At 38.3% G+C, this 47,718-nt stretch carries 42 protein-coding genes and 5 tRNA genes (1 of these 47 running past the window's edge); 31 read left to right on the plus strand and 16 right to left on the minus strand.

Features of this window, described 5'->3' with window-relative positions; genetic code table 11:
* The 3 genes from bamB to I2F17_RS04825 form a co-directional block, all read left to right on the plus strand.
* Positions 1-16: the final stretch of an outer membrane protein assembly factor BamB gene (gene bamB / locus I2F17_RS04815; RefSeq protein ID WP_211139226.1), read on the plus strand. 1,139 nt of this gene lie to the left of the window's left edge; only the last 16 of its 1,155 coding nucleotides appear in the window; the start codon falls outside the window, past its left edge; the stop codon is at positions 14-16.
* Between the two features lie 3 nt (positions 17-19).
* On the plus strand, positions 20-1,429 hold the full coding sequence (der, locus tag I2F17_RS04820) for a ribosome biogenesis GTPase Der (protein ID WP_196422263.1): 1,410 nt from the start codon (positions 20-22) through the stop codon (positions 1,427-1,429).
* Positions 1,430-1,692: 263 nt separating this feature from the next.
* Positions 1,693-2,265 carry a 4'-phosphopantetheinyl transferase family protein gene (locus tag I2F17_RS04825; protein WP_235985049.1) on the plus strand — a complete coding sequence of 191 codons (573 nt, stop codon included), beginning with the start codon at positions 1,693-1,695 and terminating at the stop codon, positions 2,263-2,265.
* A gap of 71 nt (positions 2,266-2,336) precedes the next feature.
* On the opposite strand, the gene secF is transcribed toward I2F17_RS04825, so the two are convergent.
* The 5 genes from secF to queA all read right to left on the minus strand — a co-directional run bounded on the left by secF (position 2,337) and on the right by queA (position 8,011).
* Positions 2,337-3,308: a protein translocase subunit SecF gene (gene secF / locus I2F17_RS04830; protein ID WP_211139227.1), complete on the minus strand. Its 972-nt coding sequence runs from the start codon at positions 3,306-3,308 to the stop codon at positions 2,337-2,339.
* A 7-nt stretch (positions 3,309-3,315) separates the two neighbouring features.
* A complete protein-coding gene (gene secD / locus I2F17_RS04835) occupies positions 3,316-5,217 on the minus strand; it encodes a protein translocase subunit SecD (protein ID WP_196422266.1) in 1,902 nt (633 codons plus the stop codon).
* 56 nt (positions 5,218-5,273) lie between these two features.
* Positions 5,274-5,603 (minus strand): preprotein translocase subunit YajC, encoded by a 330-nt coding sequence (gene yajC, locus I2F17_RS04840; protein ID WP_196422267.1) that lies wholly within the window; start codon positions 5,601-5,603, stop codon positions 5,274-5,276.
* A 91-nt stretch (positions 5,604-5,694) separates the two neighbouring features.
* Positions 5,695-6,822 carry a tRNA guanosine(34) transglycosylase Tgt gene (gene tgt / locus I2F17_RS04845; protein WP_196422268.1) on the minus strand — a complete coding sequence of 376 codons (1,128 nt, stop codon included), beginning with the start codon at positions 6,820-6,822 and terminating at the stop codon, positions 5,695-5,697.
* A gap of 148 nt (positions 6,823-6,970) precedes the next feature.
* Positions 6,971-8,011 (minus strand): tRNA preQ1(34) S-adenosylmethionine ribosyltransferase-isomerase QueA, encoded by a 1,041-nt coding sequence (gene queA / locus I2F17_RS04850; protein ID WP_211139228.1) that lies wholly within the window; start codon positions 8,009-8,011, stop codon positions 6,971-6,973.
* Between the two features lie 159 nt (positions 8,012-8,170).
* Here queA and I2F17_RS04855 point away from each other — a divergent pair.
* The 11 genes from I2F17_RS04855 to I2F17_RS04905 all read left to right on the plus strand — a co-directional run bounded on the left by I2F17_RS04855 (position 8,171) and on the right by I2F17_RS04905 (position 19,881).
* Positions 8,171-8,257, plus strand: a tRNA-Leu gene (locus tag I2F17_RS04855).
* Positions 8,258-8,474: 217 nt separating this feature from the next.
* Positions 8,475-8,945: a 2TM domain-containing protein gene (locus I2F17_RS04860; protein ID WP_196422270.1), complete on the plus strand. Its 471-nt coding sequence runs from the start codon at positions 8,475-8,477 to the stop codon at positions 8,943-8,945.
* 89 nt (positions 8,946-9,034) lie between these two features.
* The gene (locus I2F17_RS04865; RefSeq protein ID WP_196422271.1) at positions 9,035-9,547 is read left to right on the plus strand and encodes a GNAT family N-acetyltransferase; all 513 of its coding nucleotides are present in this window, start codon (positions 9,035-9,037) and stop codon (positions 9,545-9,547) included.
* 129 nt (positions 9,548-9,676) lie between these two features.
* Positions 9,677-10,948: an ATP-binding protein gene (locus I2F17_RS04870; protein ID WP_235985050.1), complete on the plus strand. Its 1,272-nt coding sequence runs from the start codon at positions 9,677-9,679 to the stop codon at positions 10,946-10,948.
* Between the two features lie 71 nt (positions 10,949-11,019).
* Positions 11,020-13,770 (plus strand): bifunctional [glutamate--ammonia ligase]-adenylyl-L-tyrosine phosphorylase/[glutamate--ammonia-ligase] adenylyltransferase, encoded by a 2,751-nt coding sequence (glnE, locus tag I2F17_RS04875; protein ID WP_211139229.1) that lies wholly within the window; start codon positions 11,020-11,022, stop codon positions 13,768-13,770.
* A 29-nt stretch (positions 13,771-13,799) separates the two neighbouring features.
* The gene (locus I2F17_RS04880) at positions 13,800-14,726 is read left to right on the plus strand and encodes a branched-chain amino acid transaminase (protein ID WP_211139230.1); all 927 of its coding nucleotides are present in this window, start codon (positions 13,800-13,802) and stop codon (positions 14,724-14,726) included.
* A gap of 118 nt (positions 14,727-14,844) precedes the next feature.
* On the plus strand, positions 14,845-15,603 hold the full coding sequence (locus I2F17_RS04885) for a glycosyltransferase (RefSeq protein ID WP_196422274.1): 759 nt from the start codon (positions 14,845-14,847) through the stop codon (positions 15,601-15,603).
* Between the two features lie 2 nt (positions 15,604-15,605).
* A complete protein-coding gene (locus I2F17_RS04890; protein WP_235985917.1) occupies positions 15,606-17,228 on the plus strand; it encodes a glycosyltransferase family 2 protein in 1,623 nt (540 codons plus the stop codon).
* Between the two features lie 6 nt (positions 17,229-17,234).
* The gene (locus tag I2F17_RS04895; protein WP_211139231.1) at positions 17,235-18,041 is read left to right on the plus strand and encodes a glycosyltransferase family 25 protein; all 807 of its coding nucleotides are present in this window, start codon (positions 17,235-17,237) and stop codon (positions 18,039-18,041) included.
* A gap of 215 nt (positions 18,042-18,256) precedes the next feature.
* Positions 18,257-19,075, plus strand: a complete 819-nt coding sequence (locus I2F17_RS04900) for a capsular polysaccharide synthesis protein (protein WP_211139232.1) — start codon at positions 18,257-18,259, stop codon at positions 19,073-19,075.
* Between the two features lie 32 nt (positions 19,076-19,107).
* Positions 19,108-19,881 carry a glycosyltransferase family 25 protein gene (locus tag I2F17_RS04905; RefSeq protein ID WP_196422277.1) on the plus strand — a complete coding sequence of 258 codons (774 nt, stop codon included), beginning with the start codon at positions 19,108-19,110 and terminating at the stop codon, positions 19,879-19,881.
* 10 nt (positions 19,882-19,891) lie between these two features.
* Here I2F17_RS04905 and I2F17_RS04910 read toward each other — a convergent pair whose 3' ends face one another.
* From I2F17_RS04910 to aspS, 4 genes are all read right to left on the minus strand, one after another.
* A complete protein-coding gene (locus tag I2F17_RS04910) occupies positions 19,892-20,653 on the minus strand; it encodes a glycosyltransferase family 25 protein (protein ID WP_196422278.1) in 762 nt (253 codons plus the stop codon).
* Between the two features lie 210 nt (positions 20,654-20,863).
* Complete coding sequence (locus tag I2F17_RS04915; RefSeq protein ID WP_196422279.1) at positions 20,864-21,730, minus strand: lysophospholipid acyltransferase family protein; 867 nt, start codon at positions 21,728-21,730, stop codon at positions 20,864-20,866.
* A 135-nt stretch (positions 21,731-21,865) separates the two neighbouring features.
* Positions 21,866-22,087: a hypothetical protein gene (locus I2F17_RS04920; protein ID WP_196422280.1), complete on the minus strand. Its 222-nt coding sequence runs from the start codon at positions 22,085-22,087 to the stop codon at positions 21,866-21,868.
* 161 nt (positions 22,088-22,248) lie between these two features.
* Complete coding sequence (gene aspS / locus I2F17_RS04925; RefSeq protein WP_211139233.1) at positions 22,249-24,030, minus strand: aspartate--tRNA ligase; 1,782 nt, start codon at positions 24,028-24,030, stop codon at positions 22,249-22,251.
* A gap of 235 nt (positions 24,031-24,265) precedes the next feature.
* On the opposite strand from aspS, the gene znuD reads away from it, so the two are divergent.
* Both znuD and I2F17_RS04935 read left to right on the plus strand, forming a co-directional pair.
* Positions 24,266-26,308 carry a zinc piracy TonB-dependent receptor ZnuD gene (gene znuD / locus I2F17_RS04930; RefSeq protein WP_211139234.1) on the plus strand — a complete coding sequence of 681 codons (2,043 nt, stop codon included), beginning with the start codon at positions 24,266-24,268 and terminating at the stop codon, positions 26,306-26,308.
* A gap of 73 nt (positions 26,309-26,381) precedes the next feature.
* Positions 26,382-27,842, plus strand: coding sequence for a phospholipase D-like domain-containing protein (locus I2F17_RS04935; RefSeq protein WP_211139235.1), 1,461 nt, complete (start codon positions 26,382-26,384; stop codon positions 27,840-27,842).
* A gap of 36 nt (positions 27,843-27,878) precedes the next feature.
* On the opposite strand, the gene I2F17_RS04940 is transcribed toward I2F17_RS04935, so the two are convergent.
* Positions 27,879-28,364, minus strand: coding sequence for a phosphate-starvation-inducible protein PsiE (locus I2F17_RS04940; RefSeq protein ID WP_211139236.1), 486 nt, complete (start codon positions 28,362-28,364; stop codon positions 27,879-27,881).
* Positions 28,365-28,474: 110 nt separating this feature from the next.
* Positions 28,475-28,738: a hypothetical protein gene (locus tag I2F17_RS04945; protein ID WP_211139237.1), complete on the minus strand. Its 264-nt coding sequence runs from the start codon at positions 28,736-28,738 to the stop codon at positions 28,475-28,477.
* Positions 28,739-28,866: 128 nt separating this feature from the next.
* Here I2F17_RS04945 and baeS point away from each other — a divergent pair, with 128 nt between their 5' ends.
* Together baeS and I2F17_RS04955 are read left to right on the plus strand one after the other, a co-directional pair.
* A complete protein-coding gene (gene baeS, locus I2F17_RS04950) occupies positions 28,867-30,582 on the plus strand; it encodes a sensor histidine kinase efflux regulator BaeS (protein ID WP_196422286.1) in 1,716 nt (571 codons plus the stop codon).
* 14 nt (positions 30,583-30,596) lie between these two features.
* On the plus strand, positions 30,597-31,286 hold the full coding sequence (locus I2F17_RS04955; RefSeq protein ID WP_196422287.1) for a response regulator: 690 nt from the start codon (positions 30,597-30,599) through the stop codon (positions 31,284-31,286).
* On the opposite strand, the gene I2F17_RS04960 is transcribed toward I2F17_RS04955, so the two are convergent.
* Positions 31,283-32,725 carry a protein adenylyltransferase SelO gene (locus tag I2F17_RS04960; RefSeq protein ID WP_211139238.1) on the minus strand — a complete coding sequence of 481 codons (1,443 nt, stop codon included), beginning with the start codon at positions 32,723-32,725 and terminating at the stop codon, positions 31,283-31,285. The two genes, I2F17_RS04955 and I2F17_RS04960, sit on opposite strands and share 4 nt — an antisense overlap.
* 20 nt (positions 32,726-32,745) lie before the next feature.
* Entirely contained in the window at positions 32,746-33,459 is a 714-nt protein-coding gene (locus tag I2F17_RS04965) for a glycerophosphodiester phosphodiesterase (protein WP_196422289.1), read from the minus strand.
* A gap of 152 nt (positions 33,460-33,611) precedes the next feature.
* On the opposite strand from I2F17_RS04965, the gene I2F17_RS04970 reads away from it, so the two are divergent.
* The 13 genes from I2F17_RS04970 (at position 33,612) to I2F17_RS05030 (ending at position 45,194) form a co-directional block, all read left to right on the plus strand.
* On the plus strand, positions 33,612-34,259 hold the full coding sequence (locus tag I2F17_RS04970; RefSeq protein WP_196422290.1) for a phosphoribosylanthranilate isomerase: 648 nt from the start codon (positions 33,612-33,614) through the stop codon (positions 34,257-34,259).
* The gene (gene trpB, locus I2F17_RS04975) at positions 34,237-35,463 is read left to right on the plus strand and encodes a tryptophan synthase subunit beta (RefSeq protein WP_196422291.1); all 1,227 of its coding nucleotides are present in this window, start codon (positions 34,237-34,239) and stop codon (positions 35,461-35,463) included. The genes I2F17_RS04970 and trpB overlap by 23 nt, the downstream gene beginning before the upstream one ends.
* Positions 35,464-35,827: 364 nt before the next feature.
* Positions 35,828-36,628 carry a tryptophan synthase subunit alpha gene (trpA, locus tag I2F17_RS04980; protein ID WP_196422292.1) on the plus strand — a complete coding sequence of 267 codons (801 nt, stop codon included), beginning with the start codon at positions 35,828-35,830 and terminating at the stop codon, positions 36,626-36,628.
* Between the two features lie 2 nt (positions 36,629-36,630).
* The gene (accD, locus tag I2F17_RS04985; RefSeq protein WP_196422293.1) at positions 36,631-37,527 is read left to right on the plus strand and encodes an acetyl-CoA carboxylase, carboxyltransferase subunit beta; all 897 of its coding nucleotides are present in this window, start codon (positions 36,631-36,633) and stop codon (positions 37,525-37,527) included.
* The gene (gene folC / locus I2F17_RS04990) at positions 37,524-38,807 is read left to right on the plus strand and encodes a bifunctional tetrahydrofolate synthase/dihydrofolate synthase (protein WP_211139239.1); all 1,284 of its coding nucleotides are present in this window, start codon (positions 37,524-37,526) and stop codon (positions 38,805-38,807) included. The genes accD and folC overlap by 4 nt, the downstream gene beginning before the upstream one ends.
* Positions 38,794-39,894 (plus strand): SPOR domain-containing protein, encoded by a 1,101-nt coding sequence (locus I2F17_RS04995; RefSeq protein WP_211139240.1) that lies wholly within the window; start codon positions 38,794-38,796, stop codon positions 39,892-39,894. The genes folC and I2F17_RS04995 overlap by 14 nt, the downstream gene beginning before the upstream one ends.
* Before the next feature lie 208 nt (positions 39,895-40,102).
* On the plus strand, positions 40,103-42,811 hold the full coding sequence (gene secA, locus I2F17_RS05000; RefSeq protein WP_196422296.1) for a preprotein translocase subunit SecA: 2,709 nt from the start codon (positions 40,103-40,105) through the stop codon (positions 42,809-42,811).
* 124 nt (positions 42,812-42,935) lie between these two features.
* Entirely contained in the window at positions 42,936-43,292 is a 357-nt protein-coding gene (locus tag I2F17_RS05005; protein WP_196422297.1) for a hypothetical protein, read from the plus strand.
* 61 nt (positions 43,293-43,353) lie between these two features.
* Entirely contained in the window at positions 43,354-44,574 is a 1,221-nt protein-coding gene (gene argJ / locus I2F17_RS05010; protein WP_196422298.1) for a bifunctional glutamate N-acetyltransferase/amino-acid acetyltransferase ArgJ, read from the plus strand.
* Positions 44,575-44,808: 234 nt separating this feature from the next.
* Positions 44,809-44,885 (plus strand) — tRNA-Pro (locus I2F17_RS05015).
* 41 nt (positions 44,886-44,926) lie between these two features.
* A tRNA-Arg gene (locus tag I2F17_RS05020) sits at positions 44,927-45,003 on the plus strand.
* 33 nt (positions 45,004-45,036) lie between these two features.
* Positions 45,037-45,112 (plus strand) — tRNA-His (locus I2F17_RS05025).
* Between the two features lie 5 nt (positions 45,113-45,117).
* Positions 45,118-45,194 (plus strand) — tRNA-Pro (locus tag I2F17_RS05030).
* A 41-nt stretch (positions 45,195-45,235) separates the two neighbouring features.
* On the opposite strand, the gene I2F17_RS05035 is transcribed toward I2F17_RS05030, so the two are convergent.
* From I2F17_RS05035 to I2F17_RS05045, 3 genes are read right to left on the minus strand one after another with little or no spacing between them, the layout of a single operon-like run.
* Positions 45,236-45,712: an OmpA family protein gene (locus I2F17_RS05035; RefSeq protein WP_407926545.1), complete on the minus strand. Its 477-nt coding sequence runs from the start codon at positions 45,710-45,712 to the stop codon at positions 45,236-45,238.
* A 19-nt stretch (positions 45,713-45,731) separates the two neighbouring features.
* Complete coding sequence (locus tag I2F17_RS05040; protein WP_407926548.1) at positions 45,732-46,943, minus strand: diguanylate cyclase domain-containing protein; 1,212 nt, start codon at positions 46,941-46,943, stop codon at positions 45,732-45,734.
* Positions 46,943-47,449, minus strand: coding sequence for a YfiR family protein (locus tag I2F17_RS05045; RefSeq protein WP_196422301.1), 507 nt, complete (start codon positions 47,447-47,449; stop codon positions 46,943-46,945). The genes I2F17_RS05040 and I2F17_RS05045 overlap by 1 nt, the downstream gene beginning before the upstream one ends.
* Positions 47,450-47,718: the final 269 nt, after the last annotated feature.

The raw sequence follows: 47,718 nt of genomic DNA on the forward strand, positions 1-47,718 counted from the left end.
TTGGCAGAACCGTTAATTTATGAAACCCGTAATTGCGCTGATTGGGCGTCCTAATGTTGGTAAGTCAACATTATTTAATCAGATTACCAAAAGTCGAGATGCACTTGTTGCAGACTTTGCTGGTCTTACACGTGATCGAAAATATGGCGATGCAAGCTATAACAATAAATCATTTATTGTTGTAGACACCGGAGGGATTGGTGAAAGTGAGCTTGGTATCGATGCGTACATGGCTGAGCAATCTCAAACTGCAATCAACGAAGCTGACATTATCGTTTTTGTTGTAGATGCACGTGCGGGTTTATTGGCATCTGATGAACAAATTGCTCGTGAACTGAGAACACTGGGTAAAAAAGTATACTTAGTTGCCAATAAGGTCGATGGTGTACACGCTGAAGCGGCTGTGGTCGAATTCTATCAACTTGGATTTGGTGAGCCAATACACGTTGCTGCAAGTCATGGACGTGGCGTGGCACAAATGATTGAAGATATTCTTCAAGATGTTCCAGAAGATGAAAATCAAGAAGAGCTCGATAAGCACACCGGGTTACGTTTAGCCGTGATTGGTCGTCCGAATGTCGGTAAATCAACATTGGTGAACCGTCTACTTGGTGAAGATCGTGTTGTTGTATTTGATATGCCGGGTACCACACGTGATTCGGTATATATTCCTTTTGAACGCAATGAGCGTAAATATACGCTGATTGACACAGCAGGTGTACGTCGTAAAGGCAAAGTAGATGAAACCATTGAAAAATTCTCTATTGTAAAAACACTACAAGCCATTAAAGATGCCCATGTTGTGGTTGCTGTGGTTGATGCACGTGAAGGTGTTGTTGAACAAGATTTACACTTGATTGGTTATGCGTTAGAAGCAGGCCGAGCAATGGTAATTGCGATCAACAAATGGGACAATATGTCTGAGTATGATCGTAAACAGGTTAAGCTTGATATAGAGCGCCGTTTTGGTTTTATTCCTTGGGCTCGTGTACACTTAATTTCTGCATTACATGGCACAGGTGTGGGAGATTTATATCCTTCAATTCATCGTGCTTATGAATCAGCCAATTTAAAAGTATCTCCGTCAAAATTGACGCAAATTCTTAATGATGCAACAGAGCAACACCAACCACCAATGGTGAATGGTCGTCGTATTAAAATGCGTTATGCGCATATGGGCGGACAAAATCCACCCACGATTGTCATTCATGGTAACAAGGTAGACAAAGTATCTGCAGACTACCGTAGATATTTAGAAAATGTATTTCGAAAAGTTTATAAGCTTGAAGGAACACCTGTTCGAATTGAGTTTAAAACCTCGTCAAATCCATTTGAAGGGCGTAAAACTCAGTTAGATGAGCGTGTAGCAGCACGTCGTCGTCGCTATGTACAAACCTTTAAAAAAGCTGAAAAGAAATCTAAGCGTTAGAATCTTTTTAAGTAAAAAAACCAAGCGATATCGCTTGGTTTTTTATATGCTTATTAGTTGTATGTGGTACATGCGACAGAAGCACTTTGCTTTGTTAATCTAGAATCTTAAGAGATTTTAAACTCGGTCATATGTTGAGTGTTTATTGTGTTTTATATATGGTTTTTTGGAAAAATAAATTTACTTTCATTAAATCTATTGAAAAATACGTAGGCAGGCGCAATAGGTTCATTTGTAACGTATAACATACCATGATTTATTTAATGTATAAAAGCTTAACAGATTTGCTTGCTATAGAAGAGGCTGGAAATATTCGTCTAAATTTAGCACAGCGTATGCAACTTCAAGCTTATCGAAATACATATTTACAGCAACAAATTCAAGAGCCATTACAACTTACTATTAATGAGTTTGGTAAACCTGTGAGCCCACATTTAGGGTTCAATCACTCGCACAGCCAAAAATACTATGCCTTGGTATATAGTCAAAGTGTGCTGAATGTGGGTGTAGATATTGAAGACTTTTCTCGACATGTACGTATGAATGCATTAGCTGAGCACTGTTTTCATCCAGAAGAAATTTTGATGTGGAAAAAGTTGGACGAAGATCGTACATTTTGGTTTCAAGTATGGACCATTAAAGAGGCTGTACTTAAAGCACATAGCTTGGGTATTCGTTTAAATCTAAAAGAACTGAATACTCAAGCTCATCCTGAAAAGCTCTATGGTACGGTTGAGCATGAAAAAATTGGGTGTTTTTATTATCAAAGCTTTTGTTTAAGTCATTCAATGCTCACGGTCGCTATGAATCATAAAACTCCAATTCAGTGGGTTTGATCGAATCTAAAATAAAAAATATCCCCTATTGGTAAAATAGAGGATATTTATGACACTACAACTTTGAAATGTTACGGAATATTGTGATGCTCTTCTTCAAATTCGGGCTTAACTTGTACAAGAAAATCTTGACGATTAATACCACGCCATAATGAAAAAGCTGTACCAATGTAAATAGATGAATAAGTACCTACAAAAATACCAACAAACATAGCTACAGAGAACCAACGTAAGCCATCACCACCTAATACCATCATTGCCACTACAACAAGGGTAAGTGTCATGGAGGTATGAATGGTACGTCTTAGTGTTTCTGTGAGTGCGATGTCAATAACTTCAGTGGGTGTTGCACCACGAATTTTTCTAAAATTCTCACGAATACGGTCGGAAACAACAATATTATCATTAAGAGAAAAACCAATAACCGCCAATACTGCGGCCAATACAGTTAAATCAAATGGCCATTGCATTAAGGCAAATATACCTAAAATAGCAATAATGTCATGAAATAAAGACAAAATTGCTCCCATCGCAATTTTAAATTCAAAGCGAATGGTCACGTAAATTAGCATGAGCAATAAGGCAAGGGCAACAGCACCTGCTGAGCGAAGATACAGCTCATTACCGACCTGTCCACCCACAGAATCAACTTTATGTAATGTGGCTGTATTGTTAGGTAGTTGCACTGCTTGGGATAACGTATGGTTAAGATCTTCAATTTTCAGATCTTGCACGGGCATACGCACAAGTAAATCAGTACTACTCCCTAAGGTTTGTACAACAGTATGTTTAAATCCTGCATTTTCTAAGGTCTTGCTCAGTTGTTCGGGTTCTACGCCTTTTTGATAGGTAACTTCCGCTGCAATACCACCTGTGAAGTCTAAGCCAAGATTCAGTCCCTTATAGCCAATTAAAAATAAACTGGCTAAAGTAATTAGTACTGAAATAATGGCGGCAGGTTTCGCAATTTTCATAAACGGAATAATCCGCTCATTTTCAGGTCTACCGTACTGTGTTTCTTGTTGAGTTGCTTTGGTCATCATCGTCTCCTTAGATACTCAACTTTTGTAAGTTACGGCGTTTACCATAAATAAGCTGCACAATGGCACGTGTTACAGTAATTGCAGTAAACATTGAACAAATAATACCAATCATCAAAGTAACAGCGAAGCCTTTGATGGGGCCTGTGCCAATCGCAAATAAGATAAATGCAACAATAAATGTAGTCAGGTTGGAGTCAAAAATCGTGTTATAAGCACGATCATAACCTGCAACGATGGCTTGTTTAGGCGAAGCACCCCACTGCATTTCTTCTCGTATACGTTCGCAAATCAGTACGTTTGCATCAACGGCCATACCAATAGTAATGACAATCCCTGCAATCCCTGGAAGTGTGAGTGATGCACCTAACCATGACATGACGGTTAAAATCATGGCAAGGTTAAAGACCAAGGCGAAGTTTGCAATTAAACCAAACACACGGAAGAAAACAACCATCCAAAGTGCAACTAAAATAAAGCCAACTTGGGTTGATAAAATTCCTTTATCAATATTTTCTTGCCCTAAACTTGGTCCAACAACACGTTCTTCAACAAAATACATGGGTGCAGCAAGTGCTCCTGAACGTAGCATCAATGAAAGTTCAGCCGCCTCTTGTGGCGAGCTTAAACCTGTGATTCTAAATTGAGAACCTAAAGTTTGTTGAATGGTTGCGGCATTGATCACAACAGATTCTGTATATGGTGTACGAACTTCTGTTTGTGCCCCTGTCGTTGGGTCGGCGACATAACTAATTTTTTGTTTATTTTCAATAAATAAAACAGCCATGCGTTTACCAACCGCACTACGAGTGGCATCAGACATCAGCTTACCACCTGCACTATCGAGTGTGATGTTCACTTCTGCACCACCAGAATCTTGGCTTAAGCCAGATGATGCATTTTGTACGCGTTCGCCTGTTAAAATACGGTTACGTTGTAATAAAAGCTGACGACCACTGTCTAATGATTGATAAGCAAAAACTTCAGTCCCTGCAGGAAGGGGTTGATCATTGTATTTGCCTGTATATGGGCTAATGTATTGATCATTTTGGTTAGCAACAAGTCTAAATTCTAAGTTTGCGGTACGCCCCAATACACGTTTTGCTTCTGCAGTATCTTGTATGCCCGGTAATTCAACAACAATTCGGTTGCTTCCTTCCGTTTGTACAACCGCTTCTGCTACACCTAACTCATTAATACGGTTACGTAAAGTGGTTAAGTTTTGGTTGACTGCATAAGACTGTATTTCTTGTCTGCGTGCATCTGTATATACTAAACGTAAGATCGGACCACTGTCTGTTGCAAGTGCCTGTTGTGTGTATTCATTGCCGTTACGTCGCAAAAAGCCCATGGCATTTTCACGTTCTGTATTGTCGGCAAATGCAATATTAATGGCATTGTTATTGAGTGTTAAACTATTAAACTTAAGGTTGTTATCACGAAATTGGCGACGGATATCAGTTGCTGAAGTATCCATGCGCTGTGCAATGGCTTTGTCCATGTCCACTTCAAGTAAGAAGTGTACGCCACCACGTAAATCTAGGCCAAGTTTCATTGGCTTTGCGCCAATTTTTTGTAGCCAGGTTGGGGTGGTTGGTGCAAGGTTTAATGCAACAACATAGTTTTCACCTAAACCACGTCGTAATGCTTCTTGTGCTTGTAATTGTATATTTGTATTGGTAACACGAAGCAAGGCGGCATTGTTGGTAAAGCTATTGTCGTGACTTTGAATGTTTTGGCTTTTAAGTATTTGCTCTGCTTTTTGTAAAACAGATTGATCGATGCTCGTGCCAGCTTTAGCGCCTGAGATCTGCACGGCAGGTTCATCTGGATACAAACTTGGCAGTGCATACAACGTACTAATCACCAAAACAACAAGGATGAGTAAATATTTCCATGCTGGGTAACGCATTTCTGATCTTCTTAATATGGGAAAGTCGTGTAATCACACGACTTAGATAGAAACAATTAAAGGCTCTCTAAAGTACCTTCAGGTAATACAGAAACAACGCTTGAACGTTGAATTTTTACTTCTACACCACGGCTCATTTCAACAACAGCATAGTCGCCTTCAATTTTCTTAATGCGACCCATGAGTCCACCTGCAAAGACAACTTCACTGTCGACGCCTAAACTTTCAATGAGAGAGCGATGTTCTTTTGCACGTTTAGATTGAGGGCGCCAAATTAAAAAGTAGAAAATAGCAACAAAAACAACAATCATACCAATATTGGCAATCATACTCGGTTGTTGGGCAGCGCCTTCAGCGGCGTGGGCTGTAGAAATAAACAGACTCATTTGAGTTTCCTAAATAATCAAACTAAAAACAAAATATTTTTCAATATGCAATGTACCTTGTCTTGTCTCTAAGCGCAAATCTAGACAAGCATTAAGCGGTTGGACAAGGTGGAACGTCTAGTCCTCGGCGAGTATAAAAATCTGTCACAAAGGCATCAAACGTATCGTCATCGAGTGCATTGCGTATTGCTTCGGTTAGACGCAAGTAATAGCGTAAATTGTGTATTGTGCCTAGCATCGAGCCAAGCATTTCACCACATTTTTCCAAATGGAATAAATAAGCACGAGTGAAATTTTTACAAGTATAACAGTCACAGTGTGGATCTAAAGGGCTCTGATCATGACGGTATTTACTGTTTCGAATGCGAACTAAGCCATCGGTAACAAAGTAATGACCATTTCGAGCATTTCGTGTTGGCATAACACAGTCAAACATGTCTACACCACGACGTACAGCTTCAACAATATCTTCAGGTTTACCTACACCCATAAGGTAGCGCGGTTTATCTTCTGGCATTTGCTCTGGTAGGTAATCTAAAACTTTGATCATTTCTTCTTTGGGTTCACCGACCGATAAACCACCAATAGCATAGCCATCAAAGTCGATGTCGAGTAATCCTTTTAAAGATTCTTCACGAAGGTCTTCGTACATACCACCTTGGATAATACCAAACAGTGCATTCGGATTTTTATTGTCAGTGTGAGCAGTTTTACAACGCTTGGCCCAGCGTAAACTTAGCTGTAACGATTGTTGTGCTTGTTCGTGTGTGGCAGGGTAAGGCGTGCATTCATCAAAAATCATGACAATGTCAGAGTTCAGTGTTTGTTGAATCTCCATTGAAATTTCAGGCGATAAAAAGACTTTTGAGCCATCAATAGGTGACCGAAAAGTAACCCCTTCTTCTTTGATTTTACGCATTGCCCCTAAGCTAAAGACTTGAAAACCACCTGAGTCAGTTAAGATTGGTTTATTCCACTTCATAAACTCGTGTAATCCGCCATGCTCTTTAATAACATCTAAGCCTGGGCGTAAATACAAGTGAAAAGTATTACCTAAAATAATTTGTGCTTCGATTTCTTCGATGTCACGAGGCAACATACCTTTTACAGTACCATAAGTACCCACAGGCATAAAAATGGGGGTTTCAACCACACCGTGTTCTAGCGTTAAGCGACCACGGCGGGCACGTCCCGACTGACCTAGTTTTTCAAATTTCATATTTTATCCGAATCAAGGCGAAAAAACAGTTCGCTGATCTGAGGCGTTTGCCATGTTGATTAAAGTCACTATTTTCCTAGATTCTCTATCATGATGCTACCTTTTATTACAGGTTTTTGTGTGAAGCAAGGTAGTAAGGATAGAGTGTTTATTGTGTTTGAGCTTGGTCGATTAACATCGCATCACCATAACTGAAAAATCGATATTTTTGAGCAACAGCATGTTGGTATGCATTTAAAATGTATTCTTTTGTCGATAACGCTGAAACCAGCATAAGAAGTGTTGACTCAGGCAAATGAAAATTTGTAATCAGACGATCAATCACACAAAACTTATAGCTTGGGTAAATGAAAATTTGGGTATCTCCAGTCCATGCAGCCAATTGACCTTGGTGTGCTTGAGCTGCACTTTCAATGGCGCGTGTTGCTGTGGTACCGACAGAAATAATTTTGTTGCCTCGTGCTTTTGCGGCCAAAATTAAATCTACAGTAGATTGTGGCACATCGCACCATTCACTGTGCATGATGTGATCTTCAATGTGATCTGTTCGTACAGGTAAAAACGTACCTGCACCAACATGTAAAGTAACAAAAGCTGTGCCAACGCCTTTTGTGTGTAACCTCTCTAACAGTTGTTCATCAAAATGTAAGCTTGCTGTAGGAGCGGCAACACTGGCCAATTTAGTGGGATCATTAAATACGGTTTGATAGCGTTCTGTGTCGATGTCTTCTGCTTCACGATTGAAATAAGGTGGAATAGGAAGTTGACCATAACGATCAAGCACATCTAAAATCGGTTGAGAAAATTCAACAATGTAGAGGTTTTCATGACGACCCTGTACAGTGACTTGAATTTGACCGTCACCAATGAACAACTGTGCACCTGCTTTGGGTGAGTTGCTCGATTTAATGTGACAGTGTGCAATGTACCGGTCTTGCATACGTTCAACTAAAATTTCAATGATACCGCCTGTGGCACGTTTACCTTTTAATCGTGCTTTCATGACTTTAGTGTCATTGAGGATCAACAAGTCACCTTTGTTCAGTAAGTCGATAATCTTTGTAAACGGGTGGTCGTGGTGCTGTCCTGTTGCATCGATATGCAAAAGACGTGACGCACTGCGTTCGGAAAGAGGGTAGCGTGCAATGAGTTCATCGGGCAGATCGAAATTAAAATCGGACAATTGCATAAAAAATAACGTAAATAGAGTTTGTTCTATTATAAACGTTTTTATGATTGTATGCGAAAAGCACTTTTTTATTGAGTGTCTTAAAAGTAATCAAAAGAAAGATTAACGCATTGACATGACGAAAAAATCAAGTAGTATACATCGAATAAACCATACTGCCCCGAGGTGGTGAAATTGGTAGACGCGGTGGACTCAAAATCCACTGTCAGAGATGACGTGTCGGTTCGAGTCCGACCCTCGGGACCATAGTTAGGTAAGCAAATCACCCAAGACAAATAATGTTTTGGGTTTTTTTATGCCTATTTTTTAAAACCAATTCATCTTGTCTATATTCTTAAATATTTAGGAAAATAGCTTGTCTACCTTCTGTCGGCTTAATGTCGGGCGACTGTCATGTAAGTGTCGTGTTGATCTGTATAATAAAAGACCATAGTGTATGTGCCCAATCACTTTGAGTTAGACAATGAATAAAATTAAAGAACAACGTTTACAACGTGCATGGTCTCAAGAGCAGCTTGCTGAAATGACTGCCCTGAGTGTGCGAACCATTCAGCGTGTTGAGTATGGCGGTAAAGCTAGTCTTGAAACATTAAGTGCTTTAGCTGCTGTATTTCAAATCAGTATTCGTGACTTAACTGATGATCTACACGAACACGCACCAGCTTTAGAATTGGCGATGGATGATAAGCTTCACGCACTTGAAAATCGGGTTGCTCAAGAGCTGAGATTTTACTCTGTATTTACAAGTTATATTGTGGTGTGTACGGGTTTGATACTGGTAAATTGTTTTTTCACACCACATAGTTATTGGTCATTATGGCCAACATTATGTTGGGGGGCGACCATGCTGTTGGCATGGCTTAGAATTTTTGTATTTCATCATACGGTTGCTGTATGGAAACAAAAACGTATGCAAATGTTGTTAAGAAAATGAAGAAGCATGAGTGAGTGTATGACATCAACCGCATAAAGGTTTTATAATATTTCAAATACGATATGATTAAATAGAGTCGAGGTGCTGTGATGATTGATCATTATAAAATTGTTGAGTGTGATGCTAAACAACATGCGTCGCAGATTTTAGATATTTTTAATGACGCTATTTTACATTCAACAGCTTTGTATGAATATGAAGAACGAACATTACAAGATATTAAAGGTTGGTTTGAACATAAAGCACAACATCACTTTCCAGTTTTGGGTGTGGAAAATGAACAAGGTGTGTTGATGGGCTTTGCAAGCTATGGCGCGTTTCGCCATTTCCCTGCCAATTTGTATACAGTTGAGCATTCAGTATATGTACACCAAGACTACCGAGGCAAAGGTATTGCACGGCAATTATTGAGTGCATTGATACAAAAAGCGAAGCAAAATGGAATGCATACGATGATTGGTGCTATAGATGCCAATAATGTAGCAAGTATTGCATTGCATAAAAAGCTTGGCTTTAGTCATGCAGGTACAGTATCAGAAGTTGGGTTTAAGTTTGGGTCTTGGCTAGATTTAGCATTTTACCAACTCATTTTAACGCATTAAAATACATGTATTATTCGTGATAAAGTGTAAAAAAGTGATTCATTATTTGATTTTATTGTAAAAAGTGTTAACACTATACGACTAGGTTCTCTGATTTAAAATAAGAACTCCCTCAAGAGAAATACAATTATGTCAACACAGTCGGTCTGCGTACAAGATATTGACGATATTTCGGCAAGTGTATTGGTATTGCCCAAAAAATTGAAAGAAGATGCAAAGCTTAATAAGTTACTCTTAAAAATCAAAACGATACTAGGAGCACATCATGTTGTTTTAATTCTTCCGCATGAGTCTGAAGCGAAAGTATTAAATGCCACTCAAACAACGATTCAAGATATAGCATGTGATGTACAGCTATTTCAACATTTAAATCAATTACATCACCACAACCAGTCTGTGTTGGATGAAAAAAAAGCAGAGTATTTACAGTATCGTGTATATATTGAACAATACTTTGGGGCGGTAAATCGTTTAGTTGCTTTTGCTTTGTGTGATGATGTTTTGGATTGCATGGCACATATTTGTGTGTTTGATCAAAATCATCATCCGTTTGATTCTGATTTAACAGCGTTGGTTTTAGAGCTGTGTAGTGATTATTCAGAGCATATTGGTCTTCAGCAAAAACATGATGAATTGACATATAATCATGAACAGATCGTTGCATTGAATTTTAGTCAAACTAAATTTTTACAGATTATTGCCCATGATTTGAGAGCACCATTTCATGGTATTTTAGGCTTTTCAGAAGTATTGGCTGAAGAGTTAGAGAGTTTAGATACGTCTAGTATACAAAATATTTCAAGTTATTTGAATGATACGGCAAAAGCAACATACCATTTATTAGAAAACTTACTCAATTGGGCGATGGCCGAAGGGGGGCGTTTTGCCTGTCATCCTGTACGTTTTGATTTAAAACAAACCAGTCAAATTGTAAGTAATGTATTAAGTAGCTTGGCATACAGTAAAAATATTGAGTTAGTCGACACTATTCCGCAAGGCACTTATGTGTATGCAGATTTGAATATGGTGACGTCTATTTTACAAAACTTGGTTTCTAATGCATTGAAATTTACCCCTCAAGATGGTTCTGGAAAAGTGTTAATTTCAGTCAAACAAATTGAACGTTTTATGGCATTGTCGATTTCTGATACAGGGCTAGGTATGAATGAAATTCAACAGAGCCGTATTTTTGAACGAAATATAAAAACAACGCTAAAAGGAACGAATGGAGAAAAAGGGACAGGATTAGGATTGGTTTTGTGCAAACGCTTTGCTGATCTGAATCAAGGGCAAATTACAGTGCAGTCAAAAGAAGGGCAAGGGACAACCTTTACCGTGCAACTACCTATAGATGAACTGTCTGTGTCTAAAGCGCCCACAGAAGTGTTTGTACAAGCATAAGTAAAGCAGTACAGACAGTAAGAACAACTCAAGTTATGCTATGCCTATACTAAAAAATAGGCCGTGTAAAAATGAGTATTTCACCGTTAGAGACTGTACAACGTGCAAGCCATTATGCTCAGCACGTGTGGCAGTTGCACTTCGATCAATTACAACAAGACCAACAACAATATCCATATCAGCATCCTTTGAGTCAACAAGATATCGAATACGTGGTGGCTCAAGCTGTCGATCAAATTTCATCTGAAGTGGACTTTATGCGTGTGCTGCGTGTGTTGCGTGCACGTTTAATGTTTCGTTGGATTTATCAAGATGTAAATCGGCTTACAGATGTGGTGACACTAACAAAAGAGCTGTCTTATTTTGCAGATGCTTCCATTTTAGCGTCTAAACATTTTGCACGTGTGGCATTGATTGAAAAATATGGTGAACCCATAGGCTTTAATGAAAAAATACAAGATCTGATTGTGATTGCCATGGGAAAGTTAGGTGCACAAGAATTAAATTTATCGAGTGATATTGATCTGATTTTTGCCTTTGATGAGCAAGGCCAAACCAACGGTAAAAAATCCATAGATGTACAGCAGTTTTGTGTGTTATGGGGACAAAAGCTCATTTATTTACTTGATCATGTGACCGCAGATGGTTTTGTTTTTCGAGTAGACATGCGGTTGCGACCTTGGGGGGATGGTTCTGCATTAGCAACCAGTTATGCGGCTTTAGAAAAATATTTATTACAACATGGTCGGGAATGGGAAAGATATGCATGGATTAAAGCCAGAATCGTCAGTGGTGGCAGTGAAGGACAAGCATTACTCCAAATGACCCGTCCTTTTGTATTTCGCCGTTATGTAGACTATTCAGCATTTGAAGCCATGCGAGAAATGAAAGCTTTGATTGAACGAGAGGTACAACGTCGTCAAAGCCAAGATGATATTAAACTTGGTGCAGGTGGTATTCGTGAAATTGAATTTATTGTACAAGTTTTTCAGCTCATTTATGGTGGTGCTAAGCTAGAGTTACAAGATCGATCTTGCCTGACCAATTTAGCGCATTTAGCTACAGCAGATTTATTGCCTCAAACAGAAGTAGATACGCTGATAGATGCTTATCTTTTTTTAAGGCGCGTAGAACATGGTATTCAAGCGATTGATGATCAACAAACACAGTTACTTCCTGCAACCACTGAGCTACAACAATGTTTATTGATTACTTTGAATTTTTCATCATGGGAAGATTTTATTTTTGTTTTGAATCAAAAACGATCTGCAGTGAGTGAGCAATTTAAAAAATTGATACAAAGTCCTGTGGCTCAAGACAAAACCATATCTACACAACACTTAGATGAACAATTAGAAAAAGCACTAGATCAAGACAGTTATGAATTGGTCACTCAATTTTGGCAAAGTCATGCTTTACAAAAAATGCCTGCCAAAGCCATTGCTCGTTTGAAAACCTTTTGGCCGTTATGCATAACGCAAGTTTTACAGCTCACTGAACCACAAAAAGCCATACAGCGATTAATTCCATTGATTGAATCTATTATGCGCCGTAGTGTGTATTTTGTCATGCTGATTGAAAGTAAAGGTGCTTTACAGCGGTTGGTGAAAATGGCGGAGGTGAGTCCGTGGATTTGTGCAGAATTGACCCAATACCCTGTGTTGTTAGATGATTTTTTGTCGATGGATTTTGAATTGCCGAAAAAAAATGATTTAGTGGATGCCTTAAGACATCAATTGTTGCGTGTGGAAATTGATCAAGTTGAAGATCAAATGCGCATATTACGTTTATTTAAAAAGAGTTATGTGCTTAATGTCGCTGCAAGTGATGTGTTGGCAGAAAGCCCACTCATGAAGGTCTCTGATGCACTGACAGATATTGCGGAAACCTGTATTAAAGCCACATTGCATTTGGCCTATCAAGCTGTTGCACAACGCTTTGGTTTTCCTGTAGATACACAGTCTCAGCGCTGTGGTTTAACACAGTATCGTTTTACAGTGATTGGGTATGGCAAACTTGGTGGGATTGAACTGGGATATGGTTCAGATTTAGATTTGGTTTTTATTCATGATTTTGATGAACAAGCCGACACCGATGGACGTAAAGCCATTAGTGGTTTTGAGTTTGCTTTTAAAGTTGCACAAAAATTTATGTCGCTGATGACCACTCAAACATTGGATGGTCGTGCATACGAAATTGACACCCGTTTGCGTCCTTCGGGTGAAGCAGGTGTGTTGGTCACAAGCATATCTGCTTATGCACGTTACCAAAGACAAAGTGCGTGGCTATGGGAGCATCAGGCTTTAGTACGTGCTCGACCGATTGCAGGTGACCTCCAATTGTCTGAGCAGTTTGAATATATTCGTGCTGAAATTTTGATGCAATGTCGAGAAAAGCAATCACTTGCACAAGAAGTGAGTAACATGCGCAAAAAAATGAGAGACCATCTAGGTTCGACTCAGAGCGCGCAAAAATCAGGAATTTTTCACTTAAAACAGGACTCAGGTGGTATCGTTGACATCGAATTTATGGCACAGTATATCGTATTGTTAGGAAGCCATGCGAACCCAGATCTCGCCCGTTATTCTGACAATGTTCGAATCTTAGAAGATGCTGCCCAATTTGGTTATTTATCCACAACCGAAGCGCAGAGTTTGATTCACGCTTATCTCAGCGAACGAGCGACTAGCCACCGTTTAGCCCTTGCAAACCACAATATGCAAGTTCAGGCTAAAGATTGGCAAACTACCCGTGAGATCGTTTGCAAGCTATGGCATAAATTGATTGACTCAGTTGCACAATGTGATGCCACTGAGCAGTAATAATAATGTAAAAATTTGGAGTATGTGCCATGAATTTGGCTGATCGTGATGGTTTTATTTGGCAAGACGGAAAATTAGTTGATTGGCGTGATGCAAAAATACACGTCCTTACACATACATTACATTACAGCATGGGCGTTTTTGAAGGCGTTCGTGCGTATGAAACACCGAAAGGCCCTGCAATTTTTCGTTTGAAAGATCATACGAAGCGTTTGTTAAATTCAGCAAAAATTTACCAAATGAAAGTCCCATTTGATCAAGCGACACTTGAGCAAGCACAAATTGATGTGGTTCGTGAAAATAAACTCAATTCATGTTATTTGCGTCCATTTATTTGGATTGGGTCTGAGAAATTAGGAATTTCTTCAACAAGTAATTCAATTCATGCAGCAGTTGCAGCATGGGGTTGGGGTGCTTATTTGGGTGAAGAGGCGATGGCCAAAGGTATTCGTGTAAAAACCTCATCATTTACCCATCATCATCCAAATGTAACGATGTGTAAGGCAAAAGCATGTGGTAATTACACAGTATCTATTTTGGCACATCAAGAAGTTGCGCAAGCAGGTTATGATGAAGCCATGATGATGGACCCACAAGGGTTTGTATGTCAGGGTGCTGGTGAGAATGTATTCTTGATTCAAGACGGTGTACTGCATACGCCAGATTTAGCAGGGGGTGCGCTTGATGGAATTACACGTCAAACGGTCATCACAATTGCCAAAGATCTAGGCTATGAAGTGGTTGAGCGTCGAATTACGCGTGATGAGTTTTATATTGCAGATGAAGCATTTTTCACAGGTACAGCCGCTGAAGTGACGCCAATTCGTGAATATGATGATCGTCAGATTGGTGAAGGTTCTCGAGGGCCAATTACCACTGAAATTCAAAAAACCTTTTTTGATGCGATTCAAGGAAAAAATCCAAAGTATGAACATTGGTTGACGTATATTAACTAGATCAATCCTTTCAAAAGGCGAACTGTGAAGTTCGCCTTTTTTTATATCTGCCGTATGGGCTTTATGTTAAAATTATTTCATTGTCAGGTCACTGGCTATGAATAGTAGGTAGCGTAACATGTTAGATTCTCAAAAGTCAGAGGCGCAAAATGCGCAAGAAAATATTATTTTGTGTATGAAGTGGGGCACAAAATATGGCGCTGAATATGTGAATCGTTTATACAACATGGTAAAACGTCATTTAACGTTACCTTTTAAAATGGTCTGTCTGACCGACATTTCTGAAGGTATTTCACCTGATGTTGAATGTTATCCTATTCCTCCTTTAGATTTACCTGCAGGTAGCCCAGAACGTGGTTGGAATAAATTATCTACATTTGAACCCGATTTATATGGCTTAAAAGGCAATGCATTATTTTTAGATTTAGATGTGGTTATTGTTGATAACATAGACTGTTTTTTTCAACAAGACGGTGATTTTTTAATTATTCATGATTGGAAACGCCCTTGGCGTGTGACGGGTAATAGCTCTGTTTATCGATTTAAAATAGGTGCATTTCCAGAAATTTTGCCTTATTTTAGAAAAAACTTTGATGAAATCAAAGAAAAATTCCGTAATGAGCAAGCATATTTGTCATGGTTTGTTGACCAATACAGTACGTTAACCTATTGGCCAGACAGTTGGTGTAAAAGTTATAAATACCATTGCTTACAAAAAATTCCTTTGGCATATTTTAAACCGCCTGTGAAACCAACAGACGTTAAAATTATCATTTTTCATGGAGAAATTAATCCGCCAGATGCCATTAATGGCGGTGGTGGAAAATGGTATCGTTATGTTTTGCCATCAGATTGGATTAAACAGGCATGGCAATAATTATGAATTCAACAACTGCACTGAACCAAAAACCAAGACCATACCGTTTAAGCGTGGTAATGATTGTTAAAAATGAAGCCAAAAACTTAGCAAAAAGTTTGCCTGCGCTTTACGGTTGGATTGACGAATTGATTGTCCTTGATTCTGGTAGTACAGATGACAGTGAGTTATTGGTTAAACAGGCAGGTGGTCAATGGTATTGTCATTATCATTGGCCTGGATTTGGTAAACAACGGCAAAAAGCACAACAATATGCCACAGGTGATTGGATCTTGGCTTTAGATGCCGATGAAGAAATTACGCCTAATTTGCGAGACCATATTTTAGAGGCTATTCAAAATCCACCTGAAAATACTGTGTATGGTATTCAGCGTATTGATTGTATTTTTGGACATAAAATTGATAACCCTTATTGGCCATTAAAAGCGCATTGGCGTTTGTATCCGCAACATTTTCAATATAACGATAACCTCGTACATGAGTCTGTAGTGCTAAATCATGCAAAATGTCAAACACTCAAGGGGTTTTTGTTGCACCATACAGCAGATACACCTTTGTTTTGGCTAGATAAAAGATTATCTTATGCAAAGGCATGGGCAGAAGATCGTTACCCAAAAGGGAAAAAAGTCTCAGTTTCCTCTATTTTTATTCGCTCTTTTTGGGCGTTTTTCAAACAATATTTTATTGATGGGCGTTTTCTCATGGGGAAATATGGGCTGTTTTACGCAGCATTATTTTCTCAGTATACGTTTAACAAGTATGCCATTTTATATGATCTTACTGAAAATAAAGCTGAACAAACCTTTCAAAAAGCCATTACAGAAACCACAAAACAAGGTGTTTTAAATACGGACAACAAGCAATCAACCGTGTCTTTAGTGATGATTGTGAAAAATGAAGCCCGACACCTTTGTGCATGTTTAGATACAGTTAAAGATTTGGTCGATGAAATCATTTTACTTGACTCAGGTAGCACCGACAATACCGAGCATTTGGCAAAAAGTTATGGTGCAAAGTGGTATGTAAATACAGATTGGCAAGGTTTTGGTCAACAGCGTGAACTTGCTCAGTCATATGCACGTTCTGATTATATTTTGGTGCTAGATGCAGATGAGCGTTTAGATTCAGACTTAAGACAATCCATTTTAACGATACTACAGCAACCTGTAAAAACAGATGTCGTTTATGCTTTAAATCGAAGAGATTATTTTTGTGGTCGTGTGGTGCGTCAAGGTTATTTTGATGCTTATGACCGTTTATATGCTCGACATGTATTTCATTTTAGCCCTGCAGAGGTACATGAGTCTTTAGAAAGAAATCATGCCCCACGAACAATATTAAACGGCGTTTTGTATCATCATACCAATGATAGCCTATTTCATTTTTTATTTAAAAATATTCATTATAGTCATCAATGGGCACAACAAAATGTGGCCAAAAAGAAATCAGTCGGGTTAATCAGTGCTTTTCTTCGAGCATTTGTTTCATTTTGCCGAGAATATATATTTCGCTCCGCATATCGTACCCAAGGCTATGGCTTGATTTTTGCCATTGCAACCATGGGTTATACGTTAGATAAATATCTCATGTTGTGGCATGCACAACAGGATCAAGATGTGGAGTAGGTGAGATTGAAGATTTTAATGATTAACCTAGAGCAATCTACGGATCGTTTACAGCAACAACAACAGCAGTTTCAAATCTTAGGGCTCACGTTTGAAAGATTGCCTGCTGTTTCAATTGCAGAAACATCTATACAAGACTATGAAAAATTGGCTTTTAATGGTCAACGTCCCATGAAACAATCTGAACTAGCATGTTTTTTGAGTCATAAAAAGGCATGGCATGCTGTTATTGCAGCCAATGAGCCGTGCTTGATTTTAGAAGACGATGCGGTGTTAGTGCGAGACTTAAGCAATATTCTAGATGATATTTCTGTGCTCAATGATGTGGATTTAGTGAACTTAGAAGTACATGGCCGTAAAAAAATTATTGCAAAGCAACCAACATTTAGTGTGGCGAAAGACTATCAACTTTTTAGCATGTATCAAGATCGTAGTGGTGCAGCTGCATATGTTTTATTTCCATCAGGTGCACGTAAGTTATTAACACGATTGGATCAAAGTTATCCTAAGCTTGCCGATGAATTTATATCGAGTTGTTATATCTTAAATACCTATCAAATAGAACCTGCTGCTGCCTTACAAAGTGATAAGGCTGACATGTATGGTATCAGTGTGCCCATTGCACATGGTTCAGTGATTGGTCATATTCAAAATAGTGCTGTATATCCATCGTCGATGTCTGTGCTTCTAAAATTTAAATTGAATCGAGCCATTCAACAACTAATATTGGGTGGTAGGCACCTTTCAGTTATGCCTTTTTCTCAGAGGCGATATATTCACTTCGATAAAAGTAAGTTTAAAATGCCATCCTAAATACGATTTTATCGTTTTTTAGCATTGAAATGTCACTTCTTTTATCTGTTGTATCAATACACACGTAAGGCGTGAGTTATGAAGAGTTGTATATGAAGCTCCTTAAAAAAATATTTTACCTTTCAATCTTTTATAAGAATTTGTGGTTAAAAAAAAGACATGCCTTACTCGGCGTGGACAATTATGCTGGGCTCTTGGTGAAGGGTCATCAAAGCATGATTACAGGTGAGATGCCGAAAAAGATTTGGGTGTATTGGGAGGGTGAAAAGTCGGAGTTTTTAAAAGCATGTTTGTACTCAATGCAACATGCAAATAAAGATTATGAGATGATTCTTTTAAATGAAGCAAATTTAAAAGCGTATTGTGATCTTGATTGGTCTAAGTATCAACATTTAACACCTCAGCTCAAATCTGATTTATTACGACTATATTTACTATATGAATATGGTGGAGTTTGGTTAGATGCAAGTATTTTGGTTCATGAGAATTTTGCATGGATTCAACGTGTGCTAAAAGACCATCAGGTCGACAGTTTTGCATATTATAGAATACAAAATACATTAAATAAAAATTACCCTATTGTAGAAACATGGTTACTTGCCTCTAAAGCAAAGCAACCTTTTTTTAAAGCTTGGTTTGATGAGTTATCAAGAGTGGTGTCGAGTGGTATTCATCCATATTTAGAGCAGTTAAAAAAAGAACAAGATATTAAAGAAATTACCCAAAATATCGGTATAAAAAAGTTAGATTACTTTATTGTGTTTGTTGTGTGTCAAAAGGTGATGCGCACCGTTGAGCCAAGTATGGTTTTGATTGATTGTGATCAAAATGTATTTAATTTACAAGTAAGAAATGATTGGTTGCGAGCTAAACTATTAATTGATCTGAGTTTGGGCGTGTTTACTGGCAAAAATCAGCCACCACATCTTATTAAATTCATTGGTAAAGAAAGACATTTTCTTCAAAAATACTATGCAAAAAAACAATATTTAGAACACTCTCCATTTGATGTAAAGAACGTCGTGAATGATTGAAAAGACATAAGGAATATGTAGCGATGACATGCATGAAAAAATATGTAATTAGTTTGAAAACAGAAAATACTCGCCGTGCTCATATCACATCGGAATTTTCTCAGCAAAAAATATCCTTTGATTTTTTTGATGCAATTACACCTGATCAGGCAATTCAATATGCACATGATTTTGGGTTAACGATGGATGAACGTTATTTAACCTCAGGAGAATTGGCATGTTTTATGAGTCATTTTTTGTTATGGCAAAAAGCACTTGATGAAAATTTACCTTATATTGCCATTTTTGAAGATGATATTTTTTTGGGAGAGTCTGCTGTACAATTTTTAATGTCTGATGATTGGATACCTACTACACTAGATGTTGTTAAACTTGAAGCGTTTGCTCCAAAAGTTGTTTTGGGAGCAAAAATAGCTTCTGTATACCAAAGAGATATATGTTATCTAAAAGGTGCAAATTTGGGTGCTGCAGGTTATATTCTATCTAAAGATGGGGCTAAATCGCTCATAGCATTTATTAAAAATGCAAAAATATTATTACCACTAGACCACATGGTCTTTGAATTATATTTAAAAGAAAAACAACGCGTCGTTGGTCAAGTTGTGCCTGCTTTATGTATTCAAGAGTTAGAATTAAATAAAATTAAAAACAGCGGTTACACACTAAAAAGTGCACTTTTAGATGAACGTCATTGTCGTATGAAAAGCCATAAAGTGAAAGGTTTTGCGAAGCTAAAAAAAGAAGCTGCTCGGTTACCGCTACAGCTTTACAATTTATTGTTTGCTCGAAAGGTTGAGTTTAAATAGTTAAAATGTATTAACTAAATTTATCAAGCATATGGCGTTTAATTTTTCTGCGCATGTAGTGTAGGAATTTTTGACGAGGTCGTTTTGCTTTATATACTTGCAAACGTTCTTGTTCAAGATAGCTTTTAGTCACAATATCATCACCCATTTTAGGGTGGTCAAAGATGAACGTACCATAAAAATGAACGCTTGGATCCTTTTCTAAAATAGGGTGCCAATGATCATAAGTTTTAGGCTGTTCACCATGATATTCGATTAACAATCGCGCCATTTTTCGATCAATGACATAAGCGTATGCATAAAATAAATGTTGTAAAAAATCTTTGTCTATTTTTAAGATATTTTTTCCATAGAGTTGCTGTGCAAGAAGTTTTCCTCTGACTCTATAGCACATTTCCATTTGTATTCCACCCAAACTGAGTAAAAACCCTTGCTCTAAATTGAGTTCATGAATGTAATGTTCTAATTGATTTAGATCTACAGGTAATACTTCTGTGACGTCATCTTCAAAGATCACAGCATATTCGTCATCTGATGCTAAAAAATCTTTTATGGCAGATAAATGAGAAAGTGCACAGCCCAATTCCCCAGGTGTTAATGGACAGAGGCGGTTAGTTACAGCACGAAAAAAATACTCTTTAACTGTTAAATGGTTTCCAATGATTCCAAAAAAAGAAAACTCATCTCGAATCTTGTGAAAAGAAGATTGCGAAAAAAAATTTTGTAATCGAAGACTATTTTCTTCTTCAATTGTAATTAAGTACTTTTTCATGGCGGAAGCAGTTATATAAATCACATAATATATTTAAGCAAAGGGTACATGATTTTGGCACCACTGAACATCATATTTTGAGTCCGTGATGGGGAAATCAGTTGATTTAGGGCAGGCTTTATTGTTGGGCAGTAGATATTCATCTCATAGGTGCTTTTTTTATTCAAGTCACTGCATTTTTAAAATCAGATTGTACGATGAAGTGGAGTTTTATTGATAAATATCGGGTTGGTTTGGTACATGACGGAAACGTTTATAGCCCCATACATAATCGCTTGGAGAACGATTAATCATTTTTTCTATTTCATGATTGAGTGCAGTCGTAGCAATCTGAATATCTGCATGGTAGAGGTCAGGATGATCTAACATGTCACAATAGATATCGAAGCCTTGACCATCTTCTCGACGAAAACAGCTTAATCCCACCAAATGACATTTGGTTTTTTGTGCCATTTTACTTGCGAGGGTACTAGTTAGTGTATGTATTCCAAAAAAAGGAACAACAACACCTCCAGATGGGTGTGGCACGTGATCGGGTAAGATCACACTTGAGCCACCTGATTTTAAATTTTTAAATAAGAGTTTCACACCATTTATGTCTGTAGGCACAAGTTTTGAACGTAGTGCTTGTCTAGATTGTAAAACAAAAGAGTTAATGAGTTTTTCTTTAATCGGTTTATACATGATGGTGAGCTCGGTATGCTGACACACCCATGCATTCATCATTTCCCACGTACCTAAATGTGGGGTGATGATGAGTGTACCGTGTGTATCAGCAAAAGCACGTTTTAAGAGATCTGCACCATGTACAGTATGAATTTGTTGAATGCTCCATGCAGGAGGCATTGCCCAGCATTTCATAAACTCGGCATAAGATAAGCACTGTTTAACCACACTTTGTTTGGCCAAAGCTAAACGTTCATCATCATTCATCTGAGGGTAAGCCAGTTTTAAATTAATGAGTACTTTTCGGAGCATGCCTTTGTTGGGCTGACGATTTAGCCACCATGCACATGCTCTAGCCACAGACTGTATAGCCGTGAGTGGAATATAACGAAAAATATGAAGTGGTTGCATAGGTTTATATGATGTAAGTTTATGATCTATGATAGAACGGGATTATAAATGAAAAAATAGGCTATGGCGTGTTTATGGCCATACAAAAATAGCTCATAGAGTATGAGCTATTTTACGATTGGATACAGTGTTAATTTAGCGATTTACGTCTGAATTGCCTTTGAGTACCATATAAATTAAAGACAAAAAAATCAGTAAAGCGGCAGAAAGACTGCTGACACAGAAATATAAAATACGCTGGTATGTCGTGATATTGAATAGCCCGTTATGCAAAATGTAGTTCATGATGAACCACTGCACAAGAGAGAACACAATAATGACCAATGCACGACGGCGTACTTCAGGACGCATAGCCATAATGTAACCCCTGTTGGAAATGTGCAAAATATTATGCCACTACATTTGATGAAGCACAAATATTGAATACTGCATGTTTTTAATTTCAGTGAAAAATAAAAGACAATAAAAAACCTCTAAATGAAGACACATTTAGAGGTTTTAAAGAGATGTACAAGAGTTTAACTGTCTTGTTTTTTCTGCTCGCGTAAGCGAATGCCTAAATCTCGAAGCTGGTTGGCTTCAACAGGCGCAGGTGCTTCTGTTAACGGGCATTCAGCTGTTTTTGTTTTAGGGAACGCAATCACATCACGAATAGATTGTGCACCTGTCATGAGCATGACAAGACGGTCTAAACCGAATGCAAGACCACCATGTGGAGGTGCACCATATTTTAAAGCATCGAGCAAGAAGCTAAATTTATCTTCTGCTTCTTCATCCGAAATACCCAGTGCTTCAAAGATGGCTTTTTGCATCTCTAATGTGTGAATACGCAATGAACCACCACCAATTTCTGTGCCATTTAATACCATGTCGTATGCTACAGAAAGTGCTTCACCCGGATTATTTTTCACATCTTCTACACTGCTTTTTGGTAGCGTGAATGGGTGATGTACAGATGTCCATTTGCCATCATCTGTTTCTTCAAACATTGGGAAGTCAACCACCCATAACGGTGCCCATTCACAGGTACTTAACTTTAAGTCATGGCCAATTTTTACACGTAAAGCACCAAGTGCATCATTTACAACTTTGGCTTTATCTGCACCAAAGAATACGATGTCACCATTTTGTGCGCCAACACGTTCAAGTAATTGGAGTACAATTGGTTCAATAAATTTAACAATCGGTGATTGTAAACCTTCAATGCCTTTTTCAAGCTCATTGACTTTAATGTATGCAAGGCCTTTGGCCCCGTAAATGCCAACAAATTTGGTGTATTCATCAATTTGGCTACGAGAAAGAGTGCTTGCATTGGGTACACGAAGTGCTGCAACACGGCCTTTAGGGTCTTTTGCAGGCCCTGCAAAGACTTTAAATTCGACCGATTGCATGAGGTCTGCAACATCAACTAATTTTAATGGGATGCGCAAGTCAGGTTTGTCTGATGCATAGTCACGCATGGCTTCGCTGTACGGCATTTTTTGAAATTTACCACCAAACTCAACGTTTAATAAGTCTTTAAACAGTTTAGTGGTCATACCTTCCATTAAATCCATGATTTCGTCATCATTTAAAAATGAAGTTTCAACATCGATTTGAGTGAATTCAGGTTGGCGATCAGCACGTAAGTCTTCATCACGGAAACATTTTGCAATTTGATAGTATCGATCAATACCACCCACCATGAGTAATTGTTTAAATAACTGTGGTGATTGAGGCAATGCATAAAAACTACCATTCGATACACGACTTGGTACCAAATAATCGCGTGCGCCTTCAGGAGTTGCGCGAGTTAAAATAGGTGTTTCTACATCTAAGAAGCCATGATCGTCTAAGTAGTTACGAATCAGATTGGTGACTTTAGAGCGAAAGCGTAAACGATCCAACATTTCAGGACGGCGAATATCTAAGAAACGATATTTTAAGCGAATGTCTTCTGAAACTGTGGTGTTTTCATCATTAAGTGGAAATGGTGGTGTTTCAGAGCTTGCAAGTACTTCAATGTCTTTACCAAGCACTTCAATTTGTCCACTGACCATATTGGCATTTTCTGTGCCTTCATAGCGTTTGCGTACACGACCTGTAATTTTTAATACAAACTCTGAACGGGCTTTGTCTGCAGTGGCAAAGGCATCTGGTGTATCTGGGTCAATCACGACCTGTACAAGACCATCACGGTCACGCATATCAAGAAAGATGACACCGCCATGATCACGGCGACGGTGTACCCAACCGCAAAGTGTAACTGTTTGATCAATTTGGGCTTCTGTTAGTGAGCCACAGTAATGTGTTCGCATCATGGCGTGTTATGTCCAACGTCTATTATTTAAAAATTCGTTTAAAGTACGCTAGGCTATACTTTTTAGGGCATTCAATTATGCATGTTTCGTGGTATAGCCTCAAGGACTTGTTCAAAAAACATGATAAACAGTGATGAAATGACCATGAGATGAAACTTTCATTCATGTTGATGATATCACTTGTAAAAAATACAAAATGTTATAACATAACTAAAAATAAAACGAGATGATTGTCATGCAGTTTCAAAAAAAATGGTTTGCTTTGTCTTTACTTGCATGCGCTGTACAAAATGTACTTGCACAAACCCCAGCAGTAGACAATTTACCTGCCATTGAATTGAAAGGGGAAAAAAATCTAGCCGTACAGCCAGATCATGCCGCAGGTGATTTTACAGTAAAACAAAAAGACTTAATCGAGGGCGCAACGACCATTGGTAATGCTTTAGATGGACGAGCAGGAATATATGCAGCGCAATACACAGGAGGAGTGAGCCGTCCTGTGATTCGTGGTTTAGATGGTGCACGTGTAAAAATCACTCAAAATGGGGGCGATGCTTTAGATGTTTCATCGGTTTCACCTGACCATGCTGTGACGGTTGACCCTAATTCTGCACAAGAAATACAGGTATTAAAGGGGCCAGAAAGTTTATTGTATGGCGCAGGTTCAGTGGGTGGTTTAGTCAATGTTGTCGATGATAAGGTGCCTAGTCGCATGCCTGATCATGGCTATAGTGGCCGTATGGGTGCACGCTATAACACAGGCAGTGATGACATGTTGTATTCAGGACAAGCTGTAGTTGGTTTAGGTGAACACATTGCTCTGAGTGCAGGGGGCTTAAACCGTCAAGCCAATGATTATATTTTACCGAAAGATTTACAACAGGATGGGCGCAGACAGTCGGAAACATTTGCGCGCTCACAAGATGCAAATGTGGGTTTGTCTTTGATTACAGATCGAGGATTTATGGGGGTTGCTTATAGTGAACGCCATGATCGTTATGGCATTCCAGGTGATAATGCATTATATGGTGCATGTGAGTTAAATGATACTCATACAGGTTTTCGAGCAAATAGTTGTGGTCATGCTGCTATAGATGCAGATGATGCAATATCATGGATTAATTTGAAGCAAAAACGTTATGATTTTAAATCAGAATTAAATGATCCATTTGCAGGGTTTTCTAAATTAGCATTGCAGGCCAATTATACAAAATATGAACATCAAGAAATGGATGGAGATGTACCAGATACAACCTTTAATAGTCATGGAACAGACAGCCGTTTAGTATTGACGAATACGCCATGGGCAGGTTGGACAGGACAATTTGGTGTACAATATACAAAACAAAAGCTTAATATTGGAGGGGATGAATCATTAATGGATCCAACCAATACACAGCGTTACAGTATATTTGGACTGCAAGAAAAACAAATCGATCAAGTTCACTTACAAATATCTTCTCGTATAGATCATCAAAAAATTGATATTCAACAAGGTCAAACCAATCCAGAAGCGAAAAACTTTTCAGGGACTGCATATTCCGTGGCAGGATCTGCCGATTGGGAATTTGTTCCAAACTATAAGTTGTCTTTCACTGCATCTCATCAAGAGCGTTTGCCTATGGCACAAGAGCTTTATTCAAATGGGAAACATATGGCAACCAACACCTATGAGTTGGGTAATGATCAGCTATCAACGGAAAAGTCGAATAATGTAGAGCTAGGCTTTCATTTTGATAATGATCAGTTGAAATATAATGTGAGTGTGTTCCACAATTGGTTTAATCACTTCATTTATGCAAATACTTTAGATCAATTCCAAGATTTTCGCTTGATTCAATATAGCCAAGCAAAAGCCCGTTTTTATGGTGTAGATGCAGATATGAGTTATCAATTATCTTCTGTATATAATATAGGCGTATTTGGGGACTATGTACGAGGTAAATTAACAGATCAAGGCAATGCACCTCGTGTGCCAAGTGGCCGATTAGGGGCAAAAATATCTGCACAGTTTGACGATCATTATAATGCTAATATTGAGTATTATCATGTGTTTAATCAAGATGATATTGCAAATTACGAAACACGTGGTCAAAGCTACAATATGTTAAATCTTGCAATGGCATATGATGGTCACTTGACCAGTAAATTAGATTATCGTGTTTATACCAAGGTAAATAATTTATTAGACAGTAAAATTTATCAACATGAATCATTTTTGTCTCAAGTACCACAAGTGGGACGTAATTTTACAGTTGGTGTAGACTTTAAATTTTAAAAAAGCTGTAAAATTTACTTGAAAGTTTGTGTAATTAAACTTAGCCTGACCACAATTGGTCAGGCTTTTTTGTATGCGTATTTTTCAACGATTTCAAAATAAATTTCAGTGGTCTAAGCAACGTTATTTCATTTCTATACTGAGCGTTTTATTTTTGGTTTATGTGGCATCTGCCATTTACCATACTGTAAAACCTTTACCTGAGGGCCTAGATTATACAGGGCCTTTGCGAGCAGCCAAAGTTGAATTTATTGCTGATCAAACATTGGTTAATGCACAAGGGCAAGTATACACCGAACAACATATCTTTAATGCCATGTTAGATATGGTGCATCGTGCAAAAACAACGATTGTTTTAGACATGTTTTTGTTGAATGATCGTTTTGGACAAACAAATCCACCGACCAAACGCTTGTTTGCTCAAGAGTTGGTACAAGCACTTGTTGAGAAAAAACGTTTAGATCCAAACATGAATATTATTGTCATGACTGATCAAATGAACTCATTATATGGGTCAATTTTGCCTGAGGAATATGTACAGTTACGCCGTGTGGGTGTAGAGCTTGTTGAAACCAACTTAATATCATTGCGTGCTTCAAACCCGATGTGGTCTGGGTTATGGTATTTATGTTGTCAAGGTTTGGGCAATGATGTTGGGGGTGGATGGTTGCCTTCCCCTTTATCTTCAGATCGACTCACGCTCAGAAGTTATTTAAATTTTCTCAATTTTAAAACTAATCATCGTCGTAATTTAATTGTAGATACAAGCGAAGGTTGGCAAGCATTGGTTGGATCAAAAAATATCAATGCAAGTGGCGATTTTCAAAGTAATACTGCAGTTATTGTACATGGCGCTGCTGCAGTGGATGTATTAAATAGCGAACAACCTGTGGCGAAAATGTCAGATACAGCGTTGCCGTATGTTCTGATAAAAGATGAACCAATTACAGCAAATACATTACAAGCACAAGTGTTAACAGAGCAAGCGATTGGTCGAGCAATGGTTGAGTTACTTAATCAGGCTAAAAAAGCAGATCATGTCGATGTTGTGGCATTTTGTTTGTCAGATCGCCAAGTGATTCATGCGTTAAAAGCAGCGCACAACCGAGGTGTGAACGTTCGGGTTTTACTCAATCCAAATCAAGATAAGCTCACACGTTATAATAATGGCATGCCAAATCGAGCAGTTGCACAAGAATTATTTCATGCAGGGGTGAATGTACGTTGGTGTGAACGCTGTCATGCTCGAATGCTTGTTAAGCGTGATGCAGCACAACAACGTGCAGAACTTATTTTAGGTTCGGCCAATATGACCAGTCGTAATTTGCGCAATTATAACTTAGAAACAGATATACGAGTCGTGGGTTTAGCCAATGATCCTGTATTTATGCAAGCGCAACAGCATTTTAATCAAAGTTGGTTAAATGAAGGAAATGTACATAAAAGCGTAGCGTATGAGGAGTTTGCAAGTTATTCTCGTGTGAAATATTGGCTGTATCGCTTTATGGAGTGGACAGGATTTTCTAGTTTTTAATGAATACACTCAGCCATGCGGCTGAGTGTAATTGTTTTAAGCCAACTCATCGTCTTCTGGGTTGAGTCGCTGTTCTGATCTTAAGGCATTTTTTTGTTTGATAATAGATGGGTAGTGCCAAGATGCATAACGTACAATAAAAATTGCGACTGCTAAAATTAATATGGCCCCTGAAATCACCAATAAACCAACGTCTGCTTTATGGTCGTGTTGAATCACTGAAATGAGTAATCGTGTTAATGCGGTGATTGCAATATAAATTAAAAAACGCACGGGCATATGGTTGGTTTTAAAGTAAATTCCAACCATTGCACCAAGTTCTAAATAAATAAAGAGTAATAAAATATCATCAATGGTGGCATATGATTTTTGTGTAAAAATATCAATCGTTGTATGAACTGCTGACCATGCAATCATACAGCCAATAATAAATAGTGCTAAATAATGAAACCCCTCGACGGCATAATTACCAATACGGTCTAATGTGGTTTCAAAACCGTGACCTGTTTTTTTTGAACTCATATCATAAAACCTATACTCTGACATTGTTTTCAGTATAGGGTCAAAGTATAGATTTTGTTATGTCTAATCCATAAAAAACGCGTAGAAACTCAGTGTAACGATGAATAGATTTAAGATTGTGGTGGCATTGGCTGAAAACGTAATTGACATTGTCCGTTAAACACTCGGTCATTGACATTAACCTGTACGGTGGCTCCGACCTCTTTTCCATCACAGACATGTTTAAATACTTGGTCATGTGGGCGTTGCATGTTTTTACGGTCAAATTTTTTAAAATGAGGTGCTTGAGGTGGTGGTGTCATTGCACAAGCACTGAGTAAAGAGAAGCTAAGCAAAGCAGTGCAGGTAAAAAGTGCGTGATGTTTACGTTGCATATTTGTTTTCCGATGGTTAAAAATATAGTGGTATAAATTTAAACAACCAAGATGAAGAAACAATGTAGAGTTTTTTGTGGCTATGTTGGGTAAAATAAGCTTTTTAAGACAGCACCGAGATTGTTCATTTGAAAGTTCGTCGTTTCCCCATCGCTTTGCGGTTGTTTTTAACTGTACTCATGACGACACTCGTGATGACAACCGTCAGCTTGGGTGTGTTTCAATGGACGATGAAGCAAAATTTCACGAAATATGTTGCAGATGTTGAAATACAAAAACTAGATCATCTGATTGAAAATCTTGCAGGCATTTACAGTATTTATAATGATTGGGGAGATGCAATACAGGCACAAATTCTACAAGTTGAAGGCAAGCCACAAGCCCATGATTTTGACCAACTGTCTAAAATGTGGTTGCGTCGTCAGTATGATATTGCTTATCAACAACGTTATTTTAAAGATAATGCCATTTTAAATGTGCCTAATGGGTTAGACAGTAAAGAGCGGCCTATGCCGAAAAGACATTTTACTGAACAACAAATTCAACAAATGGAAGAAAATTTACCTTCTGAATATCAACCCTTTGAAGGAATTAGATTTCCACTTTTTGAAAGTTTAAAAGGCTTTTCAAAAAGAAATCACCCTCAGTCGTCTCGTTTAAATCAAAATCAATCTGAAGAAAATACAGAAGATATGATAGAACGGGATTTTCCACCAATGAAGGAAAAAGACCCTGAAATTTCTAAAAAGTTTTTTCCGATGCCAGATCATTTGGGATTAAGTAATCGACTGGCATTATACGATGTCAATAAACATTTTGTGGTTGGTGAACCTGAGCAAATTAATCCAACGTATCGGCCTATTTTATTAGAAAATGAAGTGATTGGTTATTTAGGTTTGCAACCATCATTGGCACAAAATGATGTGTTGAGCGTGAACTTTTTTAGTTCACAAAAAAAAGTCTTATTTTTAATTTATATTGTGACATTTTTTACCAGTTTACTTATTGCATTATCGTTGGCTAATTATTTTAAACAACCGATTCAGCGTTTACTGTATGCAGCTAAAGAGCTCACCAAAGGGCACTTTCAACATCAGGTAAAAATACGCCGTAATGATGAACTAGGTGACTTATCTACCCAAATGAATGGTTTAGCCAATATCTTAAATCAACATGAGCAATCTAGACGGCAATGGGTGGCAGATACTTCTCATGAATTAAAAACCCCATTGGCGGTATTACAAGCGCAAATCGAAGCAATGCAAGATGGGATTCGGAAACCAAATGCTGAACATTTTTTGGCCATGATGAAACAAGTTGCAAGTCTTAAAAAACTGACTCAAGATTTAGCAGATTTGGCACAAGCAGAATCACAACAACTCACTTGTTATTTTACACTGATTGACCCTTGGCAGGTGGTGTGTGATGAAATTGAAAACTTTAGAACACAGTTTGAACGTTGTGAATTAAATGTCACTTACGAGGGTGAAGGTACTGATTTGTTATTAGATCAAGATCGTTTCAGACAAGTGGTGGTTAATATATTCAGTAACAGTATTCGTTATACTGAAAAAGGTGGACAAGTTCATATTCATAGCACACAAAACGATCAACATTGGCAATTGATCGTTGATGATAGTCCGCTTGGTTTAACAGATGTACAGTTAACGCATTTAGGAGAGCGTTTTTATCGTGCAGATGATTCAAGAGCCCGTACAACAGGTGGTACAGGTTTAGGTTTGGCACTGTCTTATAAAATTATTGCAATACTCGGAGGGGAGTTAACCTTCCATCATTCGCCTTTAGGTGGTTTACGCTGTGTTATTTGTTTTTTAAAGAAATAGATTGAGGATCGTTTGTGAAACATATTTTTTTAGTTGAAGATGAAGTTGAATTAGCAGGTTTAGTTAAAGATTATTTAGAAGCAGCAAATTTTGAGGTCTCTGTTTTTCATGACGGTCAAGACGCATATCAGCAATTTCTACAGCGAAAACCAAGTTTAATGATTTTAGATTTAATGGTGCCGCGTATGGATGGTTTAACCATTTGTCGAAAAGTGCGTCAACAATCTGATTTGCCGATTATTATGGTAACTGCTCGTACAGAGGAAATCGATAGAGTGCTCGGTTTAAATATGGGAGCAGATGATTATGTATGTAAACCTTTTAGTCCCAAAGAGCTTGTAGCACGTGTGCAAGCTGTACTAAGACGTTTAGAACGTAAAGAAGAGCAGGTGCAAGATGATTTGTTTGTGATCGAAAAAGCGCAACAACGGATTTGGTATAAACAAAAAGCACTGAATTTAACACCGACAGAATTTCGTTTATTTGAGCTCTTTTTAGAGCATGTGGGTCAGGTGTATTCTCGAGCACAACTGTTAGATTATTTAAATCCAGAAAATTTTGATGTGGCAGATCGAGTGATTGATAGCCACATTAAAAACTTAAGACGTAAAATTATTGATGCCACAGTTCAAGATATACAGTCTGATTGGATTCAGGCTGTATATGGTGTGGGATATCGTTTTGAATATCCTGATCAATATTAAGATGAACAGCTAATTGCAATTTCAGTGGCATCTATATGCGGAGGTTGTAAGTCAGATGCCCTTTCTTGCGCGGGTTGATGGGTAAATGGTGTGGCTAAAAGTGCAAATAAACGGGTGACCTCAGAAAAATCATCGTGTTCTGCACGTTCAATGGCCTGTTGTGCCATGTGATTACGCAGAATATAGCGAGGGTTGTGTTGTTGCATGCTGTCGTTTAATTGTGCTTGGTCTTGATGTATACGTATAGATTGATAACGTTGCATAAATGCATCAAAACCATCACGATCAATACAATCATCTTTTAACGCGTTAAAATGACCTTCTTGTAAACGAATAAAACTTTGAGTGTAATCGAGTTTTTCACGCTGTAGTATTTGTAAAAAATGTAAAGTGCACTCAAAACTCTCTTTATGAAATTGTGGCAAACCCATTTTAAAGCACATCTTTTCTTGATAGTGCTGTAAGAAAGTGACTTCAAAATCAGCTAAACAAGCAATCATGTGTTGTTTGAATGATTCTTTTTCTGTATGTGGGGCTAAAGGCATGAGGTTGTTGAGTAAAATCGACAGATTCCAATGTGCCATACGCGGTTGGTTTTGATAACAGTATCTTCCTTGATGGTCTGAGTGGTTGTTGATCCAGTCGGGTTTAAAACGTTCTAAAAACCCAAAAGGACCAAAATCGAGTGTTGAGCCTGTAATGTTGAGGTTGTCTGTATTCATCACACCATGGGCAAAACCAACCGCTTGCCAATCTGCAATCATTTTAGCAGTACGTTTCACCACTGCACGCGCAAAACTTAAAATAGGTTGTGGGTCTTCTAAACACTCGGGGTAGTGCCATGCAATACATTGCATGGCAAAATCACCGAGTAATTCGGGTGCATATTGATTAATCCATTCAAAATGCCCAAAGCGAATGTGGCAGTCGGACGTACGTAATAACATTGCGCCAGGTTCTAGCGTTTCACGCTGTACGCCTTGTTGTGAACTGGTAAATCCAACGGCATTACTTGAAGGAACACCCAAACTGTTTAATGCATGGCCTGCCAAATACTCTCGAATGACGGAGCGTAATACCGCTCGACCATCTCCGCCTCTTGAGTAAGGGGTTAAACCTGCGCCTTTAAGATGTAAATCAATCACCTGATTTTTTTTATTGAGTACTTGAGCAAGGAGTAATCCACGGCCATCCCCCAATTGACCCGCCCAATGTCCAAACTGATGCCCTGCATACACCATCGCTAAAGCTGAGCAATCACTGAGGGGGTGTTGTCCACTACAGATCTCTACCCATAATGCTTTTTCATCAGTACTCCATTGTAGCTCATCGGCCAATGCGACATTAAAATGTCCTGCTTTAGCGCCGTGTAATGGTTTGGGAGATTGTGATGTATACAATTTTGAATCAAGTTGATTATAGCGATTTTGAAATAACATATATGGCTCTTTATGGGGGGTTAAATATGCATTTGCATGAGCTGAGGGACATCAGTAATTAAACCATTTACTCCCCAGTCTTTTAATTGTCGTGCTCGTTCAGGTTGGTTAACTGTCCATACACTGACATTTAAACCTGCATCGTGAGTTGCTTTAATTTGGTCCTGTGTTGCAAGGGTGTTTAGCCAACCGATTTGGCAACACTCAAGTTTTAAAGCGTGATCTATGGCACGATGAGATGTATCTTCAACCAACAAACCTCGTTTGAAAGGGGAGGTGAATTTCTGTAAAGCCGTGAGGATTTTAACATCAAAACTTGTGATCACGAGGGTTTTATGAAAATGACTAGAGAGATTTTGATGTAACGTTTCAATTATTTTTTCAGCATCAGACATGCTTTGTACAGCTTTAATTTCTAATTCAATATGGGTGAAATGATCTATAATCTCCAAAACTTGTGTCAGCGTTGGTGTCGGCTCTTGGTGTGGCCAGTGTGGCCAAAGTTTACAGTGGTTGTGTTGTGGTAAGTGTCTTGCTTGGCAGTCAGTGAGAGGCTGTGATGTTCCTGTTGTTCGTGCTAAATTGTCGTCATGAATGACGACTAATGTATGGTCATGCAGTTGTCTAAGATCAAATTCGACAGCATCAATTCCCAACTGTTTTAAATAGTTGAATCCACCTAGTGTATTTTCTGGTGCTTCGTTGCGAGCACCACGATGACCAATAATTTGCATAGATTCACCTGTATGTTTAAATCAGCAATCGAAATAAAAGTTATCAAAAAGTTTGCAATTTGATTTGAGTTTGTGAACAATAAAATTTAAAAATTGCTGTGACCAAAATTGTGTCATAGCATTAGATCAAATCAATGAGAAAAGAGTAACGCATGCGAACACGTACTAAAATTTGTGGCATTACTCGCGTTGAAGATGCACGTGCTGCGGTAGATCATGGCGCAGATGCGATAGGTTTTGTATTTTATCCACCTAGCCCAAGAGCGGTGACTGCTGTTCAAGCACAGCAGATTGCACAGGTTATACCTCCTTATGTCCAAATAGTGGGTTTATTTGTAGATGCAACGTTGGTGGATATTCAAGAGACATTACAGCATGTGGCGCTAGACGTGTTACAATTTCATGGGCAAGAAACACCAAGCCAATGTGCTCACTTGGCCAAACAAGTCGGTCGGCGTTGGTACAAAGCAATACAGGTGCATGCACAATTGGATGTACATCAAGAAATCCAGCGTTATTGTCAAGCGGGTGCAAGTGCGGTATTACTAGATGCATGGCACCCTGTACTAAAAGGTGGCACAGGACATTCATTTGATTGGTCTGTATTTCCCACCTCGTCCACTGCTTTAATTTTAGCGGGTGGGCTTACTCCAGAAAATGTGAAACAAGCCATCACAATAACAACACCTTTTGCCGTAGATGTGAGTGGTGGTGTAGAGTCGGCAAAAGGAATAAAAGATCATCAACTGATTAAAGCGTTTATGCAAGGAGTCCATTGTGGATCAGCAAACGAAGATTGACTACACACAATATCCAGATGCTCGTGGGCATTTTGGTATTCATGGCGGACGATTTGTCTCAGAAACTTTGATGGCAGCCCTCGAAGATTTAGAAAATTTATACGAGCGTATGAAAGGCGATGCCCAGTTTTTGGCCGAATTTGACCGTGATATGGCGTACTACGTGGGTCGCCCAAGTCCTCTTTATTATGCTGAGCGATGGTCAAAAGAGCTCGGTGGTGCACAAATTTATTTAAAACGTGAAGATTTGAATCATACCGGTTCGCACAAAGTAAATAACACGATTGGGCAAGCCTTGTTGGCAAAACTTTCAGGAAAAACACGTATTATTGCAGAAACAGGAGCAGGTCAGCATGGGGTTGCAACAGCAACGATTGCTGCACGTTTGGGGTTAGAATGCGTGGTTTACATGGGCGCAGATGACGTGAAACGTCAAGCCATGAACGTTTATCGAATGCGATTGCTCGGTGCAAAAGTTGTACCTGTGAGCAGTGGTTCACGTACATTAAAAGATGCTTTAAATGAAGCCATGAGAGACTGGGTGAGTAATGTAGATAATACATATTACATTATTGGAACAGTGGCAGGGCCTCATCCATATCCGCAATTGGTACGTGATTTTCAGTCAATTATTGGTCGTGAAGCACGCCGTCAAATTCAAGAACAAGCTGGACGTTTACCTGATGCTTTAGTGGCATGTGTAGGCGGTGGATCAAATGCCATTGGTTTATTTTATCCATTTCTTAATGATGAATCTGTCAAAATGTATGGTGTTGAAGCTGCAGGTTTGGGTGTAGAAACAGGTAAACACTCAGCACCACTCAATGCAGGCCATGTGGGGGTATTACATGGCAATCGTACATATCTCATGAGTGATGCACAAGGTCAGATCATTGAAACACATAGTATTTCTGCAGGTTTAGACTATCCAGGTGTGGGTCCGGAGCATAGCTTTTTGAAAGATATGAAACGAGTAAACTATGTACCAATTATTGACGATGAAGCTTTGCAAGGCTTTAGAGATCTGACACGTATAGAGGGAATCATTCCTGCTTTAGAAAGCGCACATGCCATGGCATATGTAACTCAACTTGCCCCAACCATGAGTCAAGATCAAATCATTATTGCAACCGTTTCTGGTCGAGGAGATAAAGACCTTTTGACGATGGCAAATATAGACGGTATTGAAATGGTTGATATGTAAATCATGTTTAAATAAAAAAGGTGCTCATGAGCACCTTTTTTATTTTGGGTGAATTATGCAAAGGCTTATTTAAAGGTATGATGTGTTTTAAATAATTGTTATTTAAACTATTTATTCATATTTTTGCTAAAAATATGCCATATGTGAAAAAATAAACCTCTCAAAAAAAGATATCTTTGATCATTGAGAAAAACAACGAAATATTGATTAATGTAGGCCTAAATGTGTATAACGCATAGCTTCACGTCATAACGTGATTTGGGTGACTGTGCAAGGCATAAAAAATAGCGTTACAATGGGTTGTATCTTAAACAACATTAAAGTAATCCCTCCTATTTAAAACTATGCAAGGAAAAGAACTATTATGAGTCGTCTCGCTCAACGTTTTGACCAGCTTAAATCCCAAAAACGCAAAGCATTGGTGTCGTATGTTATGGCTGGTGACCCACAGCCAGATGTAACTGTTGCATTGTTACATCAAATGGTCGATGCAGGTGTCGATGTGCTTGAGTTAGGATTGCCTTTTTCAGATCCAATGGCAGATGGTCCTGTAATTGCCTTGGCTGCAGAACGTGCACTTGCAGGGGGAACCAGTACCTTAGATGTTTTAAACATGGTAGAAAAGTTTCGTGATCGTGACGCAGACACGCCTGTCGTACTGATGGGATATTTAAATCCTATTGAAGTCATTGGTTATGAAAATTTTGTAAAACAAGCCAAGCAAAGTGGTGTAGATGGTATTTTGTTGGTTGATTTGCCGCCTGAAGAAGCCTATGAGTTTAATCAAGTGTTAAAACAGTATGGGTTAGATCAAATATTTTTAATTGCACCAACTTCAAAAAATGAACGAATTGCACATGTCGTGAAACAAGCAAGTGGATTTATTTATTATGTTTCACTAAAAGGTGTGACAGGGGCAGCCACATTAAATGTAGAAGAAGCAGCACAGCGGATTGCCTACATTCAACAACAAACAGATATTCCTGTTGGCGTTGGTTTTGGTATTCATGATGCAGCATCAGCCAAAGCGATGGGTGCTGTAGCAGATGCAGTGATTGTCGGAAGTGTGCTAGTAAAACCTTTTGCTACACTTTCTATCGAACAAGCTACGTTGCAAACGATTAATAAAGTTAAGGAGCTTCGAGCTGCGCTCGATGAACAGTAAGTATGAGTCAAGATGTAAAACCTGCAAAAGTACTAAGCCCAAATACACCGTGGACAGAGCGAGCTGTACCGGGCGTTTATGTACTGACTGAACAAGAAACATTTAAGTCTTCGTTTACAGAGCCAACGGTTGAATGTCCTGAGTGTCATGCATTAACCACTCGTACAGCGATGTCATTTAATGCCTATGTGTGTCCACAATGTGATGAACACTTACGCATGAAAGCTCGTGAGCGCTTAAATTGGTTTTTTGATCAAGTCGATGCAGAACTTGGCCAAAACTATGTCGCAAAAGATCCACTTAAATTTGTAGACAGTAAGCCGTATACCGAACGTATGCTTGATGCACAAAAGAAAACAGGTGAATCAGAAGCTTTGGTTGTTTTACAAGGTCATATTAAAAACATTGCAATGACAGCATGTGCTTTTGAGTTTGACTTTATGGGCGGCTCTATGGGTACAGTGGTGGGTGATCGCTTTGTACAAGCAGCTGAAAGTGCCATTCAAAAAAAACAACCCCTCATTTGTTTTGCTGCATCAGGTGGTGCACGTATGCAAGAAGGAATGTTATCTTTAATGCAAATGGCCAGAACGTCTGCTGCAATTGAAAAGGTTAAAGCAGCAGGTTTACCTTATATCGTTGTGTTAACCCATCCTGTGTATGGTGGAGTGACCGCTTCACTGGCTATGTTAGGAGATGTACATATTGCAGAGCCTAAAGCTATGATTGGGTTTGCAGGCAAACGAGTGATTGAACAAACAGTGCGTGAAAAATTAGAAGAACCGTTCCAACGAGCAGAATATCTACTCGATCATGGTGTGGTCGATCAAATTGTTCATCGTCATTCATTACGTGATACTGTATATCGTATTATCAGCAAGTTGATGAACGTAAATTGAACATAGTCGCACCTTTGCATACCGATGATTTAATGACATGGCTCAATTATTGGGGCCGTGTTCATGTGTCTGGTATCGATCTTGGTTTAGAACGGGTCTTACCTGTAGCACAAACATTAGCCATTACACAGCCACAAGCAAAAATCATTACTGTGGCAGGTACAAATGGAAAAGGGTCAACCACCACCATCATTGCTCAAATACTCAAAGAAGCAGGCTATGATGTAGGTTTATATCAGTCACCCCATATTTATCGTTTTAATGAACGTATTAAAGTGTCGGGCGTTGAAGCAACAGATGTAGAGTTAATCGATGCATTTGTTGCTGTAGATCAAGCACGTAGAGATTGCGGCTTGAGCCTATCGTTTTTTGAAGCCACGACTTTGGCTGCATTTTTAGTGTTTACTCGGCGTAAGTGTGATGTCTGGGTACTCGAAGTTGGCTTAGGTGGTCGTTTAGATGTGGTGAATATTATAGACCCAGATGTGGCGGTCATTACCAATATTGGGCTTGATCATGTCGATTGGTTGGGTGACAGTATTGAAAAAATTGCAAAAGAGAAAGCGGGTATTATTCGACCATATATTCCAACCATCTTTGCAGGACAACAGCCATTACCGCAAGCCATTCAAAATCAAGCTAATATTTGCCACGCACCTTTGTATTGTTATAATCAAGACTTTTTTTATCAAAACAATAGCACGACATGGACATTTTCAACGCCAGCAACAACGCTTGAGTTACCTCAAGGAAAATTAGCCACTCATAACACAGCAACGGCAGTCGCAGCCTTGATGGTTAGTGGCTTAAATGTGAGTGATGATGCTCTTGCTCAAGGGATTGAAAATGCTCATTTGGCAGGGCGTTTTGAAATCGTCAATCTTGATGGTAAGCAAATCATTTTAGATGCAGGACATAATGCACATGGTGTAGAATTTTTGTTACAACAACTTCAGGTATTTCTTTGCCAAAATGCTCAATATACCGAGGTAATTTGCGTATTTTCAATGTTGGTTGATAAAGATATTGAAGCAGTAACGACACAACTTAAATCACATATTAAGGCATGGCATATTGCCGCATTAGAAACGCAACGGGCTGCATCTATTGAACAAATTACAGCTCATCTTCATGATGCTATAGTGCATACTTCTGTAAATATCGAGCAAGCCTTTCAAAAAGCATTAAAGACTTTACAACCACATCAGATTATACTTGTCTGTGGTTCGTTTCACACTTTAGAAACGGTTTGGGAGTCTATAGCACATGTCCATGAATAATAAACAACGTTGGATGGGCGGCGTTGTTCTGCTTGGTGGTAGCACCTTGCTTGCTGCACTGCTGTTTAAAGGTGCACATGAAATCAAAGAAAATCAAGTGCAAGAGGGAGTGAAGCCAGCATCACAGGTGAGCACCTCCAAAACATCTGCACCTGCTAAAATTGAAGAAATGCAGTCACTGCAACCTGTAACAGTAGATATAGAGACAGAAAAACGATTACTTGAAGAACAAAAACGTACTCGAGAAAAAGTTATCGCAGATCAAGAAGAAAAAACTCAAAAATATCTTGCACAACAACAGCTTGCAGAGGCTGCGGCCGCAAAAAAAGCAGCTCAAGAATATGCGCAAATTAATGCACGTCGTGCCAAAGAGCAGGCAGCAGTGAATATGCCACCAGATGCAACGACAACAGATTCATCTACTCAACCGCGTGTAGATCAAAAAAAGCAAGCGCTTGAGGCAAAACAAAAAGCAGATTTAGAAAAAAAAGCTGAAGCAAAGAAGCAAGCTGAGCTCAAAGAAAAAGAGCGCAAAAACCAAGCGTTAGAGAATGAAAAAAAAGAAAAAGAGCGTAAACGTCAAGCACTAGAAAGTGAACAAAAGGCAGAGCAAGAGCTGAAAAAGAAAGCAGATCGTGAACAAGCGAAAAAAGAGCATGAAGAAAAGCTAAAGGCACAAACGCAAAAACAAGAGGTTAAACAAAAAGACAAAGATCCAGTCGAAATAGATACAAAACATAAAATTGAGCAAAGTCATATGCAAACTCAAAATGAGCTTGATCATAAGAAAAAAGCAGATGCAGATAAAGCTCGTGAAATTATGAAAGATGATAACAGTAATAAAAAATGGATGGTACAAGTGGCGTTAGCAGGTAACCAAGCCAATGCAGATGCCATTATTGCGAAACTAAAAGCCAAAGGCTATAAAACGACAACAAGTCCGACCTCAAAAGGGATACGAATTATGGTGGGTCCAAGTAAAAATAAAGACCATGCCGATACACTACGTAAAAAAATCCAAACAGATGACAGTCTAAATATGCCATCTGCTTGGGTGATTGACTGGGTACCTTTAGAAGAACGTTAAGTGCAAATATTTTGGCAGTGTAATAAATAAATACATTACACTGCCTCACGGTGGGTTGTAATCTGTCAAACCAAGGGTGTATAAGCATGCATTTGACAATAAAAGTCATAGTTTTTGTTCAAAAAACTTGTACTTCCAAAAACTAACACCATAATAAACAGTAATGACAAGCATTTATTTTGAACTAGCCAAAATTAGAGAGTGATTCATGTTGGGAAGTCTGATCGGAGGTATCTTCGGTACTAAAAATGAGCGAGAGCTCAAACGTATGCGTAAAATTGTAGATAAAATTAATGCGCTCGAACCGACGATATCTGCGCTCAGTGATGCAGAGCTATCGGAAAAAACACAAGATTTTAAACAGCGCTATCAGTCTGGAAAAAGCTTAGATAGCTTATTACCAGAAGCTTTCGCTGTATGTCGAGAAGCTGCAAAACGCATTATGGGCATGCGCCACTATGATGTGCAATTAATCGGTGGTATTACCTTGCATGAAGGTAAAATTGCCGAAATGCGTACAGGAGAAGGGAAAACCCTTATGGGTACCCTTGCATGTTATTTAAATGCATTAAGTGGTGAAGGCGTACATATCATCACAGTCAATGACTATCTTGCTCAGCGTGATGCAGAACTTAACCGCCCATTGTTTGAATTTTTAGGCCTTACTGTTGGTACGATTTACTCAATGCAAGCGCCAGATGAAAAGGCACACGCATACACCGCAGACATCACTTACGGAACCAATAATGAATTTGGTTTCGATTACCTACGCGACAACATGGTATTTTCATTTGCAGAAAAAAAACAACGTGGTTTAAGCTATGCAATTATTGACGAAGTCGATTCAATTTTAATTGATGAAGCACGTACACCGCTCATTATTTCAGGGCAAAGTGAAGATTCATCACAACTTTATGCAGCAATTAATGCAATTCCACCAAAACTTCACCCGCAAAAAGAAGAAAAAGTTGCAGACGGTGGCCACTTTTGGATTGATGAAAAGCAACGCTCAGTAGAAATGACAGAAATAGGTTATGAGACTGTAGAAAAAGAGCTCATCGCTATGGGATTGTTAGATGAAGGAGATACGCTCTATTCAGCAACAAACTTAAATTTAGTTCATCATGTGTCTGCTGCAATTCGTGCTCACTTTCTCTTTCAAAAAGATGTACAGTACATTATTCATGACGGTGAAATTGTTATTGTCGATGAACATACAGGCCGAACCATGCCCGGTCGTCGTTGGTCAGAAGGTTTACACCAAGCAGTAGAAGCCAAAGAAAAATTAGAAATTCAGCCTGAAAATCAAACACTCGCCACCACAACATTCCAAAACTATTTCCGTCTTTATAAAAAACTTTCAGGGATGACAGGTACCGCAGATACTGAAGCATCAGAAATGAAAGAAATCTATGGTTTAGATGTGGTTCTGATTCCTACACATCGACCAATGGTACGTAAAGATCTAAATGATCTAATTTATCTTAATCGTAATGGTAAATACGATGCAATTGTTGCAGAGATTAAACGTATTCAAGACACAAAAGCTCCAATTTTGGTTGGAACGGCAACGATTGAAGCCAGTGAAATTTTATCTCATAAAATGACTCAAGCGGGCATTAAACACGAAGTATTAAATGCCAAACAACATGAAAGAGAAGCCGATATTATTGCCCAAGCAGGTAGTTTAGGGGCAGTCACGATTGCCACCAATATGGCAGGTCGTGGTACAGATATTTTGCTTGGCGGTAACTGGAAAGCGAAACTGGCTAAAATTGAAAACCCAACAGCAGAAGATGAAGCACGCTTGAAACAACAGTGGCAACTTGATCATGAAGCCGTTCTCGATGCAGGTGGTTTACACATTATTGGTTCAGAACGCCATGAGTCTCGCCGTATTGATAACCAATTACGTGGTCGTGCGGGTCGACAAGGTGACCCCGGATTATCACGGTTTTATTTGTCTTTAGAAGATGATTTGATGCGTATCTTTGCAGGCGATCGCGTCATCGCCATGATGCGAGCGATGGGTTTAAAAGAAGATGAAGCAATAGAACATAAAATGGTGAGTCGTTCGATTGAAAATGCACAGCGTAAAGTAGAAGCACGAAATTTTGATATTCGTAAAAATCTATTGAAATATGATGACGTAAATAACGAACAACGTAAAATCATTTACTCACAACGAGACGAAATTTTAGTTGAAGCGTCATTACAAAACTATCTTGAAGAAATGCATCAAGAAGTGATGACAGGTTTTATAGCCACGTTTATACCACCAGAGTCTATTCATGATCAGTGGGACATTCAAGGGTTGGAAACGGCATTACGTACAGACTTGCACATAGATCTACCAATCCAGCAGTGGTTAGATGATGACCGTAGACTAGATGAAGAAGGTCTAGTCAGACGTATTACAGATCAAGTATTAACCCGTTATCGCGAGCGCCGCCAAAATATGGGTGCTGAAATGGCAGAAATGTTAGAGCGAAACTATACGTTAAATGCGTTAGATCGCCATTGGAAAGAGCATCTATCTGCAATGGATTACTTACGTCAAGGAATTCATCTTAGAGGTTATGCTCAGAAAAATCCTGAACAAGAATATAAAAAAGAAGCCTTTAACTTGTTTGTAAATATGTTAGGTGTGATTAAAAGTGATATTGTGAATGACTTATCAACTGTTAGAGTTCCTTCACCAGAAGAAATGGCAGCGTTAGAAGCACAACAACAAAACACAGATTTGGTGTTTGAGCATGACAATGTCGATGGATTAACAGGTACTGTAACTCAAGATGAATCTATCCAAACTCCGAAAGAACTGACTGCAGATGAAACTACAGCACCAATCAGTCGTAATGCACCATGCCCTTGTGGATCGGGATTAAAATATAAACAATGTCATGGTAAAATTTAACTAAGGCCTTTACAAAAGCAGAACAAGAGTTCTGCTTTTTTATGTTTATCAGCGCGTTTTGACTACTAAATTTTAATAAAAATTTTGCTATAGTAAGGGTCAACACAACAGAGATAAGATGATTATGAAAATAAAACACGGTTTAGTTGCTTCTTTAATTATGGCATCTACAGTTACAATTGCTGCACCAACAACTCCATTTACAACCACGGTTGGTAATGTAAAAGCAGCGATGGGGCCTCAATTGGCAGAAGCCAACTCAAAAGGAAATACGCTTACAATTATTAGCCCGCGTACAGGCATTAGTTACACTTTAGATAATACAGAAGGGCGTACAGTTATTTTACAAACGGATGCTATTGCAGCTGCAAATAACGTGACAGCTAAAAAAATCATTGCACAAAACCCAGCAGTTTCTGAAACAAGCCAACTAAATGCAGAAAAAGTCCTTGTGGATATGTCTGCGCAGTTAAATCAGTAAATAAATAAAATGGGTGTTTTCCCATTGTACCTTCTTTCGTTGTCATATATTAGGAAAAATCATGGCGGTTGGTGATATACACATACCACAAATGCAAGCAGTCAAAGGCTTGAAAATTGGTTCTACAGAAGCATATGTTCGCTATCCCAATCGGCGAGATCTTGTAATTTTTGAATTTTCAGAAGGTACACATGTTGCAGGTATTTTTACACAAAATGCATTTTGTGCTGCCCCTGTTCAGGTGTGTAAAAAACACCTGAACCATGCAGATATTCGTTACCTGATTATTAATACAGGCAATGCAAATGCAGGTACAGGTAAAGAAGGGCTGCAAAACGCATATGCTATGTGTGATGCTGTTGCAAAACATACGAACCATAAAACAGAGCAAGTACTACCATTTTCAACAGGTGTTATCGGCGAACAACTTCCTATAAAACGCATTATAGATGCCATTTCACCTGCATTGAACACCTTAGATGAAAATGCATGGTTAGATGCTGCACATGGCATTATGACGACAGACACCATACCTAAAGGCGCATCAGTAGACATTGAGTTAGATGGTATTGTGTATCATATGACAGGCATCAGTAAAGGTGCTGGTATGATCCGCCCCAATATGGCAACCATGTTGAGTTTTGTTGTCACAGATATACCGATTAGTAAAGTACTTGTAGAGAAGCTACTGAAAGAAGCAGCAGACCAATCATTTAATCGAATTACTGTCGATGGCGATACTTCAACCAATGACTCATGTATTTTTGCAGCAACAGGTCAAGGTGGTGGTCAAGAAATTCTGACGGAAACTGATGCAAGATATGCTTTGGTAAAAGAGAAATTGTTTGAAGTCATGAAACGCCTAGCACAATTAATCGTAAGAGATGGCGAGGGTGCCACAAAATTTATTACGGTTGAAGTTAAAGGTGGTGAAAATACACAAGAGTGTTGTGATGTAGCATATAGTATTGCTCATTCCCCCCTTGTTAAAACTGCTATTTTTGCATCAGATCCAAATTGGGGGCGCATTTTATGTGCAATAGGTTATGCCAATATTGCCCAACTCGATGTAGAAAAAGTTCAAGTGTGGCTAGATGAAGTTCAAATTTGTGAAAATGGTGGGCGAGCACATACTTATAGTGAAGAAGAGGGCGTGCGGATTATGTCCAAACCTGAATTAACAATTCACGTTGACCTTGGTCGAGGGCAAGCAAAAGACACCGTTTACACCTGCGATTTATCATATGATTATGTAAAAATTAATGCAGATTACAGATCTTAAGTAAATTTTAGTGGTTAAGAAATCTCATATAACATATGGGATTTCTTAAATATTCAATTTTAAGTTGTTGAAATGAATAAAAATAGAGCAAAAAATAGTAACTATGATGAATAAATGTTCTATTGATAAAATAAAATGCTTTTTTTTAAATATATGGCTTGACCTAACTCAGATCGAAGCATAGAATGCACACCGTACCGCACGATGTGTGGTGTGAAAGAAGCTGAGAATAATCGGAGCATAGCACAGCCTGGTAGTGCACCTGGTTTGGGACCAGGGGGTCGTAGGTTCGAATCCTACTGCTCCGACCAAAAATCGGCAGAGTATGGATGCTATATATAGCATCAGTTATGCGCCTGTAGCTCAGTTGGATAGAGCATCCGCCTTCTAAGCGGATGGTCACAGGTTCGAATCCTGTCAGGCGCACCATAGTTGTCTGGTAGGTAAAGAACAACCGTTATGGTGGATGTAGCTCAGTTGGTAGAGCCCCGGATTGTGATTCCGGTTGTCGTGGGTTCGAGCCCCATCATTCACCCCAATTTACGGAGCATAGCACAGCCTGGTAGTGCACCTGGTTTGGGACCAGGGGGTCGTAGGTTCGAATCCTACTGCTCCGACCAAAAAATACCGCTTTAAAAAGCGGATTTTTTTTGCCTATAATTTAAGGAGTAACAATGATAGTCACTCTACGATTATTCGCTCGGTGTTCTTCACTATCATTAATATTTAAAGGCTCTGAAGAACCTCTGCCAATCACAATGATATTTTCGTGACTAAAGCCGTTTTGATAAAAAATATCAGCAACACTCTCAGCTCTACCTTTTGACAGTTTAGTATTATATTCGCTCCCTCCTAAATCATCGGTATGCCCAATAATTTTAAGTCTGTAAAGTTTGTATTTAGAGAGTTCTTGTGCAAGTAAAGTCAAACTCGCTTGTTGCTGTGGTGTAACTTTTGATTTATCAAAATCAAATAAAATACGTTCAGATAAACCGAGTGTCCATCCTTCATCTGCTAAGCGAAACCCTTCACGTTGTAACATCAAAGATTGCTTGTAGTTAACACCACCAAGTTGACATCCTGTAAGTAGTTGCAAACTAAGCACACTCAATAGAGTAACTTGTAATAATTTATTCATGATCATTTGGCCTATAAATTTAATGGTGTATAAACCAGTGTTTTGAAGTATTTTTTGCTTGATACATTGCTTGATCTGCTTGATTAATTAATTCCTCTGGTGAGGATGCATAATTGAAATAAGCGACACCAATACTAAAACTAAAAAATATTTCTTGTTCATTAAATATGATTGGTTCATCTTGAGTTTGCATTAATATATTAATATATTCAAATAGTTGATGGTGAGTAAAAATATTTGTTAGCACAACGGCAAACTCATCACCTCCTAAACGGGCAATAAAGCAATGATCTAATAGGGCAGCCTTGAATCGAATCGCCATTTCAATTAATACATTATCACCAGCGAGGTGGCCGTATTTATCATTAATTAATTTGAAATCATTATTATCAATAAATAGTAACACTGTAGATGACTTCTCAACAGGTTGCGTAAAAATGCTCATTAAAAATTGATAAAAATAACTTTTATTGGCTAGGCCTGTGAGTGAATCGTGTTTTGCTTGATAGGATAATTGATGGTTTTCATCTTGTAGTTGGTTATGCCAAGATTGAATTTCTGAAAGTAATTCATTAAACACATGGTTTAGATTTTGAAATTCATAAATTTTATTGTCAGGGAATCGTAAATTATAGGCTTTTTGATCACTCACCAACTGTGCAATATGAGTAAGTGGATAAATAGATTGCATAATGAAACGATAGGTTGTTTTTGTTAAAAACCAAAGAGTGATAAGCATGGCGGCCATACAGATAAAAATTTCAAAAAAGATGGTAAATAAGAAACGTAAAGTTGCTTCAGAGCTACCATAAATTTGTATCACGCCAATTTTTTCTTGATGATAAACAATAAAATTAGAGGGTTGTTTTAAAAACCATCCATTTAATAAATTTTCAAAAAAAGAAAACTGTACCTCAGGTTTTATGCTACTTCCTAGTAAATTATTTTTATTATCGAAAACATAAATTTTTTTAATAGAATGTGTTTGCGTATATTCATTAAGAACTTGTTTTAATATCGCTTCATCTCTAAATACAAGTGCAGGTTGAATACGATCACTTAGTGTATTACCTAGTAAATTAATGTTTTGTTGCACATACGTTTTCATTACAAGAGTGGAGATTGACGTAAACATAAGCAAACAAATCATCAGCATAATAACAAATGCAATTAATTGTGATTTTTTGAATACGCTGCGCAAAGATTTCAATTTTTGGGGTTTCATTAGAATCACTCCATATTCTTTGCAAGTAAAAGAACACGAGGATCAATATGTAGTTTAGAGTGACTCAGGGCATCTAAATTCACATTAAACGTGTAAAAATCTTTTCTTTGGTATAAACAGAAAATGACTTGGCCTTCACATTCAGTATTATTATTGGTGAGAGATAGAGTAAATGGTTGAAAATTACTTCTCAGAATATTATTTTGCTGAGTAATTGATTTATTGGTACTCAAAAAAATAGCATCACAATGTTGGGTTTTTAAATCACCTTCATTGATTAAGACAATATTGTAAGCATAGTTTGTATATTTCATCTGTTGCTTGAAATTTTGAAAAACAGCAGCATCTTCTAATACGCAAATTGTAGGTACCGTAGAGTTCCATTTTGTATAACTTAAAATAGCAAATGTTAATGTATACACATTATGACTGTAACCTGCTGTGGCAAGTTGAGGTAAAATGATTAAACAGACACAAATCAAGAGTTGTTTTAAATAATAAAAAACAGACATAACATCAAAATCGAATGAATTCTAAATCTACTATACTGATAAATGTATAGATAATCATCAATCTGGTTTTAAAACTCCCATATTTGTTCAGATATCACACATTTGATTAAATAAATTGAGATAAGAGATAAAAAGGGGTTGCAAAGGCTAGGGGATTATATATAATGCGTATCCATCGGCGGTGCTGTTGAGAGAAACTTCTTGATAAACAATAGCTTAGTTGATTAATTTAGGGTTTTGACTTTAAATTGATTGGTTGGGGGTTGAGT

Source organism: Acinetobacter baretiae, assembly GCF_015627105.1.
Lineage (GTDB): Bacteria > Pseudomonadota > Gammaproteobacteria > Pseudomonadales > Moraxellaceae > Acinetobacter > Acinetobacter baretiae.

Excerpts from the sequence above, each read along its gene's own strand:
- I2F17_RS04920 (WP_196422280.1), bottom strand. The coding sequence starts at position 22,087 with ATGGCTATGCGTCCTGAAGTACGCCGTCGTGCATTGGTCATTATTGTG.
- I2F17_RS04870 (WP_235985050.1), top strand. The coding sequence starts at position 9,677 with ATGTCAACACAGTCGGTCTGCGTACAAGATATTGACGATATTTCGGCA.
- I2F17_RS04915 (WP_196422279.1), bottom strand. The coding sequence starts at position 21,730 with ATGCAACCACTTCATATTTTTCGTTATATTCCACTCACGGCTATACAG.
- secD (WP_196422266.1), bottom strand. The coding sequence starts at position 5,217 with ATGCGTTACCCAGCATGGAAATATTTACTCATCCTTGTTGTTTTGGTG.
- queA (WP_211139228.1), bottom strand. The coding sequence starts at position 8,011 with ATGCAATTGTCCGATTTTAATTTCGATCTGCCCGATGAACTCATTGCA.
- I2F17_RS04965 (WP_196422289.1), bottom strand. The coding sequence starts at position 33,459 with ATGCAAATTATTGGTCATCGTGGTGCTCGCAACGAAGCACCAGAAAAT.
- trpA (WP_196422292.1), top strand. The coding sequence starts at position 35,828 with ATGAGTCGTCTCGCTCAACGTTTTGACCAGCTTAAATCCCAAAAACGC.
- I2F17_RS04860 (WP_196422270.1), top strand. The coding sequence starts at position 8,475 with ATGAATAAAATTAAAGAACAACGTTTACAACGTGCATGGTCTCAAGAG.
- yajC (WP_196422267.1), bottom strand. The coding sequence starts at position 5,603 with ATGAGTCTGTTTATTTCTACAGCCCACGCCGCTGAAGGCGCTGCCCAA.
- I2F17_RS04890 (WP_235985917.1), top strand. The coding sequence starts at position 15,606 with ATGAATTCAACAACTGCACTGAACCAAAAACCAAGACCATACCGTTTA.
- I2F17_RS04905 (WP_196422277.1), top strand. The coding sequence starts at position 19,108 with ATGAAAAAATATGTAATTAGTTTGAAAACAGAAAATACTCGCCGTGCT.
- I2F17_RS04945 (WP_211139237.1), bottom strand. The coding sequence starts at position 28,738 with ATGCAACGTAAACATCACGCACTTTTTACCTGCACTGCTTTGCTTAGC.
- I2F17_RS04825 (WP_235985049.1), top strand. The coding sequence starts at position 1,693 with ATGTATAAAAGCTTAACAGATTTGCTTGCTATAGAAGAGGCTGGAAAT.
- der (WP_196422263.1), top strand. The coding sequence starts at position 20 with ATGAAACCCGTAATTGCGCTGATTGGGCGTCCTAATGTTGGTAAGTCA.
- znuD (WP_211139234.1), top strand. The coding sequence starts at position 24,266 with ATGCAGTTTCAAAAAAAATGGTTTGCTTTGTCTTTACTTGCATGCGCT.
- I2F17_RS05005 (WP_196422297.1), top strand. The coding sequence starts at position 42,936 with ATGAAAATAAAACACGGTTTAGTTGCTTCTTTAATTATGGCATCTACA.
- I2F17_RS04995 (WP_211139240.1), top strand. The coding sequence starts at position 38,794 with ATGTCCATGAATAATAAACAACGTTGGATGGGCGGCGTTGTTCTGCTT.
- aspS (WP_211139233.1), bottom strand. The coding sequence starts at position 24,030 with ATGATGCGAACACATTACTGTGGCTCACTAACAGAAGCCCAAATTGAT.
- I2F17_RS04935 (WP_211139235.1), top strand. The coding sequence starts at position 26,382 with ATGCGTATTTTTCAACGATTTCAAAATAAATTTCAGTGGTCTAAGCAA.
- I2F17_RS05035 (WP_407926545.1), bottom strand. The coding sequence starts at position 45,712 with ATGAATAAATTATTACAAGTTACTCTATTGAGTGTGCTTAGTTTGCAA.
- I2F17_RS04885 (WP_196422274.1), top strand. The coding sequence starts at position 14,845 with ATGTTAGATTCTCAAAAGTCAGAGGCGCAAAATGCGCAAGAAAATATT.
- I2F17_RS04910 (WP_196422278.1), bottom strand. The coding sequence starts at position 20,653 with ATGAAAAAGTACTTAATTACAATTGAAGAAGAAAATAGTCTTCGATTA.
- I2F17_RS04865 (WP_196422271.1), top strand. The coding sequence starts at position 9,035 with ATGATTGATCATTATAAAATTGTTGAGTGTGATGCTAAACAACATGCG.
- secF (WP_211139227.1), bottom strand. The coding sequence starts at position 3,308 with ATGATGACCAAAGCAACTCAACAAGAAACACAGTACGGTAGACCTGAA.
- I2F17_RS04970 (WP_196422290.1), top strand. The coding sequence starts at position 33,612 with ATGCGAACACGTACTAAAATTTGTGGCATTACTCGCGTTGAAGATGCA.
- glnE (WP_211139229.1), top strand. The coding sequence starts at position 11,020 with ATGAGTATTTCACCGTTAGAGACTGTACAACGTGCAAGCCATTATGCT.
- accD (WP_196422293.1), top strand. The coding sequence starts at position 36,631 with ATGAGTCAAGATGTAAAACCTGCAAAAGTACTAAGCCCAAATACACCG.
- I2F17_RS04880 (WP_211139230.1), top strand. The coding sequence starts at position 13,800 with ATGAATTTGGCTGATCGTGATGGTTTTATTTGGCAAGACGGAAAATTA.
- tgt (WP_196422268.1), bottom strand. The coding sequence starts at position 6,822 with ATGAAATTTGAAAAACTAGGTCAGTCGGGACGTGCCCGCCGTGGTCGC.
- secA (WP_196422296.1), top strand. The coding sequence starts at position 40,103 with ATGTTGGGAAGTCTGATCGGAGGTATCTTCGGTACTAAAAATGAGCGA.
- I2F17_RS04940 (WP_211139236.1), bottom strand. The coding sequence starts at position 28,364 with ATGAGTTCAAAAAAAACAGGTCACGGTTTTGAAACCACATTAGACCGT.
- I2F17_RS04960 (WP_211139238.1), bottom strand. The coding sequence starts at position 32,725 with ATGTTATTTCAAAATCGCTATAATCAACTTGATTCAAAATTGTATACA.
- argJ (WP_196422298.1), top strand. The coding sequence starts at position 43,354 with ATGGCGGTTGGTGATATACACATACCACAAATGCAAGCAGTCAAAGGC.
- I2F17_RS04900 (WP_211139232.1), top strand. The coding sequence starts at position 18,257 with ATGATTACAGGTGAGATGCCGAAAAAGATTTGGGTGTATTGGGAGGGT.
- I2F17_RS05045 (WP_196422301.1), bottom strand. The coding sequence starts at position 47,449 with ATGTCTGTTTTTTATTATTTAAAACAACTCTTGATTTGTGTCTGTTTA.